Annotated in this window: 58 protein-coding genes (2 of these 58 only partly in view); 32 read left to right on the top strand and 26 right to left on the bottom strand. The window is 59.8% G+C overall.

Annotated elements, in window-relative coordinates:
• Together D8U18_RS21985 and fabF are read left to right on the top strand one after the other, a co-directional pair.
• Positions 1-526, top strand: the 3' portion of a protein-coding gene (locus D8U18_RS21985) for an SDR family oxidoreductase (protein WP_131108398.1). Its footprint begins 269 nt before the window's first position; only the last 526 of its 795 coding nucleotides appear in the window; the start codon falls outside the window, past its left edge; its stop codon occupies positions 524-526.
• A gap of 32 nt (positions 527-558) precedes the next feature.
• Positions 559-1,833: a beta-ketoacyl-ACP synthase II gene (fabF, locus tag D8U18_RS21980; RefSeq protein ID WP_131108397.1), complete on the top strand. Its 1,275-nt coding sequence runs from the start codon at positions 559-561 to the stop codon at positions 1,831-1,833.
• Here the strand turns inward: fabF and D8U18_RS21975 are convergent.
• Entirely contained in the window at positions 1,830-2,387 is a 558-nt protein-coding gene (locus D8U18_RS21975; RefSeq protein ID WP_131108396.1) for a TetR/AcrR family transcriptional regulator, read from the bottom strand. The two genes, fabF and D8U18_RS21975, sit on opposite strands and share 4 nt — an antisense overlap.
• Positions 2,388-2,562: 175 nt before the next feature.
• Here D8U18_RS21975 and D8U18_RS21970 point away from each other — a divergent pair, with 175 nt between their 5' ends.
• Complete coding sequence (locus D8U18_RS21970) at positions 2,563-3,414, top strand: DUF1989 domain-containing protein (protein ID WP_130904109.1); 852 nt, start codon at positions 2,563-2,565, stop codon at positions 3,412-3,414.
• Between the two features lie 126 nt (positions 3,415-3,540).
• On the opposite strand, the gene D8U18_RS21965 is transcribed toward D8U18_RS21970, so the two are convergent.
• The 4 genes from D8U18_RS21965 to rfbB all read right to left on the bottom strand — a co-directional run bounded on the left by D8U18_RS21965 (position 3,541) and on the right by rfbB (position 6,793).
• A complete protein-coding gene (locus D8U18_RS21965; protein WP_007931351.1) occupies positions 3,541-3,708 on the bottom strand; it encodes a DUF2897 family protein in 168 nt (55 codons plus the stop codon).
• A gap of 219 nt (positions 3,709-3,927) precedes the next feature.
• Entirely contained in the window at positions 3,928-4,797 is an 870-nt protein-coding gene (gene rfbD / locus D8U18_RS21960) for a dTDP-4-dehydrorhamnose reductase (RefSeq protein ID WP_131108395.1), read from the bottom strand.
• 44 nt (positions 4,798-4,841) lie between these two features.
• Entirely contained in the window at positions 4,842-5,714 is an 873-nt protein-coding gene (rfbA, locus tag D8U18_RS21955; RefSeq protein WP_056856427.1) for a glucose-1-phosphate thymidylyltransferase RfbA, read from the bottom strand.
• The gene (gene rfbB / locus D8U18_RS21950) at positions 5,711-6,793 is read right to left on the bottom strand and encodes a dTDP-glucose 4,6-dehydratase (RefSeq protein WP_131108394.1); all 1,083 of its coding nucleotides are present in this window, start codon (positions 6,791-6,793) and stop codon (positions 5,711-5,713) included. The genes rfbA and rfbB overlap by 4 nt, the downstream gene beginning before the upstream one ends.
• A 269-nt stretch (positions 6,794-7,062) precedes the next feature.
• On the opposite strand from rfbB, the gene kdpF reads away from it, so the two are divergent.
• The 6 genes from kdpF to D8U18_RS21920 all read left to right on the top strand — a co-directional run bounded on the left by kdpF (position 7,063) and on the right by D8U18_RS21920 (position 15,219).
• Positions 7,063-7,152, top strand: coding sequence for a K(+)-transporting ATPase subunit F (gene kdpF, locus D8U18_RS21945; RefSeq protein WP_007899818.1), 90 nt, complete (start codon positions 7,063-7,065; stop codon positions 7,150-7,152).
• Between the two features lie 8 nt (positions 7,153-7,160).
• A complete protein-coding gene (kdpA, locus tag D8U18_RS21940; RefSeq protein ID WP_131108393.1) occupies positions 7,161-8,855 on the top strand; it encodes a potassium-transporting ATPase subunit KdpA in 1,695 nt (564 codons plus the stop codon).
• 16 nt (positions 8,856-8,871) lie between these two features.
• Positions 8,872-10,932, top strand: coding sequence for a potassium-transporting ATPase subunit KdpB (gene kdpB / locus D8U18_RS21935; RefSeq protein ID WP_177435050.1), 2,061 nt, complete (start codon positions 8,872-8,874; stop codon positions 10,930-10,932).
• Positions 10,933-11,130: 198 nt separating this feature from the next.
• Entirely contained in the window at positions 11,131-11,676 is a 546-nt protein-coding gene (gene kdpC / locus D8U18_RS21930; protein WP_130906977.1) for a potassium-transporting ATPase subunit KdpC, read from the top strand.
• Positions 11,677-11,806: 130 nt separating this feature from the next.
• Positions 11,807-14,452: a sensor histidine kinase KdpD gene (locus D8U18_RS21925; RefSeq protein WP_056856422.1), complete on the top strand. Its 2,646-nt coding sequence runs from the start codon at positions 11,807-11,809 to the stop codon at positions 14,450-14,452.
• Between the two features lie 68 nt (positions 14,453-14,520).
• Entirely contained in the window at positions 14,521-15,219 is a 699-nt protein-coding gene (locus D8U18_RS21920; protein ID WP_131108392.1) for a response regulator, read from the top strand.
• Positions 15,220-15,495: 276 nt separating this feature from the next.
• Here the strand turns inward: D8U18_RS21920 and D8U18_RS21910 are convergent, their stop codons facing one another.
• Positions 15,496-16,536 carry a patatin-like phospholipase family protein gene (locus D8U18_RS21910; protein ID WP_130904100.1) on the bottom strand — a complete coding sequence of 347 codons (1,041 nt, stop codon included), beginning with the start codon at positions 16,534-16,536 and terminating at the stop codon, positions 15,496-15,498.
• Positions 16,537-16,757: 221 nt separating this feature from the next.
• Between D8U18_RS21910 and D8U18_RS21905 the strand changes: the two genes are divergently transcribed.
• From D8U18_RS21905 to D8U18_RS21895, 3 genes are all read left to right on the top strand, one after another.
• Positions 16,758-17,036 carry a hypothetical protein gene (locus D8U18_RS21905; protein ID WP_056856419.1) on the top strand — a complete coding sequence of 93 codons (279 nt, stop codon included), beginning with the start codon at positions 16,758-16,760 and terminating at the stop codon, positions 17,034-17,036.
• 45 nt (positions 17,037-17,081) lie between these two features.
• Complete coding sequence (locus D8U18_RS21900) at positions 17,082-17,849, top strand: CHAD domain-containing protein (protein ID WP_131108391.1); 768 nt, start codon at positions 17,082-17,084, stop codon at positions 17,847-17,849.
• Positions 17,850-18,059: 210 nt separating this feature from the next.
• On the top strand, positions 18,060-18,857 hold the full coding sequence (locus D8U18_RS21895) for a thioesterase family protein (protein ID WP_130930422.1): 798 nt from the start codon (positions 18,060-18,062) through the stop codon (positions 18,855-18,857).
• Here D8U18_RS21895 and D8U18_RS21890 read toward each other — a convergent pair whose 3' ends face one another.
• From D8U18_RS21890 to D8U18_RS21880, 3 genes are all read right to left on the bottom strand, one after another.
• Positions 18,858-19,223, bottom strand: coding sequence for an Mpo1-like protein (locus tag D8U18_RS21890; RefSeq protein WP_056856416.1), 366 nt, complete (start codon positions 19,221-19,223; stop codon positions 18,858-18,860).
• Positions 19,224-19,369: 146 nt separating this feature from the next.
• Positions 19,370-20,851, bottom strand: a complete 1,482-nt coding sequence (locus D8U18_RS21885) for a methyl-accepting chemotaxis protein (protein ID WP_131108390.1) — start codon at positions 20,849-20,851, stop codon at positions 19,370-19,372.
• A 109-nt stretch (positions 20,852-20,960) separates the two neighbouring features.
• Positions 20,961-21,770, bottom strand: coding sequence for a TatD family hydrolase (locus D8U18_RS21880; RefSeq protein ID WP_131108389.1), 810 nt, complete (start codon positions 21,768-21,770; stop codon positions 20,961-20,963).
• A gap of 234 nt (positions 21,771-22,004) precedes the next feature.
• On the opposite strand from D8U18_RS21880, the gene D8U18_RS21875 reads away from it, so the two are divergent.
• From D8U18_RS21875 to D8U18_RS21865, 3 genes are all read left to right on the top strand, one after another.
• Complete coding sequence (locus D8U18_RS21875; RefSeq protein ID WP_131108388.1) at positions 22,005-23,426, top strand: transglycosylase SLT domain-containing protein; 1,422 nt, start codon at positions 22,005-22,007, stop codon at positions 23,424-23,426.
• Positions 23,427-23,529: 103 nt separating this feature from the next.
• Positions 23,530-23,964, top strand: coding sequence for a DoxX family protein (locus tag D8U18_RS21870; RefSeq protein WP_056856413.1), 435 nt, complete (start codon positions 23,530-23,532; stop codon positions 23,962-23,964).
• 258 nt (positions 23,965-24,222) lie between these two features.
• Positions 24,223-24,531: a hypothetical protein gene (locus D8U18_RS21865; RefSeq protein WP_056856412.1), complete on the top strand. Its 309-nt coding sequence runs from the start codon at positions 24,223-24,225 to the stop codon at positions 24,529-24,531.
• 17 nt (positions 24,532-24,548) lie between these two features.
• Here the strand turns inward: D8U18_RS21865 and greB are convergent, their stop codons facing one another.
• Genes greB through D8U18_RS21850 form a run of 3 tightly spaced genes read right to left on the bottom strand, consistent with a single transcriptional unit; the run spans position 24,549 to position 28,268 of the window.
• Positions 24,549-25,046 carry a transcription elongation factor GreB gene (greB, locus tag D8U18_RS21860; protein ID WP_056856411.1) on the bottom strand — a complete coding sequence of 166 codons (498 nt, stop codon included), beginning with the start codon at positions 25,044-25,046 and terminating at the stop codon, positions 24,549-24,551.
• Positions 25,047-25,080: 34 nt separating this feature from the next.
• Positions 25,081-27,585, bottom strand: coding sequence for an ABC transporter permease (locus tag D8U18_RS21855; RefSeq protein ID WP_131108387.1), 2,505 nt, complete (start codon positions 27,583-27,585; stop codon positions 25,081-25,083).
• The gene (locus D8U18_RS21850; protein ID WP_034150171.1) at positions 27,585-28,268 is read right to left on the bottom strand and encodes an ABC transporter ATP-binding protein; all 684 of its coding nucleotides are present in this window, start codon (positions 28,266-28,268) and stop codon (positions 27,585-27,587) included. Before D8U18_RS21850 ends, D8U18_RS21855 begins: the two co-directional genes overlap by 1 nt.
• 10 nt (positions 28,269-28,278) lie before the next feature.
• Between D8U18_RS21850 and D8U18_RS21845 the strand changes: the two genes are divergently transcribed.
• The 3 genes from D8U18_RS21845 to D8U18_RS21835 all read left to right on the top strand — a co-directional run bounded on the left by D8U18_RS21845 (position 28,279) and on the right by D8U18_RS21835 (position 30,409).
• The gene (locus D8U18_RS21845; RefSeq protein WP_056856409.1) at positions 28,279-28,884 is read left to right on the top strand and encodes an arylesterase; all 606 of its coding nucleotides are present in this window, start codon (positions 28,279-28,281) and stop codon (positions 28,882-28,884) included.
• 56 nt (positions 28,885-28,940) lie between these two features.
• Positions 28,941-29,234, top strand: coding sequence for a hypothetical protein (locus tag D8U18_RS21840; RefSeq protein ID WP_003226812.1), 294 nt, complete (start codon positions 28,941-28,943; stop codon positions 29,232-29,234).
• Positions 29,235-29,437: 203 nt separating this feature from the next.
• Positions 29,438-30,409 (top strand): L,D-transpeptidase family protein, encoded by a 972-nt coding sequence (locus D8U18_RS21835; protein WP_056856408.1) that lies wholly within the window; start codon positions 29,438-29,440, stop codon positions 30,407-30,409.
• A 123-nt stretch (positions 30,410-30,532) separates the two neighbouring features.
• On the opposite strand, the gene oprI is transcribed toward D8U18_RS21835, so the two are convergent.
• Positions 30,533-30,784 (bottom strand): outer membrane lipoprotei OprI, encoded by a 252-nt coding sequence (oprI, locus tag D8U18_RS21830; protein ID WP_003183784.1) that lies wholly within the window; start codon positions 30,782-30,784, stop codon positions 30,533-30,535.
• 636 nt (positions 30,785-31,420) lie between these two features.
• On the opposite strand from oprI, the gene D8U18_RS21825 reads away from it, so the two are divergent.
• Positions 31,421-31,708, top strand: coding sequence for a GNAT family N-acetyltransferase (locus D8U18_RS21825; RefSeq protein WP_020800382.1), 288 nt, complete (start codon positions 31,421-31,423; stop codon positions 31,706-31,708).
• Positions 31,709-31,780: 72 nt separating this feature from the next.
• On the opposite strand, the gene D8U18_RS21820 is transcribed toward D8U18_RS21825, so the two are convergent.
• Positions 31,781-32,857, bottom strand: a complete 1,077-nt coding sequence (locus D8U18_RS21820) for a 3-deoxy-7-phosphoheptulonate synthase (protein WP_056856407.1) — start codon at positions 32,855-32,857, stop codon at positions 31,781-31,783.
• 128 nt (positions 32,858-32,985) lie between these two features.
• A complete protein-coding gene (locus D8U18_RS21815) occupies positions 32,986-33,429 on the bottom strand; it encodes a PilZ domain-containing protein (RefSeq protein ID WP_056856406.1) in 444 nt (147 codons plus the stop codon).
• On the opposite strand from D8U18_RS21815, the gene D8U18_RS21810 reads away from it, so the two are divergent.
• From D8U18_RS21810 to cysB, 5 genes are all read left to right on the top strand, one after another.
• Entirely contained in the window at positions 33,428-33,814 is a 387-nt protein-coding gene (locus D8U18_RS21810; RefSeq protein ID WP_056856405.1) for a thioredoxin family protein, read from the top strand. The genes D8U18_RS21815 and D8U18_RS21810 overlap by 2 nt on opposite strands.
• Positions 33,811-34,764: a putative 2-dehydropantoate 2-reductase gene (locus tag D8U18_RS21805; RefSeq protein ID WP_131108386.1), complete on the top strand. Its 954-nt coding sequence runs from the start codon at positions 33,811-33,813 to the stop codon at positions 34,762-34,764. Before D8U18_RS21810 ends, D8U18_RS21805 begins: the two co-directional genes overlap by 4 nt.
• A 26-nt stretch (positions 34,765-34,790) precedes the next feature.
• Positions 34,791-35,696, top strand: a complete 906-nt coding sequence (locus D8U18_RS21800; RefSeq protein ID WP_056856403.1) for a 5'-nucleotidase — start codon at positions 34,791-34,793, stop codon at positions 35,694-35,696.
• Positions 35,697-35,790: 94 nt separating this feature from the next.
• Positions 35,791-36,294, top strand: a complete 504-nt coding sequence (locus D8U18_RS21795; RefSeq protein ID WP_056856402.1) for a universal stress protein — start codon at positions 35,791-35,793, stop codon at positions 36,292-36,294.
• Positions 36,295-36,407: 113 nt separating this feature from the next.
• A complete protein-coding gene (cysB, locus tag D8U18_RS21790; protein WP_007899921.1) occupies positions 36,408-37,382 on the top strand; it encodes an HTH-type transcriptional regulator CysB in 975 nt (324 codons plus the stop codon).
• 6 nt (positions 37,383-37,388) lie between these two features.
• Here the strand turns inward: cysB and D8U18_RS21785 are convergent, their stop codons facing one another.
• Positions 37,389-37,871 carry a GreA/GreB family elongation factor gene (locus tag D8U18_RS21785; RefSeq protein ID WP_056856401.1) on the bottom strand — a complete coding sequence of 161 codons (483 nt, stop codon included), beginning with the start codon at positions 37,869-37,871 and terminating at the stop codon, positions 37,389-37,391.
• A 2-nt stretch (positions 37,872-37,873) separates the two neighbouring features.
• Positions 37,874-38,281 carry a hypothetical protein gene (locus D8U18_RS21780; RefSeq protein WP_130932250.1) on the bottom strand — a complete coding sequence of 136 codons (408 nt, stop codon included), beginning with the start codon at positions 38,279-38,281 and terminating at the stop codon, positions 37,874-37,876.
• A 124-nt stretch (positions 38,282-38,405) separates the two neighbouring features.
• Here D8U18_RS21780 and earP point away from each other — a divergent pair, with 124 nt between their 5' ends.
• The gene (gene earP, locus D8U18_RS21775) at positions 38,406-39,548 is read left to right on the top strand and encodes an elongation factor P maturation arginine rhamnosyltransferase EarP (RefSeq protein WP_130932249.1); all 1,143 of its coding nucleotides are present in this window, start codon (positions 38,406-38,408) and stop codon (positions 39,546-39,548) included.
• A gap of 48 nt (positions 39,549-39,596) precedes the next feature.
• Positions 39,597-40,166, top strand: coding sequence for an elongation factor P (locus tag D8U18_RS21770; RefSeq protein ID WP_131108385.1), 570 nt, complete (start codon positions 39,597-39,599; stop codon positions 40,164-40,166).
• A gap of 152 nt (positions 40,167-40,318) precedes the next feature.
• Here the strand turns inward: D8U18_RS21770 and D8U18_RS21765 are convergent, their stop codons facing one another.
• The 4 genes from D8U18_RS21765 to D8U18_RS21750 all read right to left on the bottom strand — a co-directional run bounded on the left by D8U18_RS21765 (position 40,319) and on the right by D8U18_RS21750 (position 43,620).
• Positions 40,319-41,332, bottom strand: a complete 1,014-nt coding sequence (locus D8U18_RS21765; RefSeq protein ID WP_056856397.1) for an alpha/beta hydrolase — start codon at positions 41,330-41,332, stop codon at positions 40,319-40,321.
• A 35-nt stretch (positions 41,333-41,367) separates the two neighbouring features.
• Positions 41,368-41,787, bottom strand: coding sequence for an organic hydroperoxide resistance protein (locus D8U18_RS21760; RefSeq protein WP_056856396.1), 420 nt, complete (start codon positions 41,785-41,787; stop codon positions 41,368-41,370).
• Between the two features lie 344 nt (positions 41,788-42,131).
• Positions 42,132-42,593 carry a MarR family transcriptional regulator gene (locus D8U18_RS21755; RefSeq protein WP_056856395.1) on the bottom strand — a complete coding sequence of 154 codons (462 nt, stop codon included), beginning with the start codon at positions 42,591-42,593 and terminating at the stop codon, positions 42,132-42,134.
• A gap of 64 nt (positions 42,594-42,657) precedes the next feature.
• Positions 42,658-43,620 (bottom strand): LysR family transcriptional regulator, encoded by a 963-nt coding sequence (locus D8U18_RS21750; protein WP_131108384.1) that lies wholly within the window; start codon positions 43,618-43,620, stop codon positions 42,658-42,660.
• 109 nt (positions 43,621-43,729) lie between these two features.
• Here D8U18_RS21750 and D8U18_RS21745 point away from each other — a divergent pair, with 109 nt between their 5' ends.
• Entirely contained in the window at positions 43,730-44,479 is a 750-nt protein-coding gene (locus tag D8U18_RS21745; RefSeq protein ID WP_082557657.1) for a sulfite exporter TauE/SafE family protein, read from the top strand.
• Here D8U18_RS21745 and D8U18_RS21740 read toward each other — a convergent pair.
• The gene (locus D8U18_RS21740) at positions 44,469-45,323 is read right to left on the bottom strand and encodes a LysR substrate-binding domain-containing protein (protein WP_056856392.1); all 855 of its coding nucleotides are present in this window, start codon (positions 45,321-45,323) and stop codon (positions 44,469-44,471) included. The genes D8U18_RS21745 and D8U18_RS21740 overlap by 11 nt on opposite strands.
• A gap of 95 nt (positions 45,324-45,418) precedes the next feature.
• On the opposite strand from D8U18_RS21740, the gene D8U18_RS21735 reads away from it, so the two are divergent.
• Complete coding sequence (locus D8U18_RS21735) at positions 45,419-45,634, top strand: DUF1127 domain-containing protein (protein WP_056856391.1); 216 nt, start codon at positions 45,419-45,421, stop codon at positions 45,632-45,634.
• A gap of 81 nt (positions 45,635-45,715) precedes the next feature.
• Entirely contained in the window at positions 45,716-46,945 is a 1,230-nt protein-coding gene (locus D8U18_RS21730) for a winged helix-turn-helix domain-containing protein (RefSeq protein ID WP_131108383.1), read from the top strand.
• 146 nt (positions 46,946-47,091) lie between these two features.
• On the opposite strand, the gene D8U18_RS21725 is transcribed toward D8U18_RS21730, so the two are convergent.
• Positions 47,092-48,438 (bottom strand): 3-deoxy-7-phosphoheptulonate synthase class II, encoded by a 1,347-nt coding sequence (locus tag D8U18_RS21725; RefSeq protein ID WP_056856389.1) that lies wholly within the window; start codon positions 48,436-48,438, stop codon positions 47,092-47,094.
• Between the two features lie 148 nt (positions 48,439-48,586).
• Between D8U18_RS21725 and D8U18_RS21720 the strand changes: the two genes are divergently transcribed.
• Positions 48,587-49,342 (top strand): spermidine synthase, encoded by a 756-nt coding sequence (locus tag D8U18_RS21720; protein WP_056856388.1) that lies wholly within the window; start codon positions 48,587-48,589, stop codon positions 49,340-49,342.
• 127 nt (positions 49,343-49,469) lie between these two features.
• On the opposite strand, the gene D8U18_RS21715 is transcribed toward D8U18_RS21720, so the two are convergent.
• Positions 49,470-50,261, bottom strand: a complete 792-nt coding sequence (locus D8U18_RS21715) for a crotonase/enoyl-CoA hydratase family protein (RefSeq protein ID WP_056856387.1) — start codon at positions 50,259-50,261, stop codon at positions 49,470-49,472.
• A gap of 420 nt (positions 50,262-50,681) precedes the next feature.
• On the opposite strand from D8U18_RS21715, the gene D8U18_RS21705 reads away from it, so the two are divergent.
• Positions 50,682-52,355: a DEAD/DEAH box helicase gene (locus D8U18_RS21705; RefSeq protein ID WP_056856386.1), complete on the top strand. Its 1,674-nt coding sequence runs from the start codon at positions 50,682-50,684 to the stop codon at positions 52,353-52,355.
• 82 nt (positions 52,356-52,437) lie between these two features.
• On the opposite strand, the gene D8U18_RS21700 is transcribed toward D8U18_RS21705, so the two are convergent.
• Entirely contained in the window at positions 52,438-53,205 is a 768-nt protein-coding gene (locus tag D8U18_RS21700) for a class III extradiol ring-cleavage dioxygenase (protein WP_130930852.1), read from the bottom strand.
• 102 nt (positions 53,206-53,307) lie between these two features.
• Here D8U18_RS21700 and D8U18_RS21695 point away from each other — a divergent pair, with 102 nt between their 5' ends.
• Positions 53,308-53,964: a thiopurine S-methyltransferase gene (locus D8U18_RS21695; RefSeq protein WP_131108382.1), complete on the top strand. Its 657-nt coding sequence runs from the start codon at positions 53,308-53,310 to the stop codon at positions 53,962-53,964.
• A 172-nt stretch (positions 53,965-54,136) separates the two neighbouring features.
• Here D8U18_RS21695 and htpX read toward each other — a convergent pair whose 3' ends face one another.
• A protein-coding gene (htpX, locus tag D8U18_RS21690; protein WP_007973520.1) for a protease HtpX crosses the window boundary here: on the bottom strand, positions 54,137-54,511 show its 3' end. Its footprint extends 516 nt past the window's final position; only the last 375 of its 891 coding nucleotides appear in the window; its start codon lies beyond the right edge, outside the window; its stop codon occupies positions 54,137-54,139.

Below are 54,511 nucleotides of genomic sequence, written 5' to 3'. Positions count from 1 at the left end.
CAATGCCGGCGTGGCGGCGGATGGGTTGTTGGCCAATGCCGACACCGATCAGTTGGAGCGAATGATTCAACTGAACGTTACAGCAGTCACTCGCTTGGCATCGGCGGCGGCGGCGAGTTTTGCCAAGGCCGGTCGCGGGACCATTATCAACATTGCATCGGTGGTGGCGCTGTTCCCAGAGCGTTTCAATGCGACCTACAGTGCCAGCAAGGCTTATGTGCTGAGCCTTACTCAATCCTTGAACGCCGAGCTTGATGGCACCGGGGTCAAGGTCCAGGCCGTGCTGCCGGGTGTGACGCGTACCGAAATCTGGGAACGCTCCGGTATCGATGCGACCCAGATTCCGGCAGAGATGGTCATGGAAGCGGGTGAAATGGTCGACGCGTCGTTGTCGGGCCTGGACCAGGGCGAGCTGGTCACTATTCCTTCGTTGCCGGATGCCGCTGAGTGGAATGCCTTTGTCGCGGCACGACTGGTCATGGCTCCGAACCTTTCCAAAAGCCAGGCTGCTGCACGTTACAAGTGAAGCGCCATCAATCGGCATGAGGTATTTGCGGTATGAGTAATCGTCGAGTGGTTGTTACCGGGATGGGGCTGGTTTCTCCGTTGGGTAGCGGGGTTGAAGCGGTATGGGCTCGCCTGTTGGCCGGGCGTTCCGGGTTGCGCAACTTGCCGGAAGAGGTGGTTGCGGATCTGCCGGCGAAGGTCGGCGGTTCGGTGCCCACTGTGGCGGACGATGCTGAAGCGGGGTTCGACCCGGACCGGGCGACGCCACCCAAAGAACAGAAGAAGATGGACCGCTTTATCCTGTTTGCCATGGAAGCGGCGCGTCAGGCGTTGGAGCAGGCCGGTTGGCAGGCGCAGTCTGCTGGTGACCAGGAGCGTACCGCGACCATTATCGGTTCAGGCGTGGGTGGTTTCGGCGCGATTGCCGATGCGGTGCGTACCACCGACAGTCGTGGCCCGCGGCGTTTGTCGCCGTTCACCATTCCGTCGTTTCTGGTTAATTTGGCGGCGGGGCATGTGTCGATTCAACACGGCTTCAAAGGTCCGCTGGGTGCACCGGTGACGGCGTGTGCGGCCGGGGTTCAGGCGATTGGTGATGCGGCGCGATTGATTCGTACCGGTGAGGCGGATATCGCCGTGTGTGGCGGCGCCGAGGCCGCGATCGACCGGGTCAGTCTTGCGGGGTTTGCAGCGGCTCGCGCTCTGTCCAGTGGCTACAACGACACCCCGGAGCGTGCCTCGCGGCCGTTCGACAGTGGGCGCGATGGCTTTGTCATGGGCGAAGGTTCGGGTTTGCTGGTGATCGAGTCGCTGGAACACGCCTTGGCCCGTGGCGCCAAGCCACTGGCTGAGTTGGTCGGGTACGGAACCAGTGCCGATGCCTACCACCTGACTGCAGGCCCGGAAGATGGCAGCGGAGCGCGTCGTGCGATGTCGTTGGCATTGGCTCAGGCCGGTATTTCGCCGGAGCAGGTTCAGCACCTGAATGCCCACGCGACCTCAACGCCTGTTGGCGACCTCGGAGAGTTGGCGGCGATCAAGTCGTTGTTTGGCGCGGATAACAAGATCGCGGTGACATCAACCAAATCGGCAACCGGGCATTTGCTCGGTGCGGCGGGGGGGATTGAAGCGATCTTCACATTGCTGGCGATCAGGGATCAGGTTGTACCGGCGACGCTGAATTTCGATAACCCGGACCCTGCTACCCAGGGCGTGGACATTGTTCACGGTCAAGCCCGGCCGATGACCATCGAGTACGCATTGTCTAATGGCTTTGGCTTTGGTGGCGTGAATGCCAGCGTGTTGTTCAAACGCTGGAACGGTTAGGTCTCGGACTGGTTCAAGTGGGTCCGCGTGACGTCGAGAATCTGCTGGGCCAGCTCGGGATTCTCGACACTGCGCGAAAGCAGCAGGGCACCAACCAGCGTCGACATGATGACGATGCTGCGCTCTACCGTGTTTTCACCCGCAAGCGCGTTCTGTATCTGCTCAAGTCGCGCATTGAGCACCACGTCGGAAGTGGGGCTCGGCTGCCCGCGCAGGCCGAGTTCCGACGACATGGTCAGCAGCGGGCAGCCTTCATGGGGTGACGTCTGATGCCATTCGGACAAATAGGTATTGATGAATACCTCCAGCGGGCGATCCTCGGCAAATATCTGGGCACATAACCCATCCACTTGCTTGCCCGCCTCTTGCAGCGCCTTTTCCACCAGTTCGTCCTTGGACTTGAAGTGCGAATAAAAGCCTCCGTGAGTCAGGCCCAGCGCCTTCATTAGCGGTTGCAGGCCAGTGGCGCCGATACCGTCGCGGCGAAAGCGTTCCGAAGCTTCTTTGATGATGCGTTGGTGGGTCTGGGCTTTATGGTCATGCGAGTAACGCATCTGATATCTCCACATCAAGGTCGCCATATTAACCAATGAAAATTACATGGTGACTGTACTTCTACTTCTAAAAAGCATGCAGATGCGTTGATCTTGGTTCGAACGCGTTGAAGAACTGGCACGAATAGTGATTACGCTGACTGCAGCGTAACGTCACTGATCGAGGGAGATTGGCATGTACAAAGACTATCCGGCGGCCTATCAAGTCAGCAAAGGCTCGGCTTTGCAGGTGGACAAGGCGTTTTATGAACGGGTGCGCGATGCGAAGGATGCACGCACGCTGATCGAGTCCTTCGAAGTGCCGATTCGCACCGGCCGCGCCTGGAACGTTCCGGCCGGACACGTGTTCAGGGTTACGACGCCTGTTGGTCCGCAAGTCGGCGATTTCAACGTCTGGAACGCTCACGATCCCCGTGAACGTTTGTGGGCGTCACGTACCCGACAGCTGCAAGGCGCCCATGTCAGCACCCACGACCGGTTGTGGTCGAACCTGCCGTTTCTGCGGCCGCTGGTGACCATCACCGATGACAGCCTGGCCGGCTATGGAATCGATGAACACGGCGGTCGCCTGCATGATTTGCTCGGCACGCGCTGTGATCCCTATGTGAACAAAATGCTCACCGGTGAAGACTTCCATCATCACTGTCACTCCAACCTGACCCGGGCGGTATTGCCCCACGGCCTGACCGAATTCGATGTGCATGACGTGCTGAATATTTTCCAGTGCACGGGCCTGAACCACGACGACATGTATTTCATGAAAGCCTGTCCGGCGCAGAAGGGGGATTATCTGGAGTTCTTTGCCGAAATCGATCTGCTGTGCGCACTCTCGACTTGCCCGGGCGGAGATTTGTCATTGGCGATGTGGGGACCGGACGCGCAGGATCCATTGAGCGTCTGCCGACCGCTGGGTGTGGAAATTTACCGCCTGGAGGATTCGTTGCTGGAGGGCTGGAGCCAGCCCGAGCGTGCCGCCTACAAAGGTCTGCACGGGTTGCACATCGCCAAGGCCGATTGGGAAAAATAGATACGCTTTCGTGGCGAGGGAGCTTGCTCCCGCTCGACCGCGCAGCGGGCGCAAAAAAATGTGCGAGGGACCTCAAGGGCCGCTGCGCGACCCAGCGGGAGCAAGCTCCCTCGCCACAGTTGTTTGTTAGCGGTCCTGCGCATCCTTGGCGTCCGCTTCCGCGTTGCGTTCAGCCACGCGTTTACGTTGTTCATCGGTCAGCTCGACCTTGTTGGCGGTGTCACGCAACATCATCAAACCGCCAACGATCGAGCCGATGGCAACCACCAGAATCAACCAGGCATACCAGGGCATAGGAATCTCCTTGAAAGCAGGCTGGTTGGCGAGGTTTCGCCAACCGGGCGTGCATAACACTTTGAGCGATACATTTTCGCAGTGGTTCCATTCTATGCCTGATGTGGCGTAGGCATCGCACATCCTTGTCGGAGCAGCGTGCGGCGGCTCCTGAGATTATCCGTCGTCAGCATGAAGTAAGCCGATTGCGATGCTGGTCGGCGGGTTCGTGGTTCCTGCTCAGTTTTGTTCGGCGAGACACTCGCGCAGCGCGGTTTGCCAGTCGGGTTGGCTGACACCCCAGTCCCGTTGCAGGCGATTGCAATCCAGGCATGAGTTGATTGGGCGGGTGGCAGGGGTTGGATAGTCGCTGGAGGGGATAGGCAGTAGATTCGCGCAGGTCTTTCCTTGCTGTCGTAACGCTTCACCGATGGCCTCGGCGAAGCCAAACCAGGATGTTTTACCCTGAGCAGTCAGGTGATAGGTACCCCAGGGAGTGGGTTCGCCCGATTGCCAGCGTTCGATCAATGCCAGCGTACTATTGGCGACTGTCCCCGCCCAGGTAGGCGCACCGATCTGATCCGCGACAACTGCCAATTCTGCTTTCTCTTGCAGCAGTCGTTGCATCGTCAGCAAAAAGTTGCGGCCATGGGTCGAGTAGACCCAACTGCTGCGCAGAATCAGGTGTTTGCATTGCACCTCGGTGATGGCCCGTTCGCCCGCCAGTTTGCTTTTGCCGTAGACCCCGAGCGGGTTGGGCGTGTCGTTTTCGTCATAGGGGCCGACTTTCGTACCGTCGAATACGTAATCGGTGGAGTAGTGAATCAGCGGGATACCGAGCGCCAGCGCTTGTTCGGCAAAGATACCGGGGGCGACCGCGTTGATGGCATAGGCTGTTTCCGGCTCGTTTTCAGCCAGATCCACCCAGGTATACGCCGCCGCATTGATGATCAGATCGGGACGAATATCTTGCACCGTTTGGCGAATTTGATCGGGTTTGGTCAGATCGAGCTGATCGCGGCCTGGCACGATCAACTCGCCGAAAACCCCCAGTCGACGCTGTAACTCAAGCGAGATCTGACCCTGTTGGCCGCTGATTAGAACTTTCATGGAAAAAGCTCAGCGGATTCGCAGAACGGGTTCAATTAGATTCATTATTTTTCCCCGGCCAATTTGGCGAGGTACTGACCATAACCAGTCTTGCCGAAATAGCGGGAGCGCTCCAGCAGGTGTTCGCGGTTGATCCAGTTATTTTGATAAGCGATCTCTTCAAGGCAGGCAATCTTCAAGCCTTGGCGGTGTTCAATGGTCTGCACGTACTGAGAGGCTTCGAGCAAGCTGTCATGCGTGCCGGTGTCGAGCCATGCGAAACCACGCCCAAAGCGTTCTACCTGTAAATCACCACGTTCGAGATAGGCATTGTTGATGTCGGTAATTTCCAACTCGCCGCGAGGCGAAGGTTTGACTGCCTTGGCGATCTCGATCACGTCGTTGTCGTAAAAATACAGCCCGGTCACCGCATAGTTGGATTTCGGATTCTGGGGCTTTTCTTCTATCGACAAGGCACGGCCTTCGCCGTCGAAATCAATTACGCCGAAGCGCTCGGGGTCTTTGACCCAGTAACCGAAAACTGTAGCGCCTGAAGAACGTTTGGCTGCGGTTTGTAGTTTTCCGCCGAAATACGAACCATGAAAAATGTTATCGCCAAGGATCAGGCACACCGGATCATCGCCGATAAACTCTTCGCCAATTATAAACGCTTGGGCCAGGCCATCCGGTGATGGCTGCTCGGCGTAGCTGAAGTTCACCCCAAACTGACTACCATCACCCAGCAAGTTGCGGTATTGAGGTAAATCGTGGGGGGTGGAAATCAGCAGAATGTCCTTGATACCGGCCAGCATCAGCACCGAGATCGGATAGTAGATCATCGGCTTGTCGTAGACTGGCAACAGTTGTTTGGATATTCCAAGTGTGATCGGATGAAGGCGCGTTCCAGAGCCTCCTGCTAAAACGATACCCTTCGTCATGCGAGCAATTCCTTTGTATTGATGGCACCCAGGCGTTCACCTTGATAACTGCCATCTTGAACACGACGGCACCATTCCAGGTTATCCAGATACCACTGAACGGTTTTGCGCAGGCCGGTTTCGAAAGTTTCCTCCGGTACCCAGCCTAATTCTTTTTCAATTTTGCTTGCATCGATTGCGTAGCGCAGGTCGTGCCCGGGACGGTCCTGCACGAAAGCAATCAGGTCTGCATAGTGCTTGATACCCTCAGGCTTTTGCGGTGCCAGTTCTTCAAGCAAGCCGCAGATTGCACGCACTACATCGATATTTTTTTGCTCATTGTGGCCGCCGATGTTGTAGGTCTCGCCGACCTTGCCTTCGATAACCACCTTTATCAGAGCACGGGCGTGATCTTCGACGAACAACCAATCGCGTACTTGGAGACCATTGCCATACACCGGCAATGGCTTGCCCGCCAAGGCATTGAGTATCACCAGCGGAATCAATTTCTCGGGGAAATGAAAGGGGCCGTAGTTATTCGAACAATTGGTCAGTATGACCGGCAGGCCATAGGTGCGATGCCAAGCGCGGACCAGATGGTCGGAAGCAGCTTTGCTGGCGGAGTACGGCGAGCTTGGCGCGTAGGGTGTCGTTTCCGTAAACAGGTCATCAACCCCATGTAAATCGCCATAGACCTCGTCGGTGGAAATGTGATGGAGCCGGAAGGCGCTCTTTTCTGGCTCGGCAAGGGTATGCCAGTAGGCTCTGGCCGCTTCCAGAAGACTGTAGGTGCCGACGACATTGGTCTGGATGAAATCAGCGGGGCCGTCAATGGATCGATCGACATGGGATTCGGCAGCCAGATGCATGATTGCATGCGGCTGGAAACGTTCTAACACGGCACTGACGGCAGCCTGATCAATGACATCAGCCTGGACGAATTCATAGCGAGTGTCGTTGGCAATGCTGGTCAAGGATTCGAGATTTCCAGCGTATGTCAGCTTGTCCAGGTTGATGACTTCATGACTGGAGTGGCAAATCAACTCGCGAATCAGAGCAGAACCGATGAAACCGGCACCGCCGGTGATGAGGATACGCATGTAGACAAGCCTTTTCAGTGAGCCTATGACACAGAGATGCATAGCTTGTCGGCATGAGTGGGGGAGTGCAATAGAAGCAGTGATCTGTTTTTGCCATGTCAGCCATTATTCCGCCTTCGCGGACAAGTCCAGATAGCTGTAACCCCAGCATAAACCCACTCTTTACACATTCTTTATCCCCCGCCTTAACCCTCGATCTCGCGCCTTTACACCCTCCCTCTCGACAATGACTCCACACGCGGCAATGCGCCGTAACACGGAGAACTTCCATGAGCGTTCTGGACGGAGTGTCACTGCTGTTGGCAGTGGGGCTGTTCATTTATCTGTTGGTTGCGCTGTTGCGCGCGGACCGGAACTAGGAGCGGCTATGCACAGTTATGACTATTGGCTGATCCTTGCGTTTTTCGCGGTGGTATTGGTTCCGGCGCCGTTTCTGGGGCGCTTCTATTACAAGGTGATGGAAGGCCAGCGCACGTGGCTGACGCCGGTGCTCGGGCCGGTTGAGCGCGGGTGCTATCGCGTGGCGGGTGTCGATCCGCATTCCGAGCAGAGCTGGCAGAAGTACGCCCTGGCCTTGCTGGCTTTCAACCTTGCGGGTTTCCTGCTGCTGTTCGCGATTTTGCTGTTTCAGGATTATTTGCCACTCAACCCGCAGAACCTGCCGGGCCAGGAGTGGACACTGGCGTTCAACACCGCCGTCAGCTTCATGACCAACACCAACTGGCAGGCCTACAGCGGTGAAGCATCGCTGAGCTACCTGAGCCAGATGGTCGGCCTCACCGTGCAGAACTTCGTGAGTGCCGCCACCGGTCTGGCGGTGCTGGTTGCGCTGTGCCGCGGCATCGGTCGCAAGTCCACTGCATCGCTGGGTAATTTCTGGGTCGACATGACCCGTGCCACGCTCTACGGCTTGCTGCCGCTGTGCCTGCTGCTGGCGTTGTACCTCGTATGGCAAGGCGTGCCGCAAACCTTCGCGCAATACGTGAACGCGGTGACGATGCAGGGTGTTGATCAAGTGATCCCGCTCGGACCAGCTGCCAGCCAGATCGCGATCAAACAGTTGGGCACCAACGGGGGTGGCTTCTTCGGCGTCAACTCGGCGCATCCGTTCGAGAACCCGACGGCGTGGAGCAACCTGTTCGAGATGGCTTCGATCATTCTGATCCCGGTCGCACTTGTGTTCACGTTCGGCCATTACGTGAAGGACTTGCGTCAGAGCCGCGCGATCATCGCCTGCATGCTGGCGCTGTTCCTGATTGGCGGCGCGACTTCAATGTGGGCGGAATACCAACCGAACCCGACCTTGAACAACGTCGCCGTCGAACAGACCGCGCCGCTGGAAGGCAAGGAAGCGCGCTTCGGCACCACCGCCACGGTGCTGTGGTCGGTGACCACCACCGCGGCATCGAACGGTTCGGTCAACGGCATGCACGACAGCCTCAACCCGCTGAGCGGGATGGTGGCGCTGGTCAACATGATGGTCGGCGAAGTGATCTTCGGCGGCGTTGGTGCCGGGCTCTACGGCATGTTGCTCAACGTGCTGATCGCGGTGTTCCTCGCCGGCCTGATGATTGGTCGCACTCCGGAATACCTCGGCAAGAAACTGCAAGCCAGGGAAGTGCAGCTGTTGGTGGTGACCTTGATGGTCATGCCGATCGGCGTGCTGGTGCTCGGCGCGATTGCCGCCAGCCTGCCCGGCCCGGTGGCCTCGGTGAGCAACCCCGGCGCCCACGGTTTCAGTCAGTTGCTCTACGCCTACACCTCGGCCAGTGCCAACAACGGTTCGGCGTTCGGTGGCTTCGGTGCCAACACCCCGTTCCACAACCTGATGCTGGGCCTGGGCATGTTGATCGGTCGCTTCGGCTACATCCTTCCGGTGCTGGCATTGGCCGGCAGCCTGGCGCTGAAGAAAACCGCACCCATCGGCCAGAACAGTTTCCCGACCCATGGCCCGCTGTTCGTGACCCTGTTGACCGTGACCATTTTGCTGGTGGGTGGTTTGACCTTCCTGCCGACCCTGGCACTGGGGCCTATTGCTGAACACCTGAGTATGGGCTTCTAAGGAATCCATCATGAATATGCATGTTCCAGCTTCAAAACCTGCATCACCGACCCAGTCGGCCGAAGCACCGAAAACCGCGATCTCGGCCCTCTGGCGCCCGGCGCTGGTGCAAGCCTTCGTCAAGCTCGACCCACGGCAATTGCAACGTGCGCCAGTGATGTTGGTGGTCGAACTGACCGCGATCCTCACCACCGTGTTGTGCTTCATTCCAGACGCGGCGGTGCCGACCTTCGTCGCTGCGCAAATTGCCGTGTGGCTGTGGTTCACCGTGTTGTTCGCCAACTTTGCCGAGGCCCTGGCCGAAGGTCGCGGCAAGGCTCGCGCCGACAGCCTCAAGGCCGGCAGCGAAGGCTTGAGCGCCCGGCGTAAAACCAGTAATGGCAGCTTCCAGGTGGTGCCCGCCGCCAGCCTGCGCCAAGGCGATGTGGTGCGCGTCGAAGCGGGGGAGATGATTCCCGGTGACGGCGAGGTGATCGAAGGCATCGCGGCAGTGAACGAAGCGGCGATCACCGGTGAGTCGGCGCCGGTGATTCGCGAGTCCGGTGGCGACCGCTCGGCCGTCACCGGCAACACGCGGCTGGTGTCTGACTGGCTGCTGGTAAAAATCACCGCCAACCCCGGTGAGTCGACGCTGGATCGGATGATCGCCCTGGTTGAAGGCGCCAAGCGCCAGAAAACCCCGAACGAAGTGGCGCTGGACATCCTGCTGATCGGCCTGACCCTGATCTTCCTGTTGGTGGTGGTCACCCTGCAACCGTTCGCCCACTTTGCCAACGGCAGCCTGCCGCTGGTGTTCCTGGTGGCGCTGTTGGTCACGCTGATTCCGACCACCATCGGCGGTCTGCTGTCGGCCATCGGCATTGCCGGTATGGACCGCCTGGTGCGCCTGAACGTGATCGCCAAATCCGGGCGCGCCGTGGAAGCGGCGGGGGACGTGCACGTGCTGTTGCTGGACAAGACCGGCACCATCACCTTCGGTAACCGTCGTTGCACGGCAGTGGTCGCGGCCCCAGGCGTGAGCAGCCAGGAGCTGGCCGAAGGAGCGTTGTTCGCATCCCTGGCCGATGACACGGCCGAGGGCAAATCCATCGTCGAGTTCCTGCGCGGCTCCCAGCCACAAGCGGAGCCTGCTGCCGAGTTGCTGACCGCGGTGCCGTTCAGCGCCGAGACGCGGTTGTCCGGTGTCGACTATCACGGCCGCGTTTACCGCAAAGGCGCGGTGGATTCGCTGCTGACCTTCATCGGTATGAAACGCGCGGACCTGGCACCGGCCCTGTCGCGGGAAATCGACAAGATCGCCCAGAGCGGTGGCACGCCGTTGCTGGTCTGCGTCGACGGCAAATTGCTCGGTGCGATCCACCTCAAGGACGTGGTCAAACCCGGCATTCGTGAGCGTTTCGCCGAGTTGCGCAAACTGGGGATCCGCACGGTCATGGTCACCGGCGACAACCCGCTGACCGCTGCCGCCATCGCTGCTGAAGCGGGTGTGGATGACGTGCTGGCCGAAGCCACCCCGGAGAAAAAACTGGCGCGTATTCGTCATGAGCAAAACGACGGTCGCCTGGTCGCCATGTGCGGCGACGGTGCCAACGACGCACCGGCCCTGGCCCAGGCGGATGTCGGCATGGCGATGAACGACGGCACGCAAGCGGCGCGCGAAGCGGCCAACATGGTCGATCTCGACAGCGACCCGACCAAGCTGCTGGACGTGGTGCAGATCGGCAAGGAATTGCTGGTGACCCGCGGCGCGCTGACCACGTTCTCCATCGCCAACGACGTGGCCAAGTACTTCGCGATTTTGCCGGCGCTGTTTGCGGCGATCTACCCGCAATTGGGCGTGCTGAACGTCATGCACTTGAGCAGTCCGCAGAGCGCGATTCTCTCGGCCATCGTGTTCAACGCGTTGATCATCGTGGTGCTGATTCCATTGGCGTTGCGCGGTGTGCGCGTGCAGGCAGCCAGTGCGGCGGCGTTGCTGCGGCGCAATCTGCTGATCTACGGGCTGGGCGGGATTCTGGTGCCGTTCGTGGGCATCAAACTCATCGACATGCTGTTGACGGCGTTGCATCTGGTTTAGCGGGTAGCGGGTGGCTGGAAAGGGGCTTTTGTGGCGAGGGAGCTTGCTCCCGCTGGCTGCGAAGCAGCCCCGACCCAGTCACCGCATTTGATCATGCACATCACACTTACCCGATTTACGACTGCTTTGCAGCCGAGCGGGAGCAAGCTCCCTCGCCACAGGTGAAGTGTTGTTTTTAGAGAATTCGAGGATTTTGACATGTCCACAATGATACGCCCGGCCCTGAGCCTGCTGGTCTTGATGACCCTGATCACCGGCGTCGCCTATCCCTTGGTGGTTACCGGTGTCGCCCAGGTGGCGTTCCCGGATCAGGCCAATGGCAGCCTGTTGCGCGATGCCGACGGCAAGGTCCGTGGCTCGTCGCTGATCGCCCAGGATTTTATCGGCGACGCCTGGTTCCACCCACGGCCATCGGCCGCTGCCTTTGCCACGGTGTCGAGCGGTGCGAGCAACCTGGCGCCGAGCAACCCGGCCCTGGCCACTCGCGTGATCGACGATGCCAACAAGCTGCTGGTGCCCGGCCAGGGGCCGGTGCCGTTGGCCATGCTCACCACGTCCGGCAGCGGGCTCGATCCACACTTGCCACCGGCCGCGATTGCCTATCAACTGGCGCGTGTCGCGGCGGCGCGCAACCTGCCGGTCGCGACCCTGCAAAACCTGCTGGACGCGCACATCGAGCAACCGCTGATAGGCCCGCCGGTGGTGAATGTGCTTGAGTTGAATCGGGCGCTGGAAAGCCTGTAGAAGATGATCATTCCCACGCTCTGCGTGGGAATGCATCAATGGACGCTCTGCGTCCGCTTTTGGGGACGCAGAGCGTCCCGGGCTGCATCCCCACGCAGAGCGTGGGAACGATCATTAGAGAGATCCATACATGAGCAACTCCGGCCGCGCCGACGCGCTGTTAGCAGACCTGCCCCGCGATGGCCGTGGCCGGCTCAAGGTATTCCTCGGCGCCGCGCCCGGTGTCGGCAAAACCTACGCCATGCTGCAAGCGGCCCACACCCAACTGCGCCAGGGTGTGAAAGTGATTGCCGGCGTGGTCGAAACCCACGGCCGGGCCGAAACCGAAGCGCTGTTGGGCGGCTTGCCGCAGCAGCCTTTGGTGCGTTCGGAATACCGTGGCGTGATGCTCGAGGAAATGGACCTCGATGGGTTGCTGGCCGCCAAACCCAAACTGGTGTTGGTGGATGAGTTGGCCCACACCAATGCCCCCGGTAGCCGTCACGAAAAACGCTGGCAAGACATTCAGGAATTGCTCGCCGCCGGTATCGACGTGTTCACCACCGTCAACGTCCAGCACCTGGAAAGCCTCAACGATCAGGTGCGCGGTATCACCGGTGTGCAGGTGCGCGAAACCCTCCCGGACTGGGTCCTGCAAGAAGCCTTCGAGCTATTGCTGATCGACCTGCCGCCACGTGAACTGCTGGAGCGCCTGCGCGATGGCAAGGTCTACGTGCCGGAGCAGGCGAGGGCGGCCATCGATGCGTTTTTTACCCAGACCAACCTGACAGCCCTGCGCGAATTGGCGATGCAGACGGCTGCCGCCCAGGTCGATAACGACCTGACCCAGGGTTATCGGCAGATGGGGCAAGCGGCGCCGACGGTGCGTGGTCGGCTGTTGGTGGGTGTCGATGGCGATGCCCAGGCGGAACGGCTGGTTCGTCACGCCAGCCGCGTCGCCCAGCGTCGGCATCTGCCGTGGAGCCTGGTGCATGTGGACAACGGCAGCGTGCGCGACGAGCAATCACGCCTGCGCCTGCAAAGTGCTCAGCAACTGGCTGAACGCCTGGGCGGTGAAGTGGTGCTGTTGCGCGCCGGTGAGGTGGCGAAAACCCTGATCCAGCATGCCGCCGAACGCCGCGCCAGTCTGGTATTGGTCGGCCAGTCGCGGCCACGTTTGCGCCGCCGTCTGTTCGGTGGCGGCTTGGCGGCGCGGTTGTTGCGCCATGCCCGCGGGCTGGAAATCAACGTCATCGACAGCGATCACGAGCAGCATCAGCCACGTCAGCGTTCAATGCAGGCGCTGGTGTGGTTCGACTATGCCCTGGCCATTGTGGCGACGGTGTCGGCCACTGCCTTGGCCTGGGCGGTCGCGAGCGTTTTGCCGTTGCCGAACATCTCGCTGGTGTTCCTTGCGGCAGTGCTTCTGGTGGCGGTGCGCAGCAGCCTAGGCCCGGCGCTGGTGTGTGCGGCGCTGTCGTTTCTGACCTATGACTTTCTGTTCATCCCACCGAATTTTTCCTTCAGCATCCAGCGCGAAGAAGACGTGCTGACCTTGCTGTTTTTCCTGTTGATGGCGGCCCTCACCGGCAACCTCGCAGCGCGCCAGCGGCGACAACTGCAGGCGCTGCGCGACACCCAGGAAGAAACCACGGAACTGCTCGACCTGTCGCGCAAACTGACCGCCGCCACAGATCGCCAGGCGGTGGTCAGCGCTGCCGCCCAGCACCTCAATGGCTGGAGCGATTTGCAGTTGTGCCTGCTCAATCGCGACGGTCCGAGTGGCTGGAAAGTCGAAACTGGTGGTCCGCTGGAATTCACCGAAGCCGAGCGCGCTGCCGCCGACTGGGCGTGGCAACACGATCAGCCTGCTGGCGCGGGCACCGGAACGTTGCCGTTCGGGCGTTGGTGGTGGTGGCCGTTGTCGGTAGAGGATGGGCCGCTGGCGTTGCTGGGTGTCTGCGCAAAAGAAGGCCAGACCCTCAGCGGCCAGCGTCGCCGATTGTTGACTGCGCTGAGCCAGCCGCTGGCACAGGCGCTGGCGCGTGCGCAATTGGCGGATGATCTGGAAGCGGCGCGGTTGCACGGCGAAACCGAGCAACTGCGCAGTGCCTTGCTGGCGTCGGTGTCCCACGACTTGCGCACGCCGCTGACTTCCATGCGCGGCAGTATCGACAGTCTGCTGGCGCTCGGCGAAGCGATCCCGCTGGAAGATCGCCGGGAATTGCTTGAAGGCACCCGCGATGAAGCCGAACGGCTCGATCGCTACATTCAGAATCTGCTGGACATGACCCGACTCGGTCACGGCGCGTTGAAACTGGCGCGGGACTGGGTATCGCCGGCCGACATCGTCGGCAGTTCGCTCAGCCGCTTGCGTGCGGTCCTCGCACCGCTGCAAGTCAGCACTGATGTGCCGGCGCAGTTGCCGCTGCTTTACGTGCATGCCGCGCTGATCGAGCAGGCGCTGATCAACGTGATGGAGAACGCCGCGCGATTTTCACCGCCCCACGGACGTTTGCAATTGCGCGCCGGAGTGGACGACAACGAGCTGTTTTTCTCGGTCAGTGACGAAGGTCCGGGAATTCCGGAGGAAGATCGGGAAAAGATTTTCGACATGTTCTACACCGCTGCACGCGGCGATCGAGGCGGGCAGGGTACCGGTCTGGGCCTGGCGATTTGCCAGGGCATGGTGGGCGCCCATGGCGGACGAATCAGCGTTGCCGATGGCATTGAAGGGCGCGGCACCTGTATCACCTTGCACTTGCCCTTGCAGGCTCAGCCGGCCTTTGAAAATTAACAGCCGACTGTGAAGCCTGATCGTGCTTGCGCTACTCTCTTGCCACTTATTTGTATTGATGTGAATTCATGAGCCAGACCGCGACCATCCTGGTCATCGACGACGAACCGCAAATCCGCAAATTCCTGCGTATCAGTCTCGTCTCCCAGGGCTACAAAGTGTTGGAAGCCAGCAACGGGACCGAAGGGTTGGCGCAGGCAGCACTGAACAAGCCGGACCTGCTGGTGCTCGACCTCGGTTTGCCAGACATGGACGGCCAGCAGGTTTTGCGCGAGTTTCGCGAGTGGTCGACGGTGCCGGTATTGGTGCTTTCGGTGCGCGCCGGCGAAGGGCAGAAAGTCCAGGCGCTGGATGGCGGCGCCAATGACTACGTGACCAAACCCTTCGGCATTCAGGAGTTCCTGGCGCGAATTCGTGCGCTGTTGCGCCAGGCACCGGTAGGGGAAGCCCAGCAAGCGGCACTGACCTTCGGCCCGCTGACGGTGGATCTGGCCTATCGCCGGGTCCTGCTCGATGGCGCCGAAGTGGCACTGACCCGCAAGGAATACGCGGTGCTCGCGCAACTGGCTCGGCATCCCGGGCGGGTCATCACCCAACAGCAATTGCTCAAGGATATCTGGGGGCCGACCCATACCGAAGACAGCCATTACTTGCGGATCGTGGTCGGGCATTTGCGGCAGAAACTGGCGGACGACCCGACTCAACCGCGATTCATCGTGACCGAGGCGGGGGTGGGGTATCGGTTGTTGAGTGACGGCAGTCTGTAGTTTTGTGTTGCCTGAGCAGGCCTCATCGCTGGCAAGCCAGCTCCCACAGGATTGGTGTCGTTGCCTGATCGTTCCCACGCTCTGCGTGGGAACGCCGCCAGGGACGCTCCGCGTTCCGCTTTTGGAAGCGACGCGGAGCGTCACGGGATGCATTCCCACGCGGAGCGTGGGAACGATCGACGACAGGATTGGTTTCGTTCACAAAATCTGTGATCACCTTGATAACTGTGGGAGCTGGCTTGCCAGCGATGGGGCCTTCACCGGCACTCGAGAACCTCAGGCATCCCGCTCGCTCTCATAGCGGTCCAGCGTATCGCGCGCAATCTCCCGCCCCAGCGCGATCAATTCCGGCGCCTTGTAGAACTCGAAAAACCGGCACACCCGCTTCGGTACGTTGATCAGAATGTCCGGTGGATAGCCGGCAATCTTGTACTGCGCCAACGACGTCTGCATGACCTCGAAACTCTGGTTGATCAAGTCCAGCAAAGACGCCGGGCCGACGTTGTCGATGATGAATGATCCGGTGGCGGACTTCGGCGCGCCGTCACGTTCAGGCGCTGCGGCGGGTTGCTGGGCTTCAGGTTCGGCAGATTCGATCCAGGGATTGATCTCTGCGGCCTCGGCCATCAACGCTTCCTTCTCCAGCAACAGCAATTGTTCGGCTTGCTTGCGCCGGAACGGCATTTTCGAACCCAGTGAATTGAGCAGGCTGTTGAACCGGCTCTTGAAAGCGGCAGGGCGCTCGATCACCGGCAACTGGTAATGACGCTGGTTGGTGGAGTTGAGATTGACCGCGATGATCAAATCACAATGGCTCGATACCACCGGCACAATCGGCAGCGGGTTGAGAATGCCGCCATCCACCAACATGCGATTGCCTTGCATCACCGGGGTAAACAGGCTGGGAATCGCCGCCGAGGCGCGCATGGCCTGGTGCAGGCAGCCTTCCTGGAACCAGATTTCCTGCTGGTTCGTCAGGTCGGTGGCCACTGCCGTGTAGGGAATGCGCAAGTCTTCGATATTGATCTCGCCGACGATCTTGCGGATCTGCCCAAAGACCTTTTCCCCGCGGATCGCCCCCAGGCGAAAACTGACATCCACCAGACGCAAAACATCGAGGTAATCCAGGCTTTCGATCCAGTCGCGATAATCATCGAGCTTGCCGGCGGCATAGATCCCGCCGACCACCGCTCCCATCGAGCAACCAGCGATACAGGCGATATCGTAACCGCGCCGTTCGATTTCCTGGATCACGCCGATATGCGCATAACCCCGGGCTCCACCCGAGCCCAACACCAGTGCGACACGCTTTTTCATGAATCGCCCTCGTTTGAATGGTTCAACAATGCACCCATCGGGGGGCGCGCTTCAATCGGCAAGGTCGCACGGTGCGGCGAACGCGTCGTTTTTTCGACACTCCAGGGCGGCAGATGATTATTCTTGCCCGCGCTATAGTTTGCGCTGGCGATGAACGGCACTTTTCACGTGCCAGACCGTCCTACCTGCATGACTGTTTTCCTATCTCTGAGGTGTATGTGATGAAAGCCTGGATTTGTGTGCCACTGATTGCCCTGGCACTGGCCGGTTGCGCCGGTAAAACTGCTTATCGCGACAGCTGCGGCAGCAACCTCGATGCCGCCTGGCATGAACTGGACCTGGCCAAGGCTGAAGGTTTCGCCGGGACCGTCAGCTACTCCAAGGCCTTGTCATTGTTGACCGCGGCCAAAACCCAGCAACAATTCGAAGGGTTCGAAGGCTGTGCGAAAAAAGCCGAGAAGGCACGCTTCTATATTCGTGAGTCACGTGCCGGCCGTTGAGGCATGATGTAAGTCCACGAGGGCAGGCGAGTCAGGGAGCAAGCGATGTCGGCAATGGTTGATCGATTGGTGGCCCATGTTCTGGGCCTGGAAGTGCGTCTACTGGCCTGCCAGGCGCGTTTGACTGCCCGGACTGACCCTGAGGCCTTGCACGACTTGCGCACTACCGTGCGCCGTTTGCGCAGCCTTTTGCGGCCGTTGCGCGGACTGCCCGGCGTTGAGCAACTGGAAACAGCGGCTTCGGCCGTGGGCGACCTGACCACCCCCTGGCGTGATCGCGAAGTGCTGGCGGCGTATTTGCTCCAGCACGGTCAACCCGACGCTGCGCAGCGGCGGTTGGCGCAGATGGCCGACGCTTATCCGGCCATTGCGAGCAGTGCCGAACTGGCGCAATTGCTGGTCATCCTTGATGCCTTTCCGCGCTTTCTGCGGGCCTCTCAACGTCAGGGCTTGCTCAAGGGCTTGGGCAAGCGCATCGAGAAACGCCTGGGCAAGCAATGGAAAAAACTCGACCAGGCCCTGCACGATCCCGCCCATGACCGCCATCGCCTGCGCTTGTTGATCAAGCGTGTGCGTTACGGCATCGACGCTTACCCCGAACTGGATCGCTTGCCGAAAGCGGCCATGCCCCGGTTGAAGTCGGCTCAGGGCGCATTGGGCGATTGGCACGACTGCGTGCAATGGCTGGCCATGGCTGAGCACGAAACTGATTTGCGCCCCTGCGTCGCCGGTTGGCACACCGCCATGGCCCAGGCCGAACAGCGCGCCGACCGAGTGCTGGACAAGCTCAGCGCGGACTGCTTCAAATCCTGAAATCAGTCACTTCCCCCTGTAGGAGCAAAGCTTGCTCGCGATAGCGATCCATCGGACGCCATCGCCGGCAAGCCTCGCTCCTACAAGGTTTGGGATTAAACGGGGGGATTGTGCGGCCCATCTGTCAGTCAATTTGGCCGGAATGTGTGCTGTACAGCCTTCGCCGGCTGGTTAAGATCCCTGCATCCTTTTCCCGATCCTGAGGTTTCCATGCGCTTTTGCGATTTGCTCGACGCCGTCCGCCGCCAACCGTTTGAGCTCACCATCCCGGCCGGGTGGGCTCAGGGACGTGCCAGTTTCGGTGGTTTGGTGGCCGCTTTGCAGTACGAAGCCATGCGCGCAAAAGTCCCGGCGGACCGGCCCGTGCGATCGTTGGCGATCACCTTCGTTGGCCCGGTCGAACCTGAAGTCCCCGTCAGTTTTGAAGTCGACGTGCTGCGCGAAGGCAAAGCCGTCAGCCAGGTGATGGGCCGCGCAATGCAGAAGGGGCAGGTGGTGACGTTGATTCAGGGCAGTTTTGGCGCCTCGCGTCCGTCTGAAGTGTCGGTACAGGCCGAGCCAGCACCCGAGATGAAGCATTGGGACGAGTGCCAGGAGCTGCCCTTCATCGAAGGCGTCATCCCGGAATTCATGCGCCATCTGGCGATGCGCTGGAGCGTCGGCGGGCTGCCGTTCAGCGGCAGCACATCGCGTCAGATGGGGGGCTGGGTGCGCTTGCGTGGTGACGTGAAGGAAGAGGCGATCACTGAATCGCACATTCTGGCACTGGTGGACGCCTGGCCGCCGGCGGTGATGCCTTTCCTGAACAAACCGGCCATGGGCAGCACGCTGACCTGGACTATCGAATTCGTCCAGCCTCTGCTGGAGCTGAGCACCCTGGACTGGTGCAAGTACCTGGTCGAAACCGAATATGCCGCCAACGGTTACGGGCATGCCGCCGCGAAGATGTGGGACGCGCAAGGTCGATTGATTGCCATGAGCCGGCAAACGGTGACGGTGTTCGCCTGATCAGTGACGGCGGTGGCGTTCACGCCAGGCGCGCCACCAGCCGCCGCTGAGGAAAAATCGCGGGAAAGTCAGGAACTGCTCGACCATCAGGCGCGACACAGCGTCTTTACGATCGCTGAACGGCTCGGAGGCTTGGGCTTCGAGGCTGTGACCATGGCGTTGCAGGCCGAGTGCAGCGATCACCCCGATGATGCCAATGGCAAGGTTCGCCAGATTCAGGCTGAACACGCCGCAGACGATCAACAGAAACGCCACGATGAACAGCGGCACGGCAATCAGGTGCAGCACCAGGTTGGCCGGGTGCTGGTGATTGTTCGGGTAGGCACGCCATTGCCAGGCGGGAAGGTTGGGGTGACGTTTGCCCATGATGCTAATCCTCGATCCATGTTGAACACATGATTGAAGAATAGGCCCGGCCCGAGCGGGCGGCGAATCGAGGTTGGCTATGGCCGTGATAGGCGTCATGGGCAAAAAGGATCGCTTGCACCGCAGCGGCCGCAGGCTGCGAGCTTTTAAAGTTTCAATTGCCCGATGGCCTTGCTCAATTCTCCTGCCAGCGCCGCCAGTTCATGACTGGTGGTTGCCGACCCGACGGTCTGCCGCACGGTGTTTTCGGTGACATCGCGGATGCTCACCACCGCCCGGTTCATCTCTTCCGCCACCTGACTCTGCTGCTCGGCTGCCACAGCAATCTGCGTATTGCTTTCACGCATCTGCGCCACCGCACCGGTAATCTGCACCAGGGCGGCGCCGGCCTCCTGCGCCTGTTGCACGCAATCGTCGGCCTTGAACGAGCTCTCCTGCATGAAGTCCACGGCGTCCCGTGTCCCGGCCTGCAACGCTGACACCATCACGGTGATTTCATCTGTCGAAGCCTGCACACGCTTGGCCAGGTTGCGCACTTCATCGGCGACCACCGCAAAGCCACGGCCCATTTCGCCAGCCCGGGCTGCTTCGATGGCCGCGTTCAATGCCAGCAGATTGGTCTGCTCGGCAATGCTGTGAATCACGTTGACCACGCCGTTGATTTTCTGGCTGTCCTCGGCCAGCCGCTGAATCATCTCGGCGGTTTGCTGCACGCCGGTAGACAGCCCGGCTATCGACTTTTGTACGCGCATGACCACTGCTTGCCCACTGCCGGCCAGGGTGTCGGCCGATTGCGACAAGTCGCGTGTGGCGCCGGCGTGTTGGGCGATGTGGTAGACCGTTGCGGTCATTTCGTTGATGGCGGTGGCGGCTTGATCGGTTTCACTTTGCTGGCCGAGCATGCCGTGCTGCACTTCGTTCATGCTTGAAGCCAGTCGTGCGGCGCCCTCATCCAGCTGCTGCGCTGTGCTGGCGACGGTGATGACTACCCGCTGATAACCGGCCTGCATGGCATTGAAGGCGTTTGCCATCTGCCCGACTTCGTCGTTGCAGGCCAGTGGAACCCGGGCCGACAAATCACCGGTTTTTTCCACGTGAAGCATCACGTCCTTCAAGGTGTTGAGTTGGCTGAGCAGGAAACGGATCAACAGCTGCGAGGCTCCGAGCATGACCAGCATCAACACGAACACCGCCACCGCGTAGTGGGCGAATCGCTCGCCGAACACCTGGCTCAGGCTCGGCCCACGGGCAATCACGGCTATCTGCTGGCCGTCCGCGCGCGTGAACACCTCGGCGCCGATCAGCAGATTGTCACCGAACAACGGCATGCGATTGATCTCGACCCAGCCCTTGGCATCCGTCAGCTTCGGCAGCGGTTGGTCATTGAGCGAGGGGGCTTGCCCGCGAGTGAACGTCAGCAGGTTTTCGGCTTTGGGCAGCGCTTGCCCGACCGGCCAGGCAGCCAGCAATCGCGCCTGTGCCTGAGCCGATTCCTGCGCGGCGTGCTGGCGTGCCTGTTGCTCGAGCTGCACGGCGTACAGCACCAGCAGCAGGGTGGTAACGAAGGCGACGGCGTTCACCGCCCAGAATTTGTATTTCAGCGAGATATTGCTAAGCCAGGTACCCATGTAGGTCTTCTCTGATAGCGGAAACAGCATTGGCAAGGTGCCATTATTGTGCCGCTATGCAGAGCTTCGAAAGTTGACATGAGTCAACTGGGCACCGCTTTACCTGTGGCTACTGAGGAACTGACGGCAATCGGAAAAACGCCCGTGCGCAGGCGGTCGTGTGCGCCGCCAGATCTTCCTCGGTTTCGCCCCGATGCAATGCCACCTCGCGCAACACTTCGGTCAGGTACGCCGGTTCGTTGCGGCCATTTTTCGGCTTCGGTCGCAGGCTGCGTGGCAGCAGGTACGGCGCGTCGCTTTCCAGCATCAGGCGTCCGCGCTTGATCTCCTTGACCAATGGGTGCAGGTGCGTGCCCCGGCGCTCATCGCAGATCCAGCCAGTCATGCCGATGTGCAAATCCAGATCGAGGTAGCTGAACAGCGCAGACTTTTCGCCGGTGAAGCAATGCACCACGGCGGCGGGCAGTTGGTCGCGGTAGTCGCGCAGGATTTCCAGCAGACGCTGGCTGGCATCCCGCTCGTGCAGGAACACTGGCAATTGCAGTTCAACGGCCATCGCCAGATGTTCTTCCAGGACTTTTTCCTGTTGTGGCCGTGGCGAGAAATCGCGGTTGAAATCCAGTCCGCATTCACCCACGGCGACCACGTTCGGCTCTTTAAGCAGGCTGCGCAGGCGTCGGGCGCTGTCGGCATTCCAGTCGCTGGCCGAGTGCGGGTGAATACCAGCGGTGGCGAACAGCCGTTGCGCGCTGTCATCCAGTTGCCCGCAGAGTTCGAGCGCTTGCTCGCTGCCTTCGACACTGGTACCGGTCAACACCAATTGGCATACGCCAGCGGCATAGGCGCGGTCGAGTACCGCCTGGTGTTTGTCGGTAAAACTGGGGTTGGTCAGGTTGACGCCGATATCGATGAGTTGCATGGTGCTACCTCGGACCAAAGGCCGGAAAGCATATCAGAGCTGTAGATTTATAAGAAAAACCAAGAACTACAACGAGTTATAGCTGTCTTTTGAGCCGCGGGACCGGGCGGGGTGGTCAAAATTGCCATCACTGTGCCAGTCTTCCGCACTTTGCCAGCGCTCAGGCGCTCAGTTTTTTCGTTTGATTTCATGAAAACACTCATGTGATCAGCCCGAATTCTTTCCGGAGAGTGGATGATTCGTCCCTCGGTTTTGCTATTGCTGTGTTGTTCGCTGCTGCTGCCGATGTCGGCGGTCGCGCGTCTGCCCGGCCCCCTGCAAGCCGTGCCGGCGACCAAGGTCCGAGACTTGACGGAAATTCGCAGCAGTCGAGTGCTGCGGGTGTTGGTCAACCAGAGTCGCAACAGCTCCGGTGAAGTCCAGGGCCAGGTCATCGGCGTCGAATACCATCGCTTGCGCGCCTTTGAGCAATACCTCAATGGTCACGCCCGTGACGGCCAGGAAATCAGCCTCAAGATCATTCCCAAAGCCAAGGATCAACTGCTCGGCGCGTTGCAGCGCGGGGAGGGCGATCTGGTTGCGCCTGGAGAACTGCTCGATTTGCAACCGGGGTTCGCCGTCAGCAGCAGTGAACCGGTGGCCAGAAACATTCCCTTGGTGCTGGTGGGCATCAAGGGTGAGCGCCGCTACACCCGACTTGAACAGTTGTCAGGTAAAACCCTGGTGTTGCCAACGGGCAGCGCCGCCGGGGATGCCATCAGCCAGATCAACCAAAAGCTCGCGCTGCATAAATTGCCAGCGGTCAACGTCGAATGGGTCGATCCCAGCCTGGCGGTCGAAGACGTGCTGGAAATGGTCCAGGGCGGGATCTTTCATCTGACCATCGTTGAGCAGCCAATCGCCGAACGCTGGGGCAAGATCCTGCCGAAACTGCGCCTGGATCGACAGGTGCTCATCAGCGAGCCGGGCGAAGAGTTCTGGTTCGTGCGTCGCGATGCTTCGATGCTGCGCGCCAGCATTGATCGCTTTCTCACCGGTTACAAAAAGCCGTCGGATCAGGATGCGGCCTTCCTGCGCATCTATCGGCGCCTGTACCAGGTTCACTACCCACTGGCCAAGGCTGACCGACAACGTCTGGAAAAGCTGCGACCAGTGCTGCAAAAGCATGCCGATGCGCAAAACATGGACTGGTTGAACCTGGCGGCGCTGGCGTTCAAGGAGTCAGGCCTGAAGCCGACGGCGCGCAGTGGCGGTGCGCCGACCGGGCTGATGCAGATCACGCCTTCCGCGGCCCAGCGGGTGGGGGTCAACAATATTCAGGATCTTGATGCCAATGTGCAGGCCGGGGCCAAGTATCTGGCGATGATTCGTCGCAAGTTTTTCGCCAGCCCCAAGCTCAACGAACGCGAGCGAATGGCCTTCGTGCTGGCGGCCTACAACATCGGACCGGAGCGGGTGCAAGGTATGCGCGCCGAGGCACGGCGTCGGGGCCTGAATCCGAACCAGTGGTTTTTCCAGGTCGAGCGCGTTGCCATGGAGCAGGTGGGAATGGGACCTGTCAGCTATGTTAATAGCGTGAACAAGTATTACCTGGCGTTCGATCGGGAGCGGGAGTCGTTGGAGCCCCAGGGGCAGAAGGTTGCCCTTCGTAAATGATCGAATAAACTGATTGTTAAAGCGGATATTTTGCGCTTTTAACATGAGATTTACTGATTAATATAGCGGCCAACCAACTCACTCTCACAATGGATGACACAGCATGAGCACACTGATCAACAAAGTACTGTTTACCCGCGCTGGCTACGGCCTGACCGTTCTGCGAATTATCGTCGGCATCATCTTCGCTGCCCACGGCTCGCAGAAACTGTTCGGGGCATTCGGTGGCTACGGTCTGGCCGGCACCGCGCAGTACATGGAAAGCATCGGCTTGACGCCAGGCTACCTGATGGCGACGCTGGCAGGTGGTACCGAGTTCTTCGCCGGGCTGGCGTTGATCATCGGCTTGCTGGTTCGGCCGGCCGCGCTGGGCCTGACCTTCCTTTCCCTGGTGGCGATCTTCTCGGTGCATATCAGCAACGGCTTGTTCATGGCCAACAACGGTTATGAGTTCGCTCTCGCACTGCTCGGTGGCAGCATCGCGGTACTGATCGAAGGCGCCGGCAAGCTCTCGGCAGACCGCGCCATCGCCGGCTGACCGCTTTGGCTCAAGGCAAAGGCCCGCACAATGAGCATTGTGCGGGCCTTTTTTTGTTACGCGTCATTCTTGACACTGTCCGGTCAGCTTCTCTAGGATGCTGCCCATGCGCCGATTTAAACAGCTACTTGCGGGGCGCCAGGTGACTCATTCAGTTGCCGATAGAAGCTTGAAACAGGCTTCGAAATACCGCTAAAGCGCTGGTTCGGTGTTGCCTCTCACCTGCCATGCAGACTTTTGAGGCAGAGACACGACACGATGAATGCACTAAACCCTGTAGTACGTCCCGCGCCGATCACGGCACACCTCACCCAGCGCAATCCAAAAATCCTGCTTGGCGGTAAGCATCAGCCGACGCTCCTGCGTTATCTCGATGGTTGGCCACGTCGTAACGGCGGTCCCGCTGCGTTCCTGATCCAGTTCGTCGACGACGGCGAATCCCTCGCCCGTTTTGCCAGCGACAGTTTTGATCTGGCGGTGATTCAATCGCCAAACCTCGAAGACGCCCCCGAAGTCATCAGGCAACTGACCCGTGTCGCCCGGCAAGGGCTGATTACCCGTCGCTGAATGCCGAGCGCTACGGCTTACGGATAGTCGATCGAAACGATGTACACACATTGTTCGCCGGTAGGCGTCTGGACTCGCACTTCGGCGTCCAGAGCCTTGCCGATCAAGGCGCGGGCCAGCGGTGAATCGATGCTGATCAGGCCCTGTTTCAAGTCCAGCTCATCCGGCCCGACGATGCGATAACGGGACTCTTTGCCGTCCTCGTCCTCGATGGTGACCCACGCACCGAAATAGACTTTGTTCGGGTCGCTGGGCTTTTCACTGACGACCTTGAGCGCTTCCAGGCGTTTAGTGAGAAACCGCACGCGACTGTCGATTTCCCGCAGCATCTTTTTGCCGTAGGTGTATTCGGCGTTTTCCGAGCGATCGCCCTGTGCCGCCGCTTCGCTGACAGATTGCGTGACTTGCGGCCTACGGACATGCCAAAGCTCATGAAACTCGGCACGCATCCGCGCTTCACCTTCGGGGGTGATCAGCGCGGTGCCGGCGGTGCGGGGAGGGCGGTAGCGGCTCATGGCGACTTCTTGTGATTAAGAGCGCTTGAGTTTATCAACCCTCGCGCAAAACTGTCAGCGGGCTGGCATTCAAGGCGCGGCGAGTGCCGAATACACCGGCGCCGCCGATCAGCACAGCACCGATCAATGGCAACACCAGCAGCCACGGATGCGGATGCCAGGGCAGGTCGAACGCATATCGGTAAAGCACCAGGCTCACGACTTCCGAGCCCAGCGCTGCCAGCAAGCCGCTGACTGCGCCCAGCAAACCGAACTCGATTCGCCGCGCCTTGACCAGCAATTGCCGCTCTGCACCCAGCGCCCGCAATAAAGCGCCCTGACGAATGCGCTCGTCCAGTGTCGCTTGCAGGCCGGAAAACAACACCGCCATCCCCGCTGCCAGCACGAATAACAGCACGTACTCCACCGCCAGGGTGACCTGGGCGAGGATACTGCGCAGCTGCGCCAACAGCGCCTCGACTTGCAAAATGGTCACCGCCGGAAAAGCCCGGGACAGATCGACGATCTGCTGGTCATGACCCGATGCGAGGTAGAAGCTGGTCAGGTAAGTTGCCGGCAGGTCCTTCAAGGTCCCGGGCTGGAAGATCATGAAGAAGTTCGGCTGGAAGTTATCCCAGTTGATCTCCCGCAGACTGGTGACTTTGGCCTCGCGATTGACCCCGCCGACGGTGAAGGTCAGATGGTCGCCGAGCTTGAGCTTCAGGCTCTCGGCGACCTTGCCTTCCACCGAGACGCCGGGAATGTCATCCGGCGCCTGCTCGGGCCACCAGTTGCCGGCAGTGAGTTTGTTGCCCGCTGGCAAGTCCGCCGCCCAGGTCAGGCTCAAGTCCCGCTGGATCGCCCGGTCACCTGCGGACTCCTTGGTGACGATCTGCTGCACTGGCTCGCCGTTGATGCTGATCAGGCGTCCCGGTACCACCGGATACAGCGGCGCCGATTGCGCCGACAACTCCATCAGGCGATCGGCGAAGGCCTGTTTATCCCCCGGCAGAATGTTCAGCGCAAAGTAGTTCGGTGCATTTTTCGGCAACTGGTTCTGCCAGGTATCGAGCAATTCACCGCGCAGCAGCGCAATCAACGCCATCGACAGCAGGATCAGGCCGAATGCCAGTGATTGTCCCGCCGCCGCCAGAGGATGGCGCAACAATTGACCCAGCCCCAGCCGCCACGGCAAAGACGCACGGGCCAGCATTCGCCGCAGACTTTTCAGCAGCAGCAACAACAAGCCACCCAGCACCAGCGCCGCAACGACGCCACCACCGAGCAGGGCGAAGGTCAGCAGAAGGTCCAGGCTCAGGCGCCACATGATCAGGCCGAGGGCGCCCAATGCAGCGCCGTAGACCATCCAGGAACTCGACGGGATCGGCAGCATGTCCCGCCGCAACACCCGCAGCGGTGGTACCCGACCCAGTGCAGCCAGTGGCGGCAAGGCAAACCCGGCCAGTGCAACCAAACCTGTGCCGATTCCGGCGAAGGCCGGAAACAGGCCGCCGGGCGGCACATCGGTCGGCAACAAGTCGTGCAGCAGGGCGAACAGGCCCAGTTGCGCAAGCCAGCCGATGACCGCGCCGGTGATGCTGGCGAGCAGGCCGAGGACGGCCAGTTGCAGACTGAACAGCACCAGGGTTTCCCGGCGGGACAAACCAAGGCAGCGCAACAGCGCACTGGCATCGAAGCGGCGAGTGGCAAAGCGCGTTGCCGACAGCGCCACGGCGACACCGGCCAGCAGCACCGCGACCAGACTGGCCATGTTCAAATAACGCTCGGCCTTGCCCAGTGCGCCGCCAATCTGCCGGTTGCCATCGCGCGCATCCTGGATGCGCTGATTGGCGGCCAGGCCGGGTTTGATCAATTGACGATAGAGCTCCAGCGTCTCGGCGTTCCCGCGCCAGAGCTCGCGGTAACTGACCCGGCTGCCGGGTTGCACGACGCCGGTGGCGGCAAGGTCGTTGAGATTGATCAGGACACGCGGCGTCAAACTGTAGAAGTTGCCCGCACGGTCCGGTTCGTAGGTCAACACGCGCGCCAGTGTCAGGGTTTTCATGCCCACATCGATGCTGTCGCCGATCTTCAGGTTCAGCGCTGTCAGCAATCGGGCTTCGACCCAGGCTTCGCCGGGTTTCGGTCTCCCTCCGGGTGCTTCCGGGGCGAAAGGGGCGGGGGCGCTTTTCAGTTCGCCGCGCAGTGGATAGAGATCGTCGGCAGCCTTGATGCTGGACAGTTGAATGCCGTTGTCGGTGGCGATGACGCTGGAAAACTCCACCACTTGCGCATGTTGCAGACCCAGCTCGGTGCCGCTTCTGATTTGTTCCGGGCGCGCTTCGGAGCTGCCTTCCAGCACCAGATCGGCCCCGAGGAATTCGGTGGCGCGCAGCATCATGGCACCGTTCAGGCGAGCGCCGAAATAACCGATGGCGGTACTGGCGGCCACGGCCACCAACAGCGCGAAAAACAATACCCGCAATTCACCGGCGCGAGCGTCGCGCAGCAGTTGGCGGATGGCGAGGCTGAACAGGCGCAACAGCGGCAGACGTGCCATCAAGGCTCCAGAGGGGCGACCAGCAGGCCGGCTTCAAGACGGATCAGGCGCCGGCAGCGATGTGCCAGGCGTTCATCGTGGGTCACCAGCACCAGCGTCGTGCCGCGTTCCTTGTTGAGTTCGAACAACAGATCGCTGATGCGCTCACCGGTGTGGCTGTCGAGATTGCCGGTTGGCTCGTCGGCGAAGAGCACGTCGGGCTCGGCGGCAAACGCCCGGGCAATCGCCACGCGCTGCTGTTCGCCGCCGGAGAGCTGGCGGGGCGAGTGGGTCAGGCGTTGGCCCAGGCCGACCCGTTGCAGCAGCTCGGTGGCGCGGCCACGGGCGTCCTTGCGACCATCGAGTTCCAGCGGCAGCATGACGTTTTCCAGGGCATTGAGGCTGTCGAGCAACTGGAAGGACTGAAAAACAAAACCGACATGCTCGGCGCGAATTCGTGCGCGCTGGTCTTCATCCAGATTGCTCAGGCCTTGGCCGGCGAGTGTGACTTCGCCGCTGCTCGGCAGGTCGAGACCGGCGAGCAGGCCCAGAAGGGTGGATTTGCCGGAACCGGACGCGCCAACGATGGCCAGGCTGTCGCCCTTGTTCAGTTCCAGGCTGAGTTCGTGCAGGATAGTCAGTTCACCTTCCGCGCTGGGAACCACTTTGCTGAGGTTCTTCGCGGTGAGTATGCTTGCGCCCATGGAGAATCCGATGCGTGTGTGGTTTTTGAGTGCTGGCCTGGCCTTGATGTGCATGGCCCAGAACGCAGCGGCGGGTACTGTCCTGATCGTTGGCGATAGTATCAGCGCCGGTTTCGGGCTGGATACCCGGCTGGGGTGGGTGTCGTTGCTTGAGCAGCGGCTCAAGCGCGAAGGTTTTGACGATAAAGTGGTCAATGCGTCCATCAGCGGCGACACCAGTGCCGGTGGCCAGGCGCGGCTGCCGGCGCTGCTTGCAGAGCATAAGCCGGAGTTGGTGATCCTCGAATTGGGCGGCAATGACGGACTGCGTGGACTGCTCCCAACACAATTGCAACAAAATCTTGCTTCGATGATCGACAGCTCCCGCGCCAGCGGTGCCAAGGTGCTGCTGCTCGGCATGCAATTGCCACCCAATTATGGCGCGCGTTACACCAAGGCTTTTGCTGATGTCTACAGCAACCTGGCCGACGAGAAGAAAATCCCGCTGGTGCCGTTTTTTCTCGAAGGCGTGGGCGGTCATCCCGACCTGATGCAGGCCGATGGCATACACCCGGCGGCCGGGGCTCAGGACAAGTTGCTGGAAAATGTCTGGCCTACCCTAAAACCGCTGTTATGACACTTTTCTAGCGGCAGGCTTTCGGCTAAGGTGGCGCCCCCGATTTGGAGCCCCCGATGCCGCGTCCTGCCTGGTCACTATTTGCCTATCAACTGATCGAGCCTGACGAACAGCTGGACCTGTTCGCCTGCCAGGAAGTACGGGTACATCTTGTGACGCGGCAACTGGAGTTGGGCGGCTCGGCGGACCGGACCTTGTGCGGCAGCCTGTTGCCGGCGCAGCCGCGTTGGTCGAGTGTTGATCGTCGGGTGTTCCAGGATCAGCGCCTGTGTTCGCTGTGCCGCGCCATTCTCGAATCGCAAAAACGCGGGACGTCGCCGATCTGGCCTGAGTTGCGGTTTGAGCTTTGATCTGACATCGCGTCTTGACGGTGTACATATCCATTTCTGCAATCCCTGTGGGAGCTGGTTTGCCAGGGATGACGGCCTGCCAGTCGACCCAAGCCAAAACCACCTTGCATCGCCTGTAACCAGGGCAACCTCCCCGAAATAACAGACAGCGGTGTACAATCGCGTTCTTATACCCTCTGTTGATCATGCGAAGGATTTTCCGGATGTTGCCGCGCTTTCCTGCCGTCACCCGCTGCCTGACACTTGCCGCTCTCTGTGTAGCTGGCCCCGTCGCAGCATTGGAGCTGCCACTACCACCGCCTGGGGAAGACATCGTCGGCCAGGTGCAAGTGATCAAGGCCAAATACGAAGATACCTTCGCCGACCTTGGCACCACCTACGACCTGGGCTACACGGAAATGGTCGCCGCCAACCCGGGCGTGGACCCATGGCTGCCGGGCGCCGGCACCGAAATCGTGCTGCCGACCCGCTTCATTCTGCCGCCGGGGCCGCGTGAAGGCATCGTCATCAACCTCGCCGAGTACCGCCTCTACTACTTCCCGAAAGGCCGGAACGTGGTCTACACCTTCCCGCTGGGAATCGGTCGTGAAGGCTGGGGCTCGCCGATTGCCCACACCAGCATCATCGCCAAGACGCCAAACCCGACCTGGACGCCTCCAGCATCGATCAAGGCCGAGCACGCCGCCGACGGCGACCCGTTGCCGAATGTGGTGCCGGCCGGCCCGGACAACCCGCTGGGGCCGTTCAAGTTCACCCTGGGCACTCCGGGCTACCTGATCCACGGTTCGAACAAGAAATTCGGCATCGGCATGCGCACCAGCCACGGCTGCTTCCGCATGTTCAACAACAACGTGCTGGAAATGGCCGGCATGGTGCCAGTCGGGACGTCGGTGCGGATCATCAACGACTCCTACAAGTTCGGCGTGAGTGGCGGCAAGGTTTACCTGGAAGCGCACACACCACTGGACGACAAGGGCAATCCGTCGGTGGTCGACAAGCACACGGCTGTGATCAATGCGATGCTCAAGCGTGAAGACATCACCAATAATCTGCGCATGAATTGGGATGTGGTACGTGATGTAGTGGCAGCCGAAGATGGTCTGCCGGTGGAAATCGGCGTACCGAGCACGGCCGCTCCGATGGTATCGAGCGCACCCCTCGACCCGCTGCAGTAATGCTTGAAAGGAGCCCGTCGATGTTGCTCGCATCGACGGGTTTTTTTATGCCTGCATCAAAAGCCGGGCAATAAAAAAGCCGACCCAAAAATGGGTCGGCTTGATAACAATCCCGAAGGACTATTACTTGCGGCTAGCTTTTTCCAGCATGCGCAGAGCACGCTCGTTAGCTTCGTCAGCAGTCTGTTGTGCTTTTTGAGCAGCAGCCAGAGCTTCATCAGCTTTACGGTAAGCTTCGTCTGCACGAGCCTGGGAGCGAGCAGCTGCGTCTTCAGTAGCGGTCAGACGTGCTTCGGTTTCTTTCGATGCGCTGCTGCAACCGGTAGCCAGAACTGCGGCCAGAGCCAGAGCAGAGAATTTCAGAACGTTGTTCATCGTGTTCCCCTTCAAGGACTTTCTATTAAGTGGCTGTCTCCTCCGATTGAGGAAATAGCCGGCGTACATACTACCCATTACTTGTAGTAAGTAAACTGACGTAGCGCAAGAAGCAAAAAAAATTGTAGGCGTTGATTCTTTTTCGAGCAACTTTTAACTGCACTGTATAAAAAATATCCAGCTAGAAGGCCCGAGCTGAGCGAGCCGGCGAAGAAAAGTTCCCGAGGTTCGAGGCTCTTTTTCCAGTCTTGGCTAAAGTCTGGCTAGATGGACTGTCTACACTTTTGTTCGAATTCTGCGTGGCGCCTCTCAATATCTTTCTCCTTATTCAGGTGACTTTAACAACGGGCGCTCGTCTTAAGTCTCAATATCCGGCAATGTTCAGGCTTGCGACCTTGGTGATCTTCGGTCGAGCCCGTCCTGCGTGACCCGGAGCGGCACCTGCCAACCTGCATGATGACGAGCGTACCTTGAGCATTTCTGCCAATGGTGCCTACTATTTGTACGTGCTCGGTTGCGCGAGATCGGTGTAGCTCTTCTCGGTGTCCATTCAGGCACGGGGTGGCGTAGATGTTCCTTCGCCGGAAAAACATCGGTAAGGTAGGGGTCGGAATCCAAGACCCGCGAGGAGTAGTGATGAGCGAGGCGTTGTCCATCCACCATGACCAGGCTGGTCATCAGTTCGAGACCAATGTGGACGGTCATCGTGCCTACCTGACTTATATGGATCTGGGGAAACAGACCCTGGATATCTATCGCACGTTCGTGCCTAACGCACTGCGTGGTCGGGGTATTGCAGCGGCACTGACCGAGCAGGCGTTGCAGTACGCCGAAGAGATGGGCTACACGGTTATCCCGTCGTGTTCCTACGTCGAACGCTACATGGAGCGTCACCAGCGGCATGCGGCCAAGCTGAGCCAGTGACCTTCAACAAAACGAATGCATAAAAAAACGCCGGGTTCAGCCCGGCGTTTTTTTGTCTGCCGCAAATGGCGATCAGGTGCGTTTGCGTTTCGGCAGCACGTCCTTGAGCTTGGCATGCATGCTGCGCAAGGTGTTTTCGGTCGCTGTCCAGTCGATGCAGGCATCGGTGATCGACACACCGTATTGCAGGTCGGCGAGGTCTTTCGGGATAGCCTGGCAACCCCAGTTCAGGTGGCTTTCGACCATCAGGCCGATGATCGACTGGTTGCCTTCGAGGATCTGGTTGGCGACGTTCTCCATCACCAGCGGTTGCAGGGCCGGGTCCTTGTTGGAGTTGGCGTGGCTGCAATCGACCATGATGTTCGGCTTGATCTTCGCTTTGTTCAGCGCTTGCTCGCACAGGGCGACGCTGACCGAGTCGTAGTTAGGCTTGCCGTTGCCGCCGCGCAGCACGACGTGACCGTAGGCGTTGCCCTTGGTGGTCACGATCGACACGCCACCTTCCTGGTTGATCCCCAGGAAGCGGTGCGGGCTGGAAACCGATTGCAGGGCGTTGATCGCCACGGTCAGGCCGCCATCGGTGCCGTTCTTGAAGCCGACAGCCGAGGACAGGCCGGAGGCCATTTCACGGTGAGTCTGCGATTCGGTGGTGCGCGCGCCGATGGCCGACCAGCTGATCAGGTCCTGCAGATACTGCGGGGAGATCGGATCGAGGGCTTCGGTGGCGGTTGGCAGGCCCATTTCGGCCAGGTCCAGCAGCAGTTGACGACCGATGTGCAGCCCGTCCTGGATCTTGAACGAGTCGTCCAGGTACGGATCGTTGATCAAGCCTTTCCAGCCGACGGTGGTGCGTGGCTTCTCGAAATACACACGCATGACCAGATACAGGGTATCGGACACTTCTGCGGCGAGAACCTTCAGGCGCTCGGCGTATTCGTGGGCTGCCTTGATGTCGTGGATCGAGCAAGGCCCGATGACGACGAACAGGCGATGGTCGGTGCCATCGAGAATATTGCGAATGACTTCGCGGCCCTTGGTCACGGTGCGCAACGCAGCGTCGCTCAGGGGAATATCGCGCTTGAGCTGATCGGGGGTGATCAGTGTCTCGTTGGAGGCGACGTTTAGGTCGTTGATCGGTAAATCAGCCATCGTTTACTCGTCAGGTCACGGGTGCCGGCCGCCAGCGAACCCGCGCGGCGGAGCACAGCAAATTAAGCGCGTCGGGGAGCCGAACCTTAGCGCGTTACACCGTGGCTAGACAATGGGCTGGCAGCGCTTTAATCCAGTACAGGCTGTGCAAATGCCTTGCGAACCGTTTCGTGAGAGAACTCGTCGGCGTGTTCCTGGACCCACTCGAGCGCCAGTGCCTGAACTTCCTGCAGGTCATTGTGGGGATCGTGCTGGCGGCAATAACGCTCGATCTGGCACACCTGCTCACCCATTCGGGCACTGAACAGCGTCTGTTCGTCGACGAAGGCAATGCCAACCAGATAGCCATGTTTTCGTCGCAGGCACCAGGCTACATAGCCCGGAAAACGCAGGTCGGGATTGAGCGTCGGCATGCGCACTTCGAGCGCCGTGCCGTGGCGCCACGCGCGGTGATAATTGCATGCCATGCCCCCGAGGCTGATAGTGTGCAGCTGTCGTCGCGAAATACACTCGGGTTTGAGCAACGTTAATTCCACGGGTACATCGTCAGGATGAGGAATGAATCGTCCCATGAACACGGACTCCATGTGTCGGCCATCTGACATTGTTTCTCCCAGTATAGTGGTCGAATCGGAACTGACCGATTTCGACGCCGACCAACGGCTGCTGACGATGAACGGTGTGTCGCTGGTGATTTTCACCAGTGTCGGCTGTTCCAGTTGCCGTTTCGCCCGCGAGCAATTGCCGTCACTCGATCTGGCAGTCGATCGCCTGTGCTGGATCGATGCCGGGAACAATGGCGGGGTGGTCGAGCGATATCAGGTTTTTCATTTGCCGGCGCTGTTCGTGGTACGCGACGGTGAATTCTTCGGAGCATTGCATTCGCGCCTGACCGGCACCGAACTCAATCGGGCGATACGTCAGGCGCTGAGTCGAACAGCAGAGGAGTTGCCATGATAGGGACAGTTGCGAAACCGACCATCGGTATGATCGGAACCGGTGCAATCGGTGGTTTCTACGGGGTGATGCTGGCGCGAGCCGGTTTCGATGTGCATTTTCTGCTGCGCAGCGAGTTTTGCGCAGTGGCCGAACGCGGGTTGCTAGTGAACCATGCAGCCCAGGGTGCGCTGACATTGAATCCGGTCAAGGCCTATTCGAGCGCAGAAGACATGCCACCGTGCGACTGGTTGCTGGTGGGCGCCAAGACCACCAGCAACGCGGATCTGGCACCGGCGATCCTGCAAGCCGCCGCACCGAATGCAAAGGTCCTGTTGTTGCAGAATGGCCTGGATGTCGAAGACAGCCTGCGCGAACTGCTTCCCGGCTCGCTGCATCTGCTGGGCGGGCTTTGCTATATCTGCGTTCATCGGGAAGGGCCGGGCGTCATTACCCATCAGGCGCTCGGTGCCGTGCATGTCGGCTACCACAGCGGCCCCACCGATGAATCGGCGCGGATTGCGATCGTCGAAGAAGGTGTCGGCTTGTTCCAGGCCGCGGGCATCGACTCTCAGGCCATGGCGAACCTGCATCAGGCACGTTGGCAAAAACTGGTCTGGAATATCCCTTACAACGGTCTGTCGGTGTTGCTCGGGGCCAGCACCACACCCTTGATGGCCGATGCCGACAGCCGGGAAATGATCAAGGCGCTGATGGCCGAGGTGGTGCAGGGCGCAATCGCCTGTGGTCACGAGGTGCCAGCGGGTTACGCCGAGCACCTGTTCCTGATGACCGAGAAAATGCCTGACTACTGGCCGAGCATGTATCACGATTTTCTGCACAAGCGACCGCTGGAGCTACAGGCTATCTATGCCCGGCCACTGGCCGCGGCCAAAGCGGCGGGATGTGAACTGCCACGAATCGAGGCGTTGTATCGCAGCTTGAGTTTTATCGATCGACGTAATGCTTGAGTTGATCAAGGCAATGGGGGAAGGGGATGCCAAACGTAATTGACGACAAACTGGTGCTGGCGATTTCTTCGCGCGCATTGTTCGACCTGAGTGACAGCCACAAGGTCTACCTGTCGAGCGGCGTCGAAGCTTACCGGCAATATCAGATCGAACACGAAGACGAAATCCTCGAGCCCGGTGACGCGTTTCCCTTGGTGCAAAAACTCCTGAATCTCAACGCCAGCCTTGGACGTGCCCGGGTCGAGGTGGTCCTGGTGTCGCGCAACAGCGCCGATACCGGTCTGCGGGTATTCAATTCGATTCATCACTACGGGCTGGCGATCTCCCGCGCGGCATTCGTTGGCGGGCGCAGTCCTTATCCATACCTCAAGGCATTTGGCTGCGATCTGTTTCTTTCGACTCACGCCGAAGACGTGCGCAGTGCGCTGGACGCGGGTTTCGCCGCGGCAACCATTTTGTCCGGCGGTGCCAGCCGCGCGGCCAGCGACGAACTGCGCATCGCGTTTGACGGCGATGCGGTGCTGTTTTCCGATGAGTCGGAGCGCGTTTACCAGGCCGGTGGTCTGGAGGCATTTCAGGCCAGTGAACGCGAAGCGGCGCGCCAGCCTTTGCGCGGCGGGCCGTTCAAGGGCTTCCTCGCCGCTCTCAATTTGTTGCAGCGCGAGTTCCCGGATGGCGAATGCCCCATCCGCACGGCGCTGGTGACCGCACGTTCGGCGCCGGCCCATGAACGAGTGATTCGCACATTGCGCGAGTGGGATATTCGTCTGGACGAGTCGCTGTTCCTCGGTGGCCTGACCAAGTCGGCATTCCTCGAAGCCTTTGCCGCGGATGTGTTTTTCGATGATCAGGCCGGTCACTGCGAGCTGGCCCGTGAAGTCGTCGCCACCGGTCATGTGCCACATGGCATAAGCAACGAGCAAAAGATTTAAGCCTGCCGTTCAACGCGTTACACCGGACGTCGTACTCGCCAAGGCGCTGCTAAGCTGAATCAATCTCCGCCATGTTGGCATTCGAGGAGGTCATATGATCCGTTCGATGCTGTATGCCACTGACCTCGGCCTGTACGCCCCCGTGGTGATGCAACACGCCCTGGAATTGGCTCGGACATTCGATGCCGACTTGTACGTAGTGCACGCGGTGGAACCCATGGGCCTGTTTGCCGAATCGGTGCTTCAGAGCTACCTCGACGAGCAAGCGTTGAACGAGTTTCACAGCCAGGGCTTGAACACGGTCATCGCCAGCATCGAGCAGCGGGTGCTGGATAGCTTTCGTGAGGAGTTGGGCGGCGAGGGTGAGTTGGACCTGAAAAGAATCCAGGCAGTACGGGTGCTGCAGGGCGATCCGTCGCAGGTGATTCTCGACCAGGCGCAGAAACTCTCTGTGGATTTGCTGATCGTAGGTAGTCACAGCCACGGGGCTGGTGCGGAAACGCCATTGGGCCGCACCGCGGCGCGGGTGTTGCAGTTGGCCAAAGTGCCGGTTTATCTGGTGCCGCTGGTGCAACGCCGTCGCCAAGGGGATCGCTAGGCTGCGAATAGCAGGACTTTGATAAAAAAGTTCTAGATTTATTCTTCAAACCATTAATATAGTTATATACCGTCGCTGATGCCCGTGGCGTCTACCTGCTTTGAGGGATTGATATGAAGCTTCAACAACTGCGCTACATCTGGGAAGTGGCGCACCACGACCTCAACGTTTCCGCTACAGCCCAAAGCCTTTACACCTCGCAACCGGGCATCAGCAAACAGATCCGCCTGCTGGAAGACGAATTGGGCGTCGAAGTGTTCGCCCGCAGTGGCAAGCACCTGACCCGCGTCACCCCGGCGGGTGAGCGAATCATCACCACCGCTGGCGAAATCCTGCGCAAGGTTGAAAGCATCAAGCAGATCGCCCAGGAATTCTCCAACGAGAAAAAAGGCACCCTGTCGATCGCCACCACCCACACCCAGGCGCGTTATGCGTTGCCGCCGGTGATCAGCAATTTCATCAAGCAATACCCGGACGTTGCCCTGCACATGCACCAGGGTTCGCCGATGCAGATCGCCGAAATGGCCGCTGATGGCACCGTGGATTTCGCCATCGCCACCGAAGCGCTCGAGCTGTTCGGTGATTTGGTCATGATGCCGTGCTACCGCTGGAACCGCTGCGTGGTCGTGCCTCAGGGCCACCCACTGACCAAGCTGTCGAAACTGACCCTCGAAGCCCTCGCTGAATACCCGATCGTGACTTACGTGTTCGGTTTCACTGGCCGTTCGAAGCTCGACGAAGCCTTCAGCCATCGCGGCCTGACGCCGAAAGTGGTGTTCACCGCTGCCGACGCCGACGTGATCAAGACCTACGTTCGCCTGGGCCTGGGTGTGGGTATCGTGGCGAAAATGGCCGTCGACACCAAACTCGACAGCGACCTGGTGGTGCTCGATGCCAGCGAATTGTTCGAATCCAGCATCACCAAGATCGGCTTCCGTCGCGGCACCTTCCTGCGTGGTTTCATGTGCGACTTCATCGAGAAGTTCGCCCCGCACCTGACCCGCGAAGTCATGGCCAAAGCCATCCAGTGCCACAACAAGCAAGAACTGGAAGAACTGTTCGACGGCGTCGAACTGCCGGTTCACTAAGCCTGTTTATACGACCTCGGTAACAGCGAACTGTTGCCGAGTGCCCGCCACCAGAATCTCCACTTCATCACCTTCGAACTTGCCCAGCAGGCTTTTGCCCAGCGGTGAGCGCGGGGTGATGACAGTAATCAACTGCCCCACCAGATCGACCTTCAGACCCGCCGCATCAGGCGCCAGAAACAGCCATTGCTCTCGACCTTTTTCGTCTTCCAGACCCAGCAGGGCGCCGACTTCAATGCCGCGTCGCTCGTCATACGCACGCAGCACCAGGTTTTGACACAACGCCAGTGACTGGCGAATTTCCTCCACACGCCTGGCCTGCCCGGCTGCCAGATATGACGCCTCGAGCCCCAACGTGTCGTATTTGTTCTCGGCGATGTTTTCTTCATGGGTCGCGGTTTCGTAAGCGGTCTGTGCGGCCCGTTCAGCGATGTCGAGATCGACTCGCAGCTTGTCGAGAATCAGTTGGTGGACAGTTTGTTTGTTCATGATCAATCGCAGAACTGCAGGACATTGGCGCGGCTTTTTTCGCTGGGTGCCGTCTGGTCCTGTTGCAGCCAGAACTGACATTTGGCGTTCGACAGATTGCGGTTGCTGCTGCGCGCCTGATCGAGTCGTTGCGCCTGTTCGTCCTTGCGCAGGTTCTGTTCATACTGCTCGAACAGCGGACTCTGTGGCGGGATATCCGGAACCTGTTGCACCACCGGCGGGTTGGCCAGTTGCTGCACCGCTTGGGCCACCGGGGCCAGTTGCTCGCTGAAAAACAGGCGAGAGGCGAGCCAGCAGGTCAGCGCGATGGCGAGAAAGCCCAGCCACAGACCGAGGGCGATACTGCCGGTCAATTGCACGGCATTGAGCTGGATCGGCAACGAGCGGCGCGGATTGGTACGGTAGGGCATGACTGCCTCCTGGCGGTGGGGCGCGGGCGAGTGCCGATTGTCGCACGAAGATTAATCGTCGTCGGCTCTTCTGCGCAGGGTAATTTATGAGGACAATCGCGGCTTTTGCCAACGGGAACCTGGAATGCCTGAAATGAAACCCCGCTGGGATATTTTTTGCACCGTGGTCGATAACTACGGCGACATCGGTGTGACCTGGCGCCTGGCTCGGCAGCTGGTGGCCGAGCATTCGCTGGCGGTGCGTTTATGGGTCGACGACCTGCGTGCCTTTGAGCGCATGTGCCCCGAGATCGATATCCATGTTGCGCAGCAGTGGCAGCAAGGTGTCGAGGTACGGCAGTGGCCCGCCGAGTGGCTGCCGACAGAAGCGGCGGATGTGGTGATAGCCGCATTCGCCTGCCAGTTGCCCGCTGCCTATATGGAAGCGATGGCCGAGCGCCAAAAAACACCGTTGTGGATGAACCTCGATTACCTGAGTGCCGAGGATTGGGTGGTCGGCTGTCACGGCCTGCCTTCGGTGAAGTACAAGCACGTACAGAAATTCTTCTTCTTTCCGGGATTCCAGAAAGGCACGGGCGGCTTGTTGCGTGAAAACGGATTGCTCGAACGACGTCGGCGGTTTCAGCAGGATCCCGAGGCTCGGCGCACCTTTCTGCAGGGCTTGGGTGTCGAGTGTGCAGCCGGTGCGCAGCTGATGTCGTTGTTCGCCTATGAAAATGCCGGGCTGGCCAGTTGGCTGGATGCGCTGGCCAGTGATTCGACGGCCACTCATCTGCTGGTGCCGGAAGGGCGGATCCTCGGCGATGTCGAACGCTGGCTGGGCGTGAATGATTTGCAGGCCGGCGCGTTGCACGTGCGTGAGGCCGTGACCGTGCAGGTGCTGCCGTTTGTCCGCCAGGATCAATATGACCTGTTGCTGTGGAGTTGTGATTTCAACGCCGTGCGTGGTGAAGATTCCTTCGTCCGCGCGCAATGGGCGGGTCGGCCTCTGCTCTGGCATATCTATCAGCAGGAAGAAGATGTCCACCTGGACAAGCTCGAAGCCTTTCTGTCGTTGTATGTGAAAGGGCTGTCGGAACCTGCGCGGGAGGCGATCAGCGGTCTTTGGCGGGCGTGGAACGCCGGCGAAAAAATGACCGACCACTGGCAATCCACTCGTAAACACTGGCCGGAGCTGGAAAAACACGCCGAGTCATGGTGTCTGGAACAAGCCTTGCAGGCCGATCTTGCCACGGCGCTGGTACAGTTTTATGGAAATTGGATATGATACGCGGCCTAGATTTTTGTAAATCCCATCCAAATTCGGATATTCGCAATGAAAACTGGTAAAGAACTGAAACCCGGTACCGTGATCCGTCTCGAAAACGATCCTTGGCTGGTTCAGAAAGCTGAATTCACCAAGTCGGGTCGTAACAGCGCGATCATGAAGACCAAGCTGAAAAACCTGCTGACCGGTTACAAGACCGAGATCGTTTACAGCGCTGACGACAAACTGGACGACGTGATCCTCGACCGCAAAGAAGCGACCCTGTCCTTCATCAGCGGCGACACCTACACGTTCATGGACACCACTGACTACACCATGTACGAGCTGAACGCTGAAGACATCGAAAGCGTTCTGCCGTTCATCGAAGAAGGCATGACCGACGTTTGCGAAGCCGTGTTCTTCGAAGGCCGTCTGGTTTCCGTAGAGCTGCCGACCACCATCGTGCGTCAGGTTGACTACACCGAAGGTTCCGCTCGCGGTGACACTTCCGGCAAGGTGATGAAGCCTGCCAAACTGAAGAACGGTACCGAGCTGTCGGTTGCTGACTTCATCGAAATCGGCGACATGATCGAGATCGATACCCGCGAAGGCGGTTCCTACAAAGGCCGTGCTAAATAAGCACTGCTTGAGGAATGAAAAAGCCCGACCATTGAGTCGGGCTTTTTTGTGTCCAGTGATTGGTACGCAACGCCAAACGTGTAGGAGCCGGCTTGCTGGCGATGGCGTCCTCAAGACCGCTATCGCCAGCAAGCCGGCTCCTACAGGTAGGGTTATTTCTTCAGGTGTTCCTTGAGTTCCTGCGAAGCCTGCAACATTGCCGAACGAACCGCTGGAACCTGGCTCACCACGTTGAGCAAACCGTAGTCGTGGATCATGCCGTTGTAGCGAACCGAAGTTACAGGTACACCGGCCTCATCGAGTTTGCGGGCGTAGGCTTCACCTTCGTCGCGCAGCACATCCGCTTGCGCCGTTTGCACCAGCGCCGGTGGCAGACCCTTGAGTTGCGCAGGGGTAGCCCGCAACGGCGAGGCATAGATCTCGTTACGCTGCTTGGCGTCGGTGGTGTAGTTGTCCCAGAACCACTTCATCATGTTTTTGCTGAGGAAGTGCCCTTCGGCAAACTGGTTGTAGGATGCCGTCTCGAAGTTGGCATCGGTCACCGGCCACAGCAGTACCTGGAACTTGATCGCTGGCGTGCCTTTGTCTTTTGCCATCAGCGCAACCACGGCCGCCATGTTGCCACCGACGCTGTTGCCGGCCACGGCCAGGCGTTTGCCATCGACGTTGATCTCTTTACCGTGTTCAGCTACCCATTTGGTCGCGGCGTACGCCTGGTTGATCGCCACCGGGTAATGCGCTTCCGGCGACGGCGTGTAGTTGACGAAGACCGCCGCTGCGCCCGAACCGACAACCAGGTCACGAACCAGTCGTTCGTGGGTCGGGAAATCTCCCAGTACCCAGCCACCGCCGTGGAAGAACATGAACACTGGCAGCTCGCCCTTGACCCCGGCCGGCCGGACGATAGTCAGGCTCAGCGGTTGGCCGTCGACCTGAATGGTCTTCTGGCTGACATCGGCTTTTGGCAGCGTCAGCTTGACCCCGGCCTGCGCACCCACTAGCACGGCGCGGGCTTGTGCAGGCGTCATTTGCTCGATCGGCTTGCCGGTGCCGGCATTCAACACGTCGAGGAATGCCTGGGTGTTGTGCTCGACATCACCGGCGAACGCGTTGTTGATCGACAGAGCGAGAAGGGTACCGGTCAAGACTTTGCTGAAAGTGTTCATGTTCATTTCCTGTTCGGGCCTGAGTGGGTCAGTGATTAGACGGTGACGTGCAGACGTACTTCGACATTGCCGCGGGTGGCATTGGAGTACGGGCAAACCTGGTGGGCAGCATCGACCAGGGCTTGCGCGTCGGCTTGTTCAAGGCCCGGCAAGCTGATGTGCAGGTCGATGTCCAGACCGAAACCGCCAGGAATCTGGCCGATACCGACGTGGGCGGTGATCGACGCATCGCTCGGGATGCTGCGCTTGCTCTGGCTGGCAACGAATTTCAGGGCGCCGATGAAGCAGGCGGAGTAGCCGGCTGCGAACAGCTGTTCAGGGTTGGTCGCCGCACCGCCAGCACCGCCGAGTTCTTTCGGGGTAGCCAGTTTGACGTCGAGAATGTTGTCGCTGGAAACAGCACGACCGTCACGGCCACCGGTGGAAGTTGCAACTGCGGTGTAGAGAGTTTGCATGGTGAAAGCCTCGTTCGGGTTTGATTGTTTGCGCTAAATGTTTGCGCGTTAAGTAAGTGCGAGGTGAATGTATCGCGCTAATGTTTAGTGCGCAAGATAAATTTTGGAAAAAAACCGGGAGATTTAGAAACCTGATGATGGTCTTCGCTTGAAAGGCTTGAATTAGAGCTGTGGAAGGGGAGTTTTCAGGGGGGCGGAGCGAACTGGATTTTCGCTTCAACGCAAAACAACTGTAGGAGTGAGCCTGCTCGCGATGGCGGTGAGTCAGTCGACACTCATCCGAATGTCGAACCGCTATCGCGAGCAGGCTCACTCCTACAGGGGATGTGCGCTGGTAGAAAGAGTTACAGACTGTCTTGCAAGTGACGGCGCAGCGCTTGCAGTTCCGCCTGCAGTTTCTGCAATCGCTCAAGGGTCATGCCGCTGGCGCCGAGGATGCATTGAGGAATGCCACGGGCCTTGTCACGCAGGGCCCGACCTTTTTCGGTGAGTTCGATGATCACCACGCGTTCGTCTTCGCGGCTGCGGGTGCGGCTGAGCACACCTTCGGCTTCCAGGCGTTTGAGCAGCGGGGTGAGCGAGCCGGGATCAGTCAGCAGGCGCGTGCTGATTTCGCCCACGGTCAAGCCGTCCTTTTCCCACAACACCATCATCGCCAGGTACTGCGGATAAGTCAGGCCCAACGCCTGCAGCAAGGGCTTGTAGACCTTGGTCAGCATCAGTGAAGTGGAGTGCAAGGCGAAGCAGGCCTGGTTGTCCAGCAGCAGGTCGTCGCAGTTGTCCGGGGTGTCGCGCTCGGTGGTCATTTCGAAGCCTTTGATCGGTGATCATCATGAATCTAGCGGGCAAATCTTTAATGCGCCAGATAATTCAGGACGAGTGGTGGTCCAGGTGGGTTTGCAGGACCAGATCCCAGGGGGGGATGGGGCTGAAGCGGGTTTTCAGGTATTCCAGCAGCAATCGGCTGCGCGAACTGGGTTGTTGTTGCAGGCGCAAGGCATAGATTCCCGAACTCTCCGGTTTGGGCAGGCCATTGTCGCAGAACAGCGGCATCAGTTCCCCGCGCAACAGATACTCACTGGCCAGCCATGTCGGCAAATGCGCGATACCCAGCCCGGCGAGCGCACCGCAGACCAGGGCTTCGGCATTGTTGGCGCTCATGCGGATGCGCGAGGGGCGATGCAAATGCATTTGGCCTTCACGTTCGAAGCGCCAGGCAAAAGGTGGCGCCAGGCCGTCCCAGTCAAGACCGTCGTGTTCAATCAATTGTGCCGGATCAATGGGCACGCCACGTCGTTTCAGATAGTCAGGGCTGGCGCAGGCGATGCGCACCATGCTCGCCAGCGGTGTGGCCACCAATCGCGTGTCGGCCATCTGTCCGGCACGCAATACCAGATCGACCTTGCCCAGGTTCAAGCCCTGCATGTCGACGAAACTGTCGATCAGGTGCAATTGCACATCAAGGCCGGGATACAGCATCAGGAAGTCAGCAATGACCGGCGCCAGATGCCGACGCCCGAACGCGGCAGGCGCATCCACCCGAATCAAGCCTTCTGGAGCGCTGCTCAGGGACACAGCTTCGGCGCGGGCCAGGCGTAACTCGGCGACGATCCGCCGCGCCCGTTCGGCAAACGCCAGACCGGCCGGCGTTGCACGGACCGCGTGGGTGCTGCGAATGAACAATTGGCTGCCGACAGCGTTTTCCAGGCTATCAATGCGTCGCGCGACGGCCGATGGGGTCAACGGATGACGGCGCGAGGCCGCAGAAAAGCTGCCGGTTTCCAGTACATCCAGAAACAAGCCCAGTTGCTCGGTCAATTGATCGGGATTCATCGTCTGTAACGCTTATGCGAAGTTGGCACAGCCATTGTGCGTTGCTGTGCGTTTCCGCGCCAGAACCAAATGCGTAGGATGAATCGCCTGACGTAGGAGGAAAACGCCTGTGATTGAGTTTTTGATGTATTTGGCCTTTGGCGCAGCCTTGGGTACGCTCGGCGGAATATTTGGCATCGGAGGTGGCTTGATCGCCATTCCGCTGCTGGGCGTTTTATTCGGGCTCGATCAACAGATCGCCCAAGGGACTGCGCTGGTGATGGTGGTACCGAACGTGATGCTGGCGTTGTGGCGTTATCACCAACGCAACAGGATCGAGTTGCATCACGCGCTGCCGCTGGCCTCGATGGGGTTCTGCTTCGCCTGGATCGGCTCGATCTGGGCGGTGGGCATAGATGCGCAAACCATGCGTATTGGCTTCGTCGCTTTTCTGATCGCGCTTTCGGCCTACAACTTGATGCGCATGTTCCTCGCCAGCGCACCGGCCTCTTCACAGATGAACTACGGATGGCCCTGGCTGGGTGTGCTCGGTGCGGCATCCGGCACCATGGGCGGGTTGTTCGGCGTGGGCGGGGCAGTGGTGGCAACGCCCGTGCTGACCAGCCTGTTTGGCACCACTCAAGTGGTCGCGCAGGGTTTGTCGTTGGCGCTCGCATTGCCAAGCACCGGCGTCACTCTGGTGACCTATGCCGTGCATCATCAAGTGGACTGGTGGGTGGGCGTACCGCTGGCAATCGGTGGACTGATGAGCATCAGTTGGGGCGTGAAGATTGCTCACGCCATGCCGGAGCGCCTGTTGCGCGCGCTGTTCTGCGGTTTCCTGGTGCTTTGTGCGGTGATGCTCGCCTTTAAAGTTTGAAGCCTTCGACGATGTGTTCGGCCAGGCATTCGGTGATCGGCGACGGATTGTGCAGATTACGCACGAGCATGATGCTGGCCTCGGGCAGCAACGGCAGGTCTTCAGCTTCACCGAGGATGCGCATGTCCGCGGTGATCAGGCTTTCCAGCTGCGCGGTGACCGCCAGGCCGGCACTGACCACCGCCATGATCGCCGACAGGCTGTCGCTGTTGTACGCCACGCGGTAATCGCGGCCTTGGGCATCGAGGGCGTTGCAGGCCCACAGGCGGCAGAAGCAATCGCTGTTGAACATGGCCAGCGGCAGCGGCGTTTGTTCGTGGGCGCTGTAGCATTGCGCTTCGGCCCAGACAAAACGCTCCTTGCGCAATAACTGGCCGATTTCGCTGCCCGGTTCGCGGGTGACGATGGACAGGTCCAGGTCCTGGCGCATCAGCAATTGTTTTGATGATTCGCAATGCACTTCGATCTGGATCAGCGGATAGGACTGGGCAAACCGCCGCAGGATGCCCGGGAGGAAACGCATCACATAATCGTCTGGCGTACCAATGCGCACGGTGCCGATCATGTCTGGCTCGCGCAGGGTGTTGAAGACTTCGCTGTGCAACTTGAGGATGCGCCGCGCATACCCCAGCAGCACCTGGCCCTCGGCGGTGAGCCGCACTTGACGGCCGTCGCGCTGGAACAACTGGCGCTGCAGCACGTCTTCCTCCAGCCGTTTCATCTGCATGCTGACGGCCGACTGGGTGCGATGGACCAATTCACCGGCGCGGGTAAAGCCGCCCTGGTCGGCAATCGCGACAAAGGTGCGCAACACTTCGGTATCGATCGTCGGGTAGCTCGACATACATCAATCTCCGAGATGATTGCCATCAGAAACATTTGTTGGATTGATCTTAGACCCGGCGCGAGACTGGAGCCATCCAAACGGAGGGCAACAAGATGAAAGGTCAACATGAGTTCCAAGGCACAGAACACCATTCGGTTCACCTGATATCCGATCTGCTGCACAAGATCAGCCGCTGGTACGAGTTGCATCGTGAGCGCGAACTGCTGGCAAGCCTGAGCGACGAGGCATTGAAGGACATTGGCATGAGCCGGGCGGATGTCGAGCACGAGTCGATCAAGCCGTTCTGGAACGACCCGATGCATAAATGAACCCGATCAATAAATGATGAGAACGACGCTACACAAACCCCTTACCGGTGAGGTAGGTTGCGAGCAGACAAGGAGATGCTCATGCCCGCAACGTTGTCCTTTACCCTCAAACAGGCTCGGCGTCTGGCACTGGCCGCCCAAGGGTTCAACGGGCGCCAGCCGCCAGCGGCGATCAAGTCTGCCCAGCTCAACCGCCTGATCGAACGGCTGGGTCTCCTGCAAATCGATTCGGTCAACGCCGTGGTGCGCTCGCACTACCTGCCGCTGTTTTCCCGTCTGGGTTCCTATTCTTCTGACTTGCTCGACCAGGCTGCCTGGAGTTCGGGGCGACGTCGCACGCTGTTTGAATATTGGGGCCACGAAGCGTCGTTACTGCCGATGTCGATGTACCCCCTGATGCGCTGGCGCATGCAGCGTGCCACGCGTGGCGAAGACATTTATCAACAACTGGCGCGTTTCGGTCGTGAACAGCAAGACACCATTCGCCGGGTATTGGCCTCGGTTGAAGAACTGGGCGCGTTGGGCGCCGGCAGCCTGTCGACCCGTCAGGAACGGGCCGGGCCATGGTGGGACTGGAGTGCGGAAAAGCACGCGCTGGAATGGTTGTTTGCCGCCGGAGAAGTGACCGTGGCTGGCCGGCGCGGATTCGAGCGGCTTTATGACTTGCCGGAGCGAGTCATTCCTTCACGGGTTCTGGCGCTGCCGTTGCTCACTGAAGCCGAGGCCCTGCGTGGCTTGCTGGTGCATGCCGCGACAGCCTTGGGCGTGGGCACCGAGAAAGACTTGCGCGACTACTTCCGCCTGAACCCCGGCGACAGCCGCCCGCGTCTGGCTGAATTGGTCGAGGCGGGCGAGTTGCTCACCTGCGAAGTCCAGGGCTGGAAGCAACCGGCCTATTGCCTGCCCGAACCCAAGGTGCCGCGCAGGGTCGAGGCCAGTGCACTGCTTTCACCGTTCGATTCGCTGATCTGGGAGCGCAGCCGCACCGAGCGTCTGTTCGATTTTCGCTATCGGCTGGAGATTTACACGCCGCAGGAAAAACGGGTCTACGGCTATTACGTCTTGCCGTTTTTGCACAACGAGCGGATTGCCGCGCGAGTCGATTTGCGCGCCGAGCGGGCGGCAGGGCGGCTGGCAGTGCATGCGGTGCATGAGGAAGAGGCGGGGCTGGATGACGAAGGGATGCTGGCGTTGGCGGTGAATCTGCGGCGGATTGCGGACTGGTTGGGGCTGGAGCGGGTGCAGTTGAATTGCCCAAGGGCGAGTGCGGATCGGTTGCGGGTGGCATTAGCGCAGATTGAGGGTGACTGAGCTGACGCCATCGCTGGCAAGCCAGCTCCCACAATGACCGCGCCATTCACAAATTATGTGTACAACGCTATCCCTGTGGGAGCGGCGGTGCGACGATTCGACTTGCCCGCGATGGCTGCCTGTCAGGCAATCAAAGATTTAATGACTCACCGCCTAACTTGCTTCAAGGTCTCGGCAATCAAGAACGCCAGTTCCAGCGACTGATCGGCATTCATCCGCGGGTCGCAGTGGGTGTGATATCGATCCGACAACCCATCTTCGGTAATCGGCCGCGCGCCACCGATGCACTCGGTGACATTCTGCCCGGTCATCTCGATGTGGATACCACCGGCGTAGGAACCTTCCGCCTCGTGCACCTGGAAGAACTGCTTCACCTCACCCAGAATCTGCGCAAAGTCGCGGGTCTTGTAGCCGCTGCTGGCCTTGATGGTGTTGCCGTGCATCGGGTCGGAACTCCACAGTACTTGCTTGCCTTCACGCTGCACCGCACGAATCAGCTGCGGCAAGTGATCGCCGACCTTGTTCGCGCCCATCCGGGCGATCAGGTTCAGGCGACCGGGGTCGTTGTCCGGGTTAAGCACATCGATCAGGCGGATCAGGTCGTCAGGATTCATGCTCGGGCCGACTTTGACCCCGATCGGGTTGTTCACTCCGCGCAGGAATTCGACGTGGGCGCCGTCGAGCTGGCGGGTGCGGTCGCCGATCCACAGCATGTGCGCCGAGCAATCGTAGTAATCGTTGGTCAGGCTGTCGCGCCGCACGAAGGCTTCTTCGTAGTTCAGCAGCAGCGCTTCGTGGGCGGTGAAGAAGCTGGTTTCGCGCAGTTGCGGCGAGCTGTCCATGCCGCAGGCACGCATGAAGGCCAGGGTTTCATCGATGCGGTCGGCGAGATGGCTGTACTTTTCCGCCAGGGCCGAATTGGCGATGAAGTCCAGGTTCCACTTGTGCACCTGATGCAGATCGGCAAACCCGCCCTGGGCGAAGGCGCGCAAAAGGTTCAGGGTGGCGGTGGACTGGTGATAGGACTGGAGCAGGCGTTCCGGGTCCGGCACACGGCTTTTTTCGTCGAAACCGATGCCGTTGACGATGTCGCCACGGTAGGCCGGCAGGGTGATGCCGTCGATGGTCTCGTCGTTGGCTGAACGCGGTTTGGCGAATTGCCCGGCCATGCGTCCAACCTTGACCACCGGGCAACCGGCCGCGAAGGTCATGACAATTGCCATTTGCAGCAACACTTTGAACGTATCGCGAATTTTTGCGGCGGAGAACTCGGCGAAGCTTTCGGCGCAATCGCCGCCCTGCAACAGAAACGCGCGGCCCTGGGTCACTTCGGCAAACTGACGACGCAATTCCCGCGCTTCGCCGGCAAACACCAGCGGTGGATAGCTGGCCAGCGTTTGCTCGACCTGCTGCAAATGCGCAGCGTCGGGATATTGAGGTTGTTGCTGGATCGGCAAGGCGCGCCAGCTGTCAGGGCTCCAGGGTTGGCTCATCATCATCTCTAGTGTTTTACGCTCGGGCGTCCATGTTATCAGCAATTAGTGCGTGACCTGTTCCCGTCGCTTCGCGGACAATCGCGCCTTTGCCGCTTCATGTTGCGGTGTGTTGCGTTGCCAGGCCCGGCAACGATCGGGAGACGAAATGACTGAGGAGCGCGTCGAGCATTTGCTCGCCGAGGTGCAGGACGAATTTGGTGTGATTCGTGTGCTGGAAGTGGCTGATTACCGTTTTCTCGAATTCGGCGATGCCATCGAGCAAAGCTGCGTGTTCACCGCCGACCCGAGCTGGCTCGAGTATGACTACACCCGGGCGATGCTGATTGGCGCGCTGTGCCACGAACAGCCGGAATCGGCATTGTTCCTCGGCCTCGGTGCAGGCACGTTGACCCAGGCTTGCCTCAAATTCCTGCCGCTGGACGACGTCGAAGCCATTGAGTTGCGCCCGGATGTGCCGCGCCTGGCCATCGAATATTTGGGGCTGGATGACGATCCGCGTCTTTACATCCGTGTGGGTGATGCGCTGGAGTTGCTCGACACCGCCGAGCCCGCGGACCTGATTTTTGTTGATCTTTACACCGACGTAGGCCCGGGAGCCGGGCACTTGGCGTGGACTTTCCTGGAAAACTGCCAGAAACGCCTCAACCCGGGTGGCTGGCTGGTGATCAATCAATGGGCCACCGATGACGGCAAGCCGTTGGGCGCCGCGTTGCTGCGCGGGCTCTATCATCGGCATTACTGGGAACTGCCGGTGAAGGAGGGCAATGTGATTCTGATCGTGCCGTCGGACCTGGATCAGGAGCTGGATATGGAAGGCCTGGTATCCCGGGCCGAAGGGCTGGCGCCGCGGTTGGGGTATTCGTTGCAGTCGTTGATCAAGGCGATTCGCCCGGCGACATGATTCGGTGCCCGTGAGGGCCTCATCGCGGGCAAGCCATGCTCCCACAGTTTTCGTGTCCTTGCGGATGAAACAAAACCTGTAGGAGCAAGGCTTGCCCGCGATAGCGATCTTTATTTCGACGCAAATCTCAGCAGCCTTTGAAGATGCCGGGCCGCCGCTCCACCAGCGACCGCACCCCCTCCTGGGCATCCTCGCTGCTCAGCAACTTTTTCACCTGCGCCGGCAACCCGTGCGCAGCGGCGGTTTCCCCTTCGTAACGCGCCTGTCGCGCCGACATCAACGTCGCCTGCACACCCAGAGGTGCCTGCCGCGCAATCCGTTCAGCCAGTTCAATGGCCCTTGGCAACAAATCCTCGCTGGCCATCACTTCCTGTACCAGGCCCAAGTGCAGCGCATCGTGAGCATCGAACTCGTCGCCGGTCAGCATCCAGCGCATTGCATTGCCCCAACCGGCGACCTGATGCAGGCGCAATGTGGCGCCGCCGAAAGGGAAGATCCCGCGCTGCACTTCCATTTGCGCGAAGCGCGTGTTGCTGGCGCACAGGTTGATATCGGCGGCCAGCATCAACTCGATGCCGATGGTCAGGCAGTAACCCTGCGCGGCGACGATTACCGGTTTGCTGACCCGGGGGCCGGCAAATACGCCCCACGGATCGCAGCCGCCAGGCGGAGCCTGCCAGCCTTCGGTCAGCGCAGCGCTGGCGTTGACCAGATCCAGCCCGGCGGTGAAGTGCTCGCCGTGACCGAATACCACCGCAACCCGCGCATCGCTGTCCGCTTCGAACTCACCATAGGCAAGGCTCAGCTCGTTGAGCAGGTCAAGGTCGAAAGCATTGCGCTTGGCTACCCGATCCAGGCCGATCAACAGGACATGACCGCGCTTTTCACGGCTCACACGGCGGGTGTCGAGCTCTTTCATGGTGCATATCCTCGGGCGGGAAGGGGAGTCAGACCGGCGGTCCGGGTCTTCAAGATGAACCGTTTTAGCGCCATCGCCCGCTGGGCCGGGCCTTTGAAAAATAGACGCTTGCACGATTATCCGCAAAGCCTGTGACAGAACGCCGTATGCGGGAGTTTTGCGATAAAAAAAGCTCCCTTTTTCGGCAAATTCCGGTATAGTGCGCGCCGGCCTTTAGCCGGGCCGCGTTTAGGTAGAGCAATTCCCCGAAGTCAGCTTCGGCTGCACGTCCGTACTACGGACTCTCCCTTGACGATTCTTTTCATTCATTCGTTTTCGCAAATCCCCGCCGACAAAGCTGCCAGGGCGACTCTTGAGTCTCAACACGGCATGCGCAGCTTTGGAGCATGGGTCTTTGCGGATGCACTTAGAGGCAGACCCATGACCCAGGAAATCGGCGGCTTCGCCGCTCTTGAACTTCATCCCAATATTGTCGCTGCAGTAGTCGCTACCGGCTATGAAGAGCCTTCGGCCATTCAGCAGCAGTCGATCCCGATCATTCTCGCCGGTCACGATATGATTGGTCAGGCGCAAACCGGTACCGGTAAAACCGCTGCCTTTGCCCTGCCTATCCTGCACCGCATTGATCCGTCCAAGCGCGAGCCGCAAGCTCTGATCCTGGCCCCAACTCGTGAGTTGGCGCTACAAGTTGCAACCGCTTTCGAAACCTACGCCAAGCAAATGCCGGGCGTAACTGTTGTGGCTGTCTACGGCGGCGCGCCGATGGGCCCACAATTGAAAGCAATCCGTAATGGCGCACAGATCGTTGTCGCCACACCGGGCCGTCTGTGCGACCACCTGCGTCGCGACGAAAAAGTTCTGGCGACCGTGAACCACCTGGTTCTCGACGAAGCAGACGAAATGCTCAAACTGGGCTTCATGGATGACCTGGAAGTTATCTTCAAGGCCATGCCGGAAACCCGTCAGACCGTATTGTTCTCGGCCACCCTGCCGCAATCGATCCGTGCCATCGCTGAGCGCCACCTGCGCGATCCGAAGCACGTGAAGATCCAGAGCAAGACCCAGACCGTTACCGCGATCGAACAGGCTCACCTGTTGGTTCACGCTGACCAGAAGACTTCTGCCGTTCTCAGCTTGCTGGAAGTGGAAGATTTCGACGCCCTGATCATGTTTGTGCGCACCAAGCAAGCGACCCTGGACTTGGCCAGTGCCCTGGAAGCCAAAGGCTACAAAGCCGCTGCGCTGAACGGTGACATCGCCCAGAACCAGCGTGAGCGCGTGATCGACTCCCTCAAGGATGGCCGCCTGGACATCGTTGTGGCGACCGACGTTGCTGCCCGTGGCTTGGACGTTCCGCGCATCACTCACGTATTCAACGTTGACATGCCGTACGATCCGGAATCCTACGTTCACCGTATCGGCCGTACCGGCCGTGCCGGTCGCGAAGGTCGTGCACTGCTGCTGGTGACTCCACGTGAGCGCCGCATGCTGCAAGTGATCGAGCGTGTAACCGGTCAGAAAGTCGCTGAAGTTCGCCTGCCGGACGCTCAAGCCGTTCTGGATGCGCGCATCAAGAAACTGACCAACAGCCTGTCGCCGCTGGTGGCTGATGCCGAATCGACCCACGGTGATCTGCTCGATCGCCTGACCGCCGACATCGGTTGCAGCCCGCGTGCCCTGGCCGCAGCCCTGCTGCGCAAGGCTACCAACGGTCAAGCGCTGAACCTGGCCGCTATCGAGAAAGAGCGTCCACTGGTGCCGAACAACGCGCCACGTGGCGATCGTCCAGAGCGTTCCGGTGATCGTCCTGAGCGTGGTGATCGTGAGCGTCGCGCTCCGATGCCATTGGGTGAAGGTCGTGCCCGTTGCCGTACCGCGCTGGGTGCGCGTGACGGTATCGCTGCCAAGAACCTGCTGGGCGCCATCCTCAACGAAGGTGGCCTGGCGCGTGAAGCGATCGGTCGCATTCAGGTGCGTGACAGCTTCAGCCTCGTCGAGCTGCCGGAAGATGGTCTGGAGAAGTTGCTGACCAAACTGAAGGACACTCGCGTTGCCGGTAAGCAGTTGAAGCTGCGTCGCTATCGCGAAGATTGATCCGCCTTTGGGCTGATTGATCGAACATGAAAAATCCCCGACTGGTTCGGGGATTTTTTTTGCTTTTGAAAAAGATTGCAGGTCAGCCGAAGCGATAGATGTCCATGCCCAGTGCCCCCATGGTGAATCCCTTGTGCGCAACACTGAAATCACCTCCGGCACTGCGGGCAAAGTACAGCGGCAGCAAGTGCTCATCGCTCGGATGGTTGCGCACGGCATGCGGTGCCTGCGCGCGATAGTCATGCAGCGCGGCCTCATCGTTGGCGGCAAGTTTCTCGATCATCCAGTCGCGGAACGCTTGTGCCCAGGGTTCAACGCTTTCCGGGCCGGCATGCCAATCCAGTTCCCGCAGGTTGTGGGTAATGCTGCCGGAGCCGATCAGCAATACGCCGTGCTCGCGCAGGCTGGCCAGGGCATGGCCGACGCGGGTTTGCAGGGCAGGGCCGCCACGGGTGGGCAGCGACACCTGAACGATCGGGATGTCCGCCTGTGGATACATCAACGACAAAGGTACCCATACGCCATGGTCGAAGGGGCGCTGGGGATCGATGCGTGCCGGAAGGTCGCTGGCCTTCAACTGCTCGACAACTTCGGCGGCCAGTTGGGGGTCCCCAGGCGCCGGGTATTGCACTTCGAACAGGGCTTTGGGGAAACCACCGAAATCGTGCCAGGTGTCAGGTTGCGGATTGCCGCTGACCAGCAGCTCGTTGCTTTCCCAGTGTGCAGAAACAATCACGATGGCTTTTGGCTTCGGCATTTCAGCTGCCAGGCGAGCGAGGGCCGGTCCACTGGCGCCGGGTTCCAGGGCTAGCATCGGGGAGCCATGGGAGATGTACAGGCTGGGGAACATGTTTAAGCTCCAGAGAGTAAGATGGCGCCATCTTCAATCAGATCATTGATCTAAATCTAATATAAGTTTTAGGGTGTTTTGATCGAATTTTCGGGGTTATCTATGCAGCCGGAGTTTTGGCACAAGAAGTGGGCGGCAAACCAGATCGGCTTTCATCTGCCGCGGGTGAACCCGTATCTGCAACGGTTCTGGCCGTCGTTAGGGCTGGAGGAGGGGGCTCGTGTGCTGGTTCCCTTGTGCGGAAAAAGTCTGGACCTGCTTTGGCTTGCCCATCAGGGGCATGAGGTTCTGGGGATCGAATTGTCGGAGAAGGCCGTGGAGGATTTCTTCAGCGAACACGGCTTTGATCCTGCCGTCAGCGAGCAAGGGCCTTTCAAGGTTTATCGGGCAGGTTCGATAGAGTTGTGGTGCGGTGATTTCTTTGCGCTGACTGCCGGTGATGTGGCCGATTGTTCTGCGCTCTATGACCGTGCCGCATTGATCGCGTTACCCCAGGCAATGCGTGAGGAATATGCGGGTCATTTGAAGCGGATATTGCCCAAAGAATCCCTGGGGCTACTGATCACTCTGGACTATGACCAGACGCAGATGCCTGGCCCGCCGTTTGCCGTTGTCGATGATGAAGTGCAGCGGCTGTTTGGCGATTCGTGGGCGCTGAAGATCCTGGAAGATCAGGATGTGCTGAGTGAGAGCGGGAAATTTCTGGAGGCGGGTGTTACTCGGCTTGAAGAGCGGGTGTACCGGGTTTCCATTCAATAAAAGGTGTGTTGTCTGTACTGGCCCTTTCGCGGGCGAGCCTCGCTCCCGCAAGGGGCGGATCTTCTGTAGGGGCGAGGCTTGCCCGCGAAGAGGCCCTGAAGAACACCGCATCAATCAGCAGACAAAAAAAGGCCCGCATCTCTGCGGGCCTTCCTGTTTATTGCGTTGCCACTTAGCCCCGACGACGAGCCAGAGCGTCGATACGCTCTTCCAGCGGCGGGTGGCTCATGAACATGCGGGCGAAGCCCTGTTTGATGCCACCGTTGATGCCGAAGGCGTTCAGGGTGTCGGGCATGTGCACCGGCAGGCCTTGTTCGGCGCGCAGGCGTTGCAGGGCGCCGATCATCGCGGCGGTGCCGGCCAGGTTGGCGCCGGCTTCGTCAGCGCGGAATTCGCGTTTGCGCGAGAACCACATGACGATGGCACTGGCCAGGATGCCCAGAACCAGTTCGGCGAAGATGGTTGCCACGTAGTAGGCAATACCCTGGCCTTCTTCATTCTTGAAGATCACCTTGTCGACAAAGTTGCCAATGATCCGCGCGAAGAA

Source organism: Pseudomonas sp. Sample_10 (assembly GCF_004321495.1).
GTDB lineage: Bacteria > Pseudomonadota > Gammaproteobacteria > Pseudomonadales > Pseudomonadaceae > Aquipseudomonas.
This window is presented reverse-complemented; position numbering and strand designations above follow the sequence as displayed.

Bases quoted from the DNA above. Each gene is read 5' to 3' on its own strand.
- fabF (WP_131108397.1), top strand. From the start codon at position 559: ATGAGTAATCGTCGAGTGGTTGTTACCGGGATGGGGCTGGTTTCTCCG.
- D8U18_RS21975 (WP_131108396.1), bottom strand. From the start codon at position 2,387: ATGCGTTACTCGCATGACCATAAAGCCCAGACCCACCAACGCATCATC.
- D8U18_RS21970 (WP_130904109.1), top strand. From the start codon at position 2,563: ATGTACAAAGACTATCCGGCGGCCTATCAAGTCAGCAAAGGCTCGGCT.
- D8U18_RS21965 (WP_007931351.1), bottom strand. From the start codon at position 3,708: ATGCCCTGGTATGCCTGGTTGATTCTGGTGGTTGCCATCGGCTCGATC.
- rfbD (WP_131108395.1), bottom strand. From the start codon at position 4,797: ATGAAAGTTCTAATCAGCGGCCAACAGGGTCAGATCTCGCTTGAGTTA.
- rfbA (WP_056856427.1), bottom strand. From the start codon at position 5,714: ATGACGAAGGGTATCGTTTTAGCAGGAGGCTCTGGAACGCGCCTTCAT.
- rfbB (WP_131108394.1), bottom strand. From the start codon at position 6,793: ATGCGTATCCTCATCACCGGCGGTGCCGGTTTCATCGGTTCTGCTCTG.
- kdpF (WP_007899818.1), top strand. From the start codon at position 7,063: ATGAGCGTTCTGGACGGAGTGTCACTGCTGTTGGCAGTGGGGCTGTTC.
- kdpA (WP_131108393.1), top strand. From the start codon at position 7,161: ATGCACAGTTATGACTATTGGCTGATCCTTGCGTTTTTCGCGGTGGTA.
- kdpB (WP_177435050.1), top strand. From the start codon at position 8,872: ATGCATGTTCCAGCTTCAAAACCTGCATCACCGACCCAGTCGGCCGAA.
- kdpC (WP_130906977.1), top strand. From the start codon at position 11,131: ATGTCCACAATGATACGCCCGGCCCTGAGCCTGCTGGTCTTGATGACC.
- D8U18_RS21925 (WP_056856422.1), top strand. From the start codon at position 11,807: ATGAGCAACTCCGGCCGCGCCGACGCGCTGTTAGCAGACCTGCCCCGC.
- D8U18_RS21920 (WP_131108392.1), top strand. From the start codon at position 14,521: ATGAGCCAGACCGCGACCATCCTGGTCATCGACGACGAACCGCAAATC.
- D8U18_RS21910 (WP_130904100.1), bottom strand. From the start codon at position 16,536: ATGAAAAAGCGTGTCGCACTGGTGTTGGGCTCGGGTGGAGCCCGGGGT.
- D8U18_RS21905 (WP_056856419.1), top strand. From the start codon at position 16,758: ATGAAAGCCTGGATTTGTGTGCCACTGATTGCCCTGGCACTGGCCGGT.
- D8U18_RS21900 (WP_131108391.1), top strand. From the start codon at position 17,082: ATGTCGGCAATGGTTGATCGATTGGTGGCCCATGTTCTGGGCCTGGAA.
- D8U18_RS21895 (WP_130930422.1), top strand. From the start codon at position 18,060: ATGCGCTTTTGCGATTTGCTCGACGCCGTCCGCCGCCAACCGTTTGAG.
- D8U18_RS21890 (WP_056856416.1), bottom strand. From the start codon at position 19,223: ATGGGCAAACGTCACCCCAACCTTCCCGCCTGGCAATGGCGTGCCTAC.
- D8U18_RS21885 (WP_131108390.1), bottom strand. From the start codon at position 20,851: ATGGGTACCTGGCTTAGCAATATCTCGCTGAAATACAAATTCTGGGCG.
- D8U18_RS21880 (WP_131108389.1), bottom strand. From the start codon at position 21,770: ATGCAACTCATCGATATCGGCGTCAACCTGACCAACCCCAGTTTTACC.
- D8U18_RS21875 (WP_131108388.1), top strand. From the start codon at position 22,005: ATGATTCGTCCCTCGGTTTTGCTATTGCTGTGTTGTTCGCTGCTGCTG.
- D8U18_RS21870 (WP_056856413.1), top strand. From the start codon at position 23,530: ATGAGCACACTGATCAACAAAGTACTGTTTACCCGCGCTGGCTACGGC.
- D8U18_RS21865 (WP_056856412.1), top strand. From the start codon at position 24,223: ATGAATGCACTAAACCCTGTAGTACGTCCCGCGCCGATCACGGCACAC.
- greB (WP_056856411.1), bottom strand. From the start codon at position 25,046: ATGAGCCGCTACCGCCCTCCCCGCACCGCCGGCACCGCGCTGATCACC.
- D8U18_RS21855 (WP_131108387.1), bottom strand. From the start codon at position 27,585: ATGGCACGTCTGCCGCTGTTGCGCCTGTTCAGCCTCGCCATCCGCCAA.
- D8U18_RS21850 (WP_034150171.1), bottom strand. From the start codon at position 28,268: ATGGGCGCAAGCATACTCACCGCGAAGAACCTCAGCAAAGTGGTTCCC.
- D8U18_RS21845 (WP_056856409.1), top strand. From the start codon at position 28,279: ATGCGTGTGTGGTTTTTGAGTGCTGGCCTGGCCTTGATGTGCATGGCC.
- D8U18_RS21840 (WP_003226812.1), top strand. From the start codon at position 28,941: ATGCCGCGTCCTGCCTGGTCACTATTTGCCTATCAACTGATCGAGCCT.
- D8U18_RS21835 (WP_056856408.1), top strand. From the start codon at position 29,438: ATGTTGCCGCGCTTTCCTGCCGTCACCCGCTGCCTGACACTTGCCGCT.
- oprI (WP_003183784.1), bottom strand. From the start codon at position 30,784: ATGAACAACGTTCTGAAATTCTCTGCTCTGGCTCTGGCCGCAGTTCTG.
- D8U18_RS21825 (WP_020800382.1), top strand. From the start codon at position 31,421: ATGAGCGAGGCGTTGTCCATCCACCATGACCAGGCTGGTCATCAGTTC.
- D8U18_RS21820 (WP_056856407.1), bottom strand. From the start codon at position 32,857: ATGGCTGATTTACCGATCAACGACCTAAACGTCGCCTCCAACGAGACA.
- D8U18_RS21810 (WP_056856405.1), top strand. From the start codon at position 33,428: ATGAACACGGACTCCATGTGTCGGCCATCTGACATTGTTTCTCCCAGT.
- D8U18_RS21815 (WP_056856406.1), bottom strand. From the start codon at position 33,429: ATGGGACGATTCATTCCTCATCCTGACGATGTACCCGTGGAATTAACG.
- D8U18_RS21805 (WP_131108386.1), top strand. From the start codon at position 33,811: ATGATAGGGACAGTTGCGAAACCGACCATCGGTATGATCGGAACCGGT.
- D8U18_RS21800 (WP_056856403.1), top strand. From the start codon at position 34,791: ATGCCAAACGTAATTGACGACAAACTGGTGCTGGCGATTTCTTCGCGC.
- D8U18_RS21795 (WP_056856402.1), top strand. From the start codon at position 35,791: ATGATCCGTTCGATGCTGTATGCCACTGACCTCGGCCTGTACGCCCCC.
- cysB (WP_007899921.1), top strand. From the start codon at position 36,408: ATGAAGCTTCAACAACTGCGCTACATCTGGGAAGTGGCGCACCACGAC.
- D8U18_RS21785 (WP_056856401.1), bottom strand. From the start codon at position 37,871: ATGAACAAACAAACTGTCCACCAACTGATTCTCGACAAGCTGCGAGTC.
- D8U18_RS21780 (WP_130932250.1), bottom strand. From the start codon at position 38,281: ATGCCCTACCGTACCAATCCGCGCCGCTCGTTGCCGATCCAGCTCAAT.
- earP (WP_130932249.1), top strand. From the start codon at position 38,406: ATGCCTGAAATGAAACCCCGCTGGGATATTTTTTGCACCGTGGTCGAT.
- D8U18_RS21770 (WP_131108385.1), top strand. From the start codon at position 39,597: ATGAAAACTGGTAAAGAACTGAAACCCGGTACCGTGATCCGTCTCGAA.
- D8U18_RS21765 (WP_056856397.1), bottom strand. From the start codon at position 41,332: ATGAACACTTTCAGCAAAGTCTTGACCGGTACCCTTCTCGCTCTGTCG.
- D8U18_RS21760 (WP_056856396.1), bottom strand. From the start codon at position 41,787: ATGCAAACTCTCTACACCGCAGTTGCAACTTCCACCGGTGGCCGTGAC.
- D8U18_RS21755 (WP_056856395.1), bottom strand. From the start codon at position 42,593: ATGACCACCGAGCGCGACACCCCGGACAACTGCGACGACCTGCTGCTG.
- D8U18_RS21750 (WP_131108384.1), bottom strand. From the start codon at position 43,620: ATGAATCCCGATCAATTGACCGAGCAACTGGGCTTGTTTCTGGATGTA.
- D8U18_RS21740 (WP_056856392.1), bottom strand. From the start codon at position 45,323: ATGTCGAGCTACCCGACGATCGATACCGAAGTGTTGCGCACCTTTGTC.
- D8U18_RS21735 (WP_056856391.1), top strand. From the start codon at position 45,419: ATGAAAGGTCAACATGAGTTCCAAGGCACAGAACACCATTCGGTTCAC.
- D8U18_RS21730 (WP_131108383.1), top strand. From the start codon at position 45,716: ATGCCCGCAACGTTGTCCTTTACCCTCAAACAGGCTCGGCGTCTGGCA.
- D8U18_RS21725 (WP_056856389.1), bottom strand. From the start codon at position 48,438: ATGAGCCAACCCTGGAGCCCTGACAGCTGGCGCGCCTTGCCGATCCAG.
- D8U18_RS21720 (WP_056856388.1), top strand. From the start codon at position 48,587: ATGACTGAGGAGCGCGTCGAGCATTTGCTCGCCGAGGTGCAGGACGAA.
- D8U18_RS21715 (WP_056856387.1), bottom strand. From the start codon at position 50,261: ATGAAAGAGCTCGACACCCGCCGTGTGAGCCGTGAAAAGCGCGGTCAT.
- D8U18_RS21705 (WP_056856386.1), top strand. From the start codon at position 50,682: ATGACCCAGGAAATCGGCGGCTTCGCCGCTCTTGAACTTCATCCCAAT.
- D8U18_RS21700 (WP_130930852.1), bottom strand. From the start codon at position 53,205: ATGTTCCCCAGCCTGTACATCTCCCATGGCTCCCCGATGCTAGCCCTG.
- D8U18_RS21695 (WP_131108382.1), top strand. From the start codon at position 53,308: ATGCAGCCGGAGTTTTGGCACAAGAAGTGGGCGGCAAACCAGATCGGC.